General features: G+C 54.8%; 53 protein-coding genes and 2 pseudogenes (1 of these 55 running past the window's edge). 22 read left to right on the top strand and 33 right to left on the bottom strand.

The genetic code is table 11. From position 1 onward, the window contains the following. Positions 1-291, top strand: partial view of a hypothetical protein gene (locus tag G6Q29_RS00275; protein ID WP_047050851.1) — the 3' portion only. 462 nt of this gene lie to the left of the window's left edge; 291 of the gene's 753 nt are visible here — the last part of the coding sequence; its start codon lies beyond the left edge, outside the window; the stop codon is at positions 289-291. Positions 292-429: 138 nt separating this feature from the next. Here G6Q29_RS00275 and paaY read toward each other — a convergent pair whose 3' ends face one another. The 13 genes from paaY to paaA all read right to left on the bottom strand — a co-directional run bounded on the left by paaY (position 430) and on the right by paaA (position 11814). Continuing rightward, a complete protein-coding gene (gene paaY, locus G6Q29_RS00270) occupies positions 430-1035 on the bottom strand; it encodes a phenylacetic acid degradation protein PaaY (RefSeq protein WP_165464064.1) in 606 nt (201 codons plus the stop codon). A gap of 9 nt (positions 1036-1044) precedes the next feature. Then, a complete protein-coding gene (gene paaX, locus G6Q29_RS00265) occupies positions 1045-1980 on the bottom strand; it encodes a phenylacetic acid degradation operon negative regulatory protein PaaX (RefSeq protein ID WP_165464063.1) in 936 nt (311 codons plus the stop codon). A 324-nt stretch (positions 1981-2304) separates the two neighbouring features. After that, positions 2305-3621 carry a phenylacetate--CoA ligase PaaK gene (gene paaK, locus G6Q29_RS00260; protein WP_165464062.1) on the bottom strand — a complete coding sequence of 439 codons (1317 nt, stop codon included), beginning with the start codon at positions 3619-3621 and terminating at the stop codon, positions 2305-2307. Positions 3622-3647: 26 nt separating this feature from the next. After that, positions 3648-4853 carry a 3-oxoadipyl-CoA thiolase gene (pcaF, locus tag G6Q29_RS00255; protein ID WP_165464061.1) on the bottom strand — a complete coding sequence of 402 codons (1206 nt, stop codon included), beginning with the start codon at positions 4851-4853 and terminating at the stop codon, positions 3648-3650. Continuing rightward, a complete protein-coding gene (gene paaI, locus G6Q29_RS00250; protein WP_165464060.1) occupies positions 4853-5275 on the bottom strand; it encodes a hydroxyphenylacetyl-CoA thioesterase PaaI in 423 nt (140 codons plus the stop codon). The genes pcaF and paaI overlap by 1 nt, the downstream gene beginning before the upstream one ends. After that, positions 5265-6689 (bottom strand): 3-hydroxyacyl-CoA dehydrogenase PaaH, encoded by a 1425-nt coding sequence (gene paaH, locus G6Q29_RS00245; protein ID WP_165464059.1) that lies wholly within the window; start codon positions 6687-6689, stop codon positions 5265-5267. The genes paaI and paaH overlap by 11 nt, the downstream gene beginning before the upstream one ends. Before the next feature lies 1 nt (position 6690). Continuing rightward, a complete protein-coding gene (paaG, locus tag G6Q29_RS00240; RefSeq protein WP_165464627.1) occupies positions 6691-7479 on the bottom strand; it encodes a 2-(1,2-epoxy-1,2-dihydrophenyl)acetyl-CoA isomerase PaaG in 789 nt (262 codons plus the stop codon). Continuing rightward, positions 7479-8246: a 2,3-dehydroadipyl-CoA hydratase PaaF gene (gene paaF, locus G6Q29_RS00235; RefSeq protein ID WP_165464058.1), complete on the bottom strand. Its 768-nt coding sequence runs from the start codon at positions 8244-8246 to the stop codon at positions 7479-7481. The genes paaG and paaF overlap by 1 nt, the downstream gene beginning before the upstream one ends. Beyond that, a complete protein-coding gene (gene paaE / locus G6Q29_RS00230) occupies positions 8243-9313 on the bottom strand; it encodes a 1,2-phenylacetyl-CoA epoxidase subunit PaaE (protein ID WP_165464057.1) in 1071 nt (356 codons plus the stop codon). Before paaE ends, paaF begins: the two co-directional genes overlap by 4 nt. A 7-nt stretch (positions 9314-9320) precedes the next feature. After that, positions 9321-9818, bottom strand: a complete 498-nt coding sequence (gene paaD / locus G6Q29_RS00225; protein WP_165464056.1) for a 1,2-phenylacetyl-CoA epoxidase subunit PaaD — start codon at positions 9816-9818, stop codon at positions 9321-9323. 11 nt (positions 9819-9829) lie between these two features. After that, positions 9830-10576: a 1,2-phenylacetyl-CoA epoxidase subunit PaaC gene (gene paaC, locus G6Q29_RS00220; RefSeq protein WP_165464055.1), complete on the bottom strand. Its 747-nt coding sequence runs from the start codon at positions 10574-10576 to the stop codon at positions 9830-9832. 8 nt (positions 10577-10584) lie between these two features. Next, entirely contained in the window at positions 10585-10872 is a 288-nt protein-coding gene (gene paaB / locus G6Q29_RS00215; RefSeq protein WP_003857353.1) for a 1,2-phenylacetyl-CoA epoxidase subunit PaaB, read from the bottom strand. Between the two features lie 12 nt (positions 10873-10884). Further along, positions 10885-11814: a 1,2-phenylacetyl-CoA epoxidase subunit PaaA gene (gene paaA, locus G6Q29_RS00210; RefSeq protein ID WP_023314088.1), complete on the bottom strand. Its 930-nt coding sequence runs from the start codon at positions 11812-11814 to the stop codon at positions 10885-10887. A gap of 285 nt (positions 11815-12099) precedes the next feature. Between paaA and paaZ the strand changes: the two genes are divergently transcribed. From paaZ to G6Q29_RS00195, 3 genes are all read left to right on the top strand, one after another. Then, on the top strand, positions 12100-14139 hold the full coding sequence (paaZ, locus tag G6Q29_RS00205; RefSeq protein WP_165464054.1) for a phenylacetic acid degradation bifunctional protein PaaZ: 2040 nt from the start codon (positions 12100-12102) through the stop codon (positions 14137-14139). Positions 14140-14333: 194 nt separating this feature from the next. Further along, a complete protein-coding gene (gene tynA, locus G6Q29_RS00200; protein ID WP_165464053.1) occupies positions 14334-16610 on the top strand; it encodes a primary-amine oxidase in 2277 nt (758 codons plus the stop codon). 120 nt (positions 16611-16730) lie between these two features. Beyond that, positions 16731-17837 (top strand): GGDEF domain-containing protein, encoded by a 1107-nt coding sequence (locus G6Q29_RS00195; RefSeq protein WP_165464052.1) that lies wholly within the window; start codon positions 16731-16733, stop codon positions 17835-17837. A gap of 85 nt (positions 17838-17922) precedes the next feature. Here G6Q29_RS00195 and G6Q29_RS00190 read toward each other — a convergent pair whose 3' ends face one another. Next, positions 17923-19422, bottom strand: a complete 1500-nt coding sequence (locus G6Q29_RS00190; protein WP_165464051.1) for an aldehyde dehydrogenase family protein — start codon at positions 19420-19422, stop codon at positions 17923-17925. 240 nt (positions 19423-19662) lie between these two features. On the opposite strand from G6Q29_RS00190, the gene feaR reads away from it, so the two are divergent. Then, positions 19663-20571: a transcriptional regulator FeaR gene (gene feaR, locus G6Q29_RS00185; protein WP_165464050.1), complete on the top strand. Its 909-nt coding sequence runs from the start codon at positions 19663-19665 to the stop codon at positions 20569-20571. Here the strand turns inward: feaR and G6Q29_RS00180 are convergent, their stop codons facing one another. Genes G6Q29_RS00180 through G6Q29_RS00170 form a run of 3 tightly spaced genes read right to left on the bottom strand, consistent with a single transcriptional unit; the run spans position 20572 to position 23724 of the window. After that, a complete protein-coding gene (locus G6Q29_RS00180; RefSeq protein ID WP_094089520.1) occupies positions 20572-20889 on the bottom strand; it encodes a YdbL family protein in 318 nt (105 codons plus the stop codon). Between the two features lie 7 nt (positions 20890-20896). Then, the gene (locus tag G6Q29_RS00175; RefSeq protein ID WP_003857369.1) at positions 20897-21088 is read right to left on the bottom strand and encodes a YnbE family lipoprotein; all 192 of its coding nucleotides are present in this window, start codon (positions 21086-21088) and stop codon (positions 20897-20899) included. Then, entirely contained in the window at positions 21085-23724 is a 2640-nt protein-coding gene (locus tag G6Q29_RS00170; protein WP_165464049.1) for a YdbH family protein, read from the bottom strand. Before G6Q29_RS00170 ends, G6Q29_RS00175 begins: the two co-directional genes overlap by 4 nt. Positions 23725-23934: 210 nt before the next feature. On the opposite strand from G6Q29_RS00170, the gene G6Q29_RS00165 reads away from it, so the two are divergent. Then, positions 23935-24924: a 2-hydroxyacid dehydrogenase gene (locus tag G6Q29_RS00165; protein ID WP_165464048.1), complete on the top strand. Its 990-nt coding sequence runs from the start codon at positions 23935-23937 to the stop codon at positions 24922-24924. Between the two features lie 197 nt (positions 24925-25121). On the opposite strand, the gene G6Q29_RS00160 is transcribed toward G6Q29_RS00165, so the two are convergent. Both G6Q29_RS00160 and G6Q29_RS00155 read right to left on the bottom strand, forming a co-directional pair. After that, positions 25122-25295, bottom strand: a complete 174-nt coding sequence (locus G6Q29_RS00160; protein ID WP_006808842.1) for a GnsA/GnsB family addiction module toxin — start codon at positions 25293-25295, stop codon at positions 25122-25124. 307 nt (positions 25296-25602) lie between these two features. After that, positions 25603-25881 carry a DUF1471 domain-containing protein gene (locus G6Q29_RS00155; RefSeq protein WP_165464047.1) on the bottom strand — a complete coding sequence of 93 codons (279 nt, stop codon included), beginning with the start codon at positions 25879-25881 and terminating at the stop codon, positions 25603-25605. A 228-nt stretch (positions 25882-26109) separates the two neighbouring features. On the opposite strand from G6Q29_RS00155, the gene G6Q29_RS00150 reads away from it, so the two are divergent. Further along, complete coding sequence (locus G6Q29_RS00150; RefSeq protein ID WP_165464046.1) at positions 26110-26700, top strand: DUF4142 domain-containing protein; 591 nt, start codon at positions 26110-26112, stop codon at positions 26698-26700. An 83-nt stretch (positions 26701-26783) separates the two neighbouring features. Here the strand turns inward: G6Q29_RS00150 and G6Q29_RS00145 are convergent, their stop codons facing one another. Next, positions 26784-28880, bottom strand: a complete 2097-nt coding sequence (locus G6Q29_RS00145; protein ID WP_165464045.1) for a pyrroloquinoline quinone-dependent dehydrogenase — start codon at positions 28878-28880, stop codon at positions 26784-26786. Between the two features lie 10 nt (positions 28881-28890). Then, positions 28891-29256, bottom strand: coding sequence for a hypothetical protein (locus G6Q29_RS00140; RefSeq protein ID WP_165464044.1), 366 nt, complete (start codon positions 29254-29256; stop codon positions 28891-28893). Positions 29257-29895: 639 nt separating this feature from the next. On the opposite strand from G6Q29_RS00140, the gene G6Q29_RS00135 reads away from it, so the two are divergent. The 3 genes from G6Q29_RS00135 to G6Q29_RS00125 all read left to right on the top strand — a co-directional run bounded on the left by G6Q29_RS00135 (position 29896) and on the right by G6Q29_RS00125 (position 32305). Beyond that, complete coding sequence (locus G6Q29_RS00135) at positions 29896-31158, top strand: amino acid permease (protein ID WP_165464043.1); 1263 nt, start codon at positions 29896-29898, stop codon at positions 31156-31158. Positions 31159-31245: 87 nt separating this feature from the next. Further along, entirely contained in the window at positions 31246-31485 is a 240-nt protein-coding gene (locus G6Q29_RS00130; RefSeq protein ID WP_003857390.1) for a DinI family protein, read from the top strand. Positions 31486-31633: 148 nt separating this feature from the next. Beyond that, positions 31634-32305 carry an SOS response-associated peptidase gene (locus G6Q29_RS00125; RefSeq protein ID WP_165464042.1) on the top strand — a complete coding sequence of 224 codons (672 nt, stop codon included), beginning with the start codon at positions 31634-31636 and terminating at the stop codon, positions 32303-32305. A 242-nt stretch (positions 32306-32547) separates the two neighbouring features. Here G6Q29_RS00125 and G6Q29_RS00120 read toward each other — a convergent pair. Continuing rightward, a pseudogene (locus G6Q29_RS00120) lies at positions 32548-32802 on the bottom strand (M3 family metallopeptidase); the annotation flags it as partial. 620 nt (positions 32803-33422) lie between these two features. Between G6Q29_RS00120 and G6Q29_RS00115 the strand changes: the two are divergent. Together G6Q29_RS00115 and G6Q29_RS00110 are read left to right on the top strand one after the other, a co-directional pair. Continuing rightward, positions 33423-34376, top strand: a complete 954-nt coding sequence (locus G6Q29_RS00115) for a lysozyme inhibitor LprI family protein (protein WP_165464041.1) — start codon at positions 33423-33425, stop codon at positions 34374-34376. A 367-nt stretch (positions 34377-34743) separates the two neighbouring features. Continuing rightward, on the top strand, positions 34744-36120 hold the full coding sequence (locus tag G6Q29_RS00110; protein ID WP_165464040.1) for a hypothetical protein: 1377 nt from the start codon (positions 34744-34746) through the stop codon (positions 36118-36120). A gap of 252 nt (positions 36121-36372) precedes the next feature. Here the strand turns inward: G6Q29_RS00110 and G6Q29_RS00105 are convergent. Further along, positions 36373-36621, bottom strand: a pseudogene (locus G6Q29_RS00105) (M3 family metallopeptidase); the annotation flags it as partial. A gap of 725 nt (positions 36622-37346) precedes the next feature. Here G6Q29_RS00105 and G6Q29_RS00100 point away from each other — a divergent pair. Then, positions 37347-38003: a class I SAM-dependent methyltransferase gene (locus G6Q29_RS00100; protein WP_165464039.1), complete on the top strand. Its 657-nt coding sequence runs from the start codon at positions 37347-37349 to the stop codon at positions 38001-38003. A gap of 92 nt (positions 38004-38095) precedes the next feature. Here G6Q29_RS00100 and dcp read toward each other — a convergent pair whose 3' ends face one another. Continuing rightward, positions 38096-40129, bottom strand: a complete 2034-nt coding sequence (gene dcp / locus G6Q29_RS00095) for a peptidyl-dipeptidase Dcp (protein WP_165464038.1) — start codon at positions 40127-40129, stop codon at positions 38096-38098. Positions 40130-40272: 143 nt separating this feature from the next. Between dcp and ydfG the strand changes: the two genes are divergently transcribed. Together ydfG and G6Q29_RS00085 are read left to right on the top strand one after the other, a co-directional pair. Then, positions 40273-41019 carry a bifunctional NADP-dependent 3-hydroxy acid dehydrogenase/3-hydroxypropionate dehydrogenase YdfG gene (gene ydfG, locus G6Q29_RS00090; protein WP_165464037.1) on the top strand — a complete coding sequence of 249 codons (747 nt, stop codon included), beginning with the start codon at positions 40273-40275 and terminating at the stop codon, positions 41017-41019. A 90-nt stretch (positions 41020-41109) separates the two neighbouring features. Then, positions 41110-41796, top strand: a complete 687-nt coding sequence (locus tag G6Q29_RS00085) for a GntR family transcriptional regulator (RefSeq protein WP_165464036.1) — start codon at positions 41110-41112, stop codon at positions 41794-41796. Positions 41797-41831: 35 nt separating this feature from the next. Here the strand turns inward: G6Q29_RS00085 and G6Q29_RS00080 are convergent, their stop codons facing one another. Continuing rightward, positions 41832-42263 carry a universal stress protein gene (locus tag G6Q29_RS00080; RefSeq protein ID WP_015570611.1) on the bottom strand — a complete coding sequence of 144 codons (432 nt, stop codon included), beginning with the start codon at positions 42261-42263 and terminating at the stop codon, positions 41832-41834. Positions 42264-42550: 287 nt separating this feature from the next. Between G6Q29_RS00080 and ydfZ the strand changes: the two genes are divergently transcribed. Then, entirely contained in the window at positions 42551-42754 is a 204-nt protein-coding gene (gene ydfZ / locus G6Q29_RS00075; RefSeq protein ID WP_003857405.1) for a putative selenium delivery protein YdfZ, read from the top strand. A gap of 44 nt (positions 42755-42798) precedes the next feature. Here the strand turns inward: ydfZ and G6Q29_RS00070 are convergent, their stop codons facing one another. The 7 genes from G6Q29_RS00070 to G6Q29_RS00040 all read right to left on the bottom strand — a co-directional run bounded on the left by G6Q29_RS00070 (position 42799) and on the right by G6Q29_RS00040 (position 51600). Beyond that, positions 42799-44262, bottom strand: a complete 1464-nt coding sequence (locus tag G6Q29_RS00070) for a mannitol dehydrogenase family protein (RefSeq protein WP_165464035.1) — start codon at positions 44260-44262, stop codon at positions 42799-42801. Between the two features lie 223 nt (positions 44263-44485). Further along, on the bottom strand, positions 44486-46024 hold the full coding sequence (locus G6Q29_RS00065; RefSeq protein WP_165464034.1) for an MFS transporter: 1539 nt from the start codon (positions 46022-46024) through the stop codon (positions 44486-44488). A gap of 27 nt (positions 46025-46051) precedes the next feature. Continuing rightward, complete coding sequence (gene uxaC / locus G6Q29_RS00060) at positions 46052-47458, bottom strand: glucuronate isomerase (RefSeq protein ID WP_165464033.1); 1407 nt, start codon at positions 47456-47458, stop codon at positions 46052-46054. Next, positions 47455-48840 (bottom strand): MFS transporter, encoded by a 1386-nt coding sequence (locus G6Q29_RS00055; protein WP_165464032.1) that lies wholly within the window; start codon positions 48838-48840, stop codon positions 47455-47457. The genes uxaC and G6Q29_RS00055 overlap by 4 nt, the downstream gene beginning before the upstream one ends. A gap of 73 nt (positions 48841-48913) precedes the next feature. Next, complete coding sequence (locus G6Q29_RS00050; protein WP_165464626.1) at positions 48914-49933, bottom strand: Zn-dependent oxidoreductase; 1020 nt, start codon at positions 49931-49933, stop codon at positions 48914-48916. Positions 49934-49947: 14 nt separating this feature from the next. Continuing rightward, entirely contained in the window at positions 49948-51162 is a 1215-nt protein-coding gene (rspA, locus tag G6Q29_RS00045; protein WP_165464031.1) for a starvation-sensing protein RspA, read from the bottom strand. Positions 51163-51273: 111 nt separating this feature from the next. After that, on the bottom strand, positions 51274-51600 hold the full coding sequence (locus G6Q29_RS00040; protein WP_165464030.1) for a YnfA family protein: 327 nt from the start codon (positions 51598-51600) through the stop codon (positions 51274-51276). A 150-nt stretch (positions 51601-51750) separates the two neighbouring features. Here G6Q29_RS00040 and G6Q29_RS00035 point away from each other — a divergent pair, with 150 nt between their 5' ends. Then, the gene (locus tag G6Q29_RS00035) at positions 51751-52089 is read left to right on the top strand and encodes a DUF1283 family protein (protein WP_063451459.1); all 339 of its coding nucleotides are present in this window, start codon (positions 51751-51753) and stop codon (positions 52087-52089) included. Then, on the top strand, positions 52089-52649 hold the full coding sequence (gene speG / locus G6Q29_RS00030) for a spermidine N1-acetyltransferase (protein ID WP_003857416.1): 561 nt from the start codon (positions 52089-52091) through the stop codon (positions 52647-52649). The genes G6Q29_RS00035 and speG overlap by 1 nt, the downstream gene beginning before the upstream one ends. A gap of 17 nt (positions 52650-52666) precedes the next feature. Here speG and G6Q29_RS00025 read toward each other — a convergent pair whose 3' ends face one another. After that, the gene (locus G6Q29_RS00025; protein ID WP_165464029.1) at positions 52667-53377 is read right to left on the bottom strand and encodes a YnfC family lipoprotein; all 711 of its coding nucleotides are present in this window, start codon (positions 53375-53377) and stop codon (positions 52667-52669) included. 192 nt (positions 53378-53569) lie between these two features. Between G6Q29_RS00025 and G6Q29_RS00020 the strand changes: the two genes are divergently transcribed. The 4 genes from G6Q29_RS00020 to G6Q29_RS00005 all read left to right on the top strand — a co-directional run. Continuing rightward, positions 53570-54424 (top strand): benzoate transporter, encoded by an 855-nt coding sequence (locus G6Q29_RS00020; RefSeq protein ID WP_165464028.1) that lies wholly within the window; start codon positions 53570-53572, stop codon positions 54422-54424. A 102-nt stretch (positions 54425-54526) separates the two neighbouring features. Then, positions 54527-54832: a DUF1161 domain-containing protein gene (locus tag G6Q29_RS00015; protein WP_165464027.1), complete on the top strand. Its 306-nt coding sequence runs from the start codon at positions 54527-54529 to the stop codon at positions 54830-54832. 130 nt (positions 54833-54962) lie between these two features. After that, the gene (ynfE, locus tag G6Q29_RS00010) at positions 54963-57401 is read left to right on the top strand and encodes a selenate/tellurate reductase subunit YnfE (RefSeq protein ID WP_165464026.1); all 2439 of its coding nucleotides are present in this window, start codon (positions 54963-54965) and stop codon (positions 57399-57401) included. A gap of 10 nt (positions 57402-57411) precedes the next feature. Next, the coding region (locus tag G6Q29_RS00005; protein ID WP_001628926.1) for a 4Fe-4S binding protein at positions 57412-57497 on the top strand (86 nt) is incomplete at its 3' end.

Here is a 57497-nt window from a genome sequence, read left to right as displayed (position 1 = left end):
ACGCTGAAATCGCGGCGAATTTATATTGGCATGATCCATACCGCCACGCTGGAGTATGAAAAAACGGCCAATATCGTGCTTATTCCAATGCTGAGCGGCTACCGTGACGGGAAGAACATGCAGCTCTGTATCGAACATAACTACAGTAAATGGTACGCCGAGCATGATATTACGCTCGATTCAGAGCCCAAAAGCGCCATGGATTTTCGCAAAGTGATCATGCTGGATCAGATCGAGAGTATTTCACTGTTCGATCCGGCAAGCGCCAGCGCGCTGGCCATGCGCGAATAAAAAAAACAGGCGCCTTATTGCATTAAGGCGCCAGCATTTATCGGGATGAACACTACGCTTATGGCGTCACCCTAGTGAACCAGAGGTTGAATGGGGCGCCGCAGCGATTTGCGGATGGACGAAGTGGGTGAAAAACGATTATTTTCCCCGGTCAGCCGACTTGGGCCGCAGGTTCTCATCGAAAACCAGCCGTTTGCGTCCAGGCTCTTCTTCCCGCAGCGGCTCAACCTGATGCAGCGTCTGCTTACAGCGATCCACCAGCACCTGATACTCCCGTGTGCCCTGCTTTTTCCACTCGATTTCCTGCGTAGTCAGTTCACGAATCGCTTTCGCCGGACTGCCCAGAATTAAGTGATTAGCAGGCATCTCCGCTTTAGCCTTCACAAACGCCGCCGCGCCGACGATGCTGTTTTCGCCGATCGTCGCCCCATCCATCACCACCGCATTCATTCCCACCAGCGCATTACGGCGGATAATGCAGCCGTGAAGGATCGCGCTGTGGCCGATATGACCGTCCTCTTCCACCACCGTGTCCTGCTCCGGGAAACCGTGCATCACGCAGTTATCCTGAATGTTCGCACCGTCTTTCACCACAATTCGGCCAAAATCACCGCGCAGGCTGGCATTGGGCCCCACGTAAACGCCTTTACCGAGGATCACGTCGCCAATCAACACCGCGGTCGGGTGAACATAGCTCTCCTCAGGCACGACCGGCGTCAGGCCATCAATTTGATAAACAGGCATACCCTCTCCTTATGTGATATTCAGACCACCAAAGCGCTGGTGATAAAGCGTGCCGGGAGCGGGCAGTTCACCCACGGAGGTCTCCCCCTTCTCGCTGACAAACGCCAGGGCGCCTGCCGCCACGCGCTGGTAAATATTAATGCACAGCTGACGCGCGCTCTGCCCCGCCCAGTGCGCAGGGAGTAACTCCTCCGGCAATAGCGGATCTTTCAGCACCACGCGACGATAAAAGTGAATGAGTAACAGCTGGATCTGGAAACAGCGTTCCGGGGTCAACTCCTCTGGCGACGCCTCCTTCAGCAGCGGCAGCAGCGGACGAAACGAGTTGATAAACGTTTCATACATCGCGTTTTGTTCCGTGAGATGCCAGCACTCTTCCACGCGGGATCGCAACGCCGCACGGGATAAGGCCAGCGGCGAATGGGCTTCAAAGAAAATGACGTTTTCCGCCACGCCCGCATCATGCAACAGAGACTGCACGTCCGCGAGGTTCTGCGACGGCGAGGCCATCAGGCTCGGCGCCAGCGCGCCGAACCCTTGCCAGATGAGCTGTTTTTTCACGTCCGCCAGCGTGGTTTTATCCAGCCCCTCGGAAAGCAGCAGCAGCCATTTACCATCCCACGCCGGCAGTTCCGCACGGTAGATTTTATTTTCCGCGCGGCGGGTCAAACGCAGCCCCTTGTCGCTAAGGCGGTAAAAGCTGCGGCGGCCAATGCGGGACACGTCCAGCCAGCCCTCCTTGTTGAGGCGAAACAGCGCGGTGCGCACAAAGCGTTCGCCGAACCCCATTCCTTCCAGCAGGGCCGCCAGGCTGCCGAGCCAGATCTCTCCGCCGCGATGGGAAAGTGCGTCGCCATAAAGCGACGAGATAAGTGATGTTCCGCTGACGGGAAGAGAGCTAACTGCGTGCTGGATAAAGGCGTCAAGTTTATTCATGTGATTCATTCTGTTGTTATTTTTTTCGTTGATGAATCATAGCACAGGAATTCGGGGTTACTCCCCATGCCTGCACAGACGTCCCCCTCTCCCTTGAGGGAGAGGGCTGGGGTGAGGGGGAACATACGGCCATGGTGGTTATTCCGTTCACTTTGTGTTCCTTGCTGCTCTGTCATGACATGGCCGGTGAACGTGCCAGGGTGGTTCAGTCGCCACCCCCCTGGCGACCCGGGCTCCCGGCGGAAAGCTTTCTGTCGCTCTGAAACAACGCTACTGCTTCTGCTTACATATTCCCGGGGGAAACCTAACCTCAAAGAGTGAGTGCCAGGCAACTCAACCGTTAGCCGCAACCTTACGCAAATCAAACACCCGGCAGGCTTTACCCTCGGAGCGAGGAATACTGCCGCAGTTAACGATCATCACGTCGGTTGAGATCCCCACCATCGATTTGATCCGATGACGCAGCTGATGGCAGACCTGACAGCGCTGTTCATGGGTCAGCGTTAAGCTGCTCTGTTTCAGCTCGACCTTCACCGAAAGTGAATCAAGATGCCCGCGACGGTTCACTTCCAGCTGATAGTGCGGCGAAAGGTGTTCGAACTTGACGATCTCCTCTTCCAGCTGTGACGGGAAGACGTTAACGCCGCGAATGATGAGCATGTCGTCGCTGCGTCCGCTGATGCGATCCATCCGGCGCATGGTCCGTGCAGTGCCCGGCAGCAGGCGCGTCAGGTCGCGGGTGCGGTAGCGGATCACCGGCAGCGCCTCTTTGGTCAGCGTGGTGAACAGCAGCTCGCCCTGCTCTCCGTCGGCCAGCGGCGAGCCGTCATTCGGGTTGACGATCTCCGGGTAGAAGTGATCTTCCCAGATGGTCGGGCCGTCAGCGGTTTCAAGACACTCCATCGCCACGCCCGGCCCCATCACCTCGGAAAGACCATAGATATCCAGCGCGGTAATGCCCAGCCGTTTTTCAATTTCGCGACGCATCGCCTGCGTCCACGGCTCGGCGCCAAAAACGCCAACGCGCAGGGAACAGGCGCTGGCATCGCCGCCCATCTGACGCTCCAGCTCTTCAATCAGGTTCAGGCAGTAAGACGGCGTCACCATGATCATATCCGGCTGGAAATCGCGGATCAGCTGCGCCTGCTTCTCCGTCTGGCCGCCGGACATCGGGATCACCGTCGCACCCAGACGCTCGGCACCGTAGTGCGCCCCCAGCCCGCCGGTGAAGAGCCCGTAACCATAGGCGACGTGAATTTTATCCTTCGCGCTGCCCCCGGCGGCGCGCAGGGAACGGGCGACGATATTGGCCCAGTTGTCGATATCATTCTGGGTATACCCCACCACGGTCGGCTTTCCGGTGGTGCCCGACGAGGCGTGGATGCGCACCACCTGCTCCATCGGCACCGCGAAGGTATCGAACGGGTAGTTGTCGCGCAGATCCTGCTTGGTGGTGCACGGGAATTTTTGCAGATCCGCCAGCTCGGTGAAATCGTCAGGGTGAACGCCCGCGGCATCAAACTTGCGTTTGTACATCGGAACATTGTTGTAGGCGTGGTGCAGCGTCCACTTCAGGCGCGCGGTCTGCAACGCCTGTAATTCATCAATGGACGCGGTTTCGATCGGATCAAGCTTTGTTGTATTTATCATCGCAGGGTACTCACATTATTGTTCGCTCAAACGCGCTCAAGGATCATGGCAATGCCCTGACCCACACCGATGCACATCGTACACAGCGCGTAGCGCCCGCCGCGTCGGTGCAATTCATTGCTTGCGGCCAGCGCCAGTCTGGCACCGCTCATTCCCAGCGGATGGCCTAGCGCGATCGCCCCGCCGTTCGGGTTGACATGCTCCGCGTCATCCGGCAAGCCCAGCTGACGCAGCACGCCCAGCGCCTGTGCGGCGAAGGCTTCGTTAAGCTCAATGACGTCCATATCGGTGATACTGAGCCCGGCACGCTCCAGCACCTTGCGGGTGGCGGGCACCGGACCTAATCCCATCAGGCGCGGCTCGACGCCGGCGGTCGCCATGGCCACAATGCGGGTGCGCGGGGTTAACCCCTGGGCAAGCGCCATCGGCTCGCTGGCGATAATCAGCGCCGCCGCTCCGTCGTTGACGCCAGAGGCATTCCCCGCCGTCACCACACCGTTCTTACGGAACGGGGCTTTCAGTGCGGCAAGCTGCTCCAGGGTGGTTTCGGCGCGCGGATGCTCGTCCACGCTCACTTCCGTTACCGTACCTTTTTTCCCCGCCACCTGTACCGGGATAATCTCCTGCGCCAGAACGCCATTCTGCTGCGCCTGTGCAGTGCGCTGCTGGCTGCGCAGGGCAAACGCGTCCTGATCGGCACGGCTGATATTTAACAATTCCGCTACATTCTCTGCCGTTTCCGGCATGCTGTCAGTTCCGTATTGCTGATGCATGAGCGGATTCACAAATCGCCAGCCGATGGTGGTGTCGAAGATCTCCGCCTGACGCTGAAACGCTGCCGTGGCTTTCCCCATCACGAACGGCGCACGGGACATGGATTCGACGCCACCGGCGATCAGCAGATCGCCATCCCCCGCCTTAATGGCGCGGGCTGCAAAGCCAAGCGCATCCAGACCCGAGCCACACAGGCGGTTAATGGTCGTGCCGGACACCGTCTGCGGCACCCCGGCCAGCAGCGCCGACATGCGCGCCACGTTGCGGTTATCCTCCCCGGCCTGATTCGCACAGCCGAAAATCACGTCGTCTATCCGCTCCAGATCGAGTTGCGGATAACGCGCCAGCAGCGCACGCAGCGGTACGGCCCCCAGGTCATCGGCACGCACGCTGGACAATCCGCCGCCGTAACGGCCGATCGGCGTACGCACACCCTCACAAATAAATGCGTCACGCATCAGGCTTCTCCTGTCACACTGCCACCGGTGCGGTGCGATTTACCGCGAAAAAGCGCGACGGCTTTCTGGTGCTGGTTCTGAATTTCAATGTCGTATACGCCGGTCAGTTTGCCCTGATGCTTCACCCGCGCGATGGCGGTAAGCGTGTCTCCGGCAAAGCCCGGACGCAGAAAATCGATGGCGCAGCCTGAGGCCACCGCCGCCAGCCCCTGACTGTTGCAGGCGTAGGCAAAGGCGGTATCGGCCAGCGAGAATAGCTGTCCGCCGTGGCAGGTTTTATGGCCGTTGAGCATCTGCGGGGTGATGGTCATGCTCACCACCGCGTAGCCCTCGCCCATGTCGATAATGTCCATCCCCATCGCCTGCGCGCAGGCGTCCTTTTCGTACATCGCGCGGGCGTTATGCCAGGCGTTATGACTCATAGCTACTCTCCAGAAGCGCACGCTGGCGCAGCAGTGAACAGGGGCGATAGCGTTCCTCGCCGTAATGACGTTGCAGGTTCTCCAGAAGGGTTAAAAGCCGCTGCCAGCCCAGACGTTCGCCCCAGGCGATGGGGCCACAGGGATAGTTGACCCCTAAGCGCATAGCGGTATCGATGTCTTGCTCGCTGGCGACCCCTTTTTGCAGGGTATCCAGCGCTTCGTTGGCAATCATCGCCACCGTACGCCAAATCAGCAGGCCGGGGTAATCGGCAATCTGAAGCACCCGTTTTTCCTGGTGTTGCAACCAGTAAGTGGCTTTCTGCGTGGCGGTGTGCGGGTTACCGGGCGCGGCAGCGATCACTGCCACATCCCGCTCAATGCGATCGACCACCACCACCGGGCAGCCGTGGCGCAGCGACAGCGACTGCGCGGTTTCACCCTGCGTTTCGATCAGCAACAGATCGTCGATTTCCGTGACACCGTCACTTCTTCGCTGTACGCGCATGGGGCTGAAGCTGTCGCTGATCGGGGCGAGCCAGCTGACAGCGGGTTTCTCCTCCTGCCAGCGGTAAACGCCCTGCCCGCTTTTTTTGCCCAGACGCCCCGCCAGCACCAGCTCCTGCTGCACCAGCGACGGCAGAAAACGACGCTCCTGCCAGAAGGCGTTAAACACGGAGCAGGTCACGGCAAAGTTGACGTCCTGACCGATCATGTCCGTCAGCTCCAGCGGCCCCATCGGGAAGCCCCCGCCGTCTCGCAGGGCGGCGTCGATCGCCTCGGGCGTGGCCACCTGCTCTTCCAGCGCGCGCCAGGCTTCGGAGTAGAACGGGCGCGCCACGCGGTTGACGATAAACCCCGGCGTGGACTGGCAGCGTACCGGCTGCTTTCCCCAGCGCAGCGCCAGATCGCACAGCGTATCGGCCACTTCGGGAGAGGTCGCCAGCCCGCTGACCACTTCCACCAGCTTCATCACCGGGGCAGGATTGAAGAAGTGCAGCCCGGCGACGCGTTCAGGGTGGTTTATCTCCGCCGCAATCGCGGTAACGGAAATGGACGAGGTATTGCTGGCAAGCAGCGTCTGCGGCGGGCAGACTTCTGCCAGCTGGGCAAACAGCGCCTTTTTCACCTCAAGCCGTTCGGAGGCGGCCTCGATCACCAGGTCGGCTTTCGCCAGAGCACTGATATTCGTCACCGGCGTCAGGCGGGCGAGGATCTGTTCCCCGGCGTCGGCAGAGAGTTTTCCGCGCGCAACGCGAGAGGACAGCCGCTGGCGAATGCCGTCGACGGCGCGGGAAATCGCCGCCGCGTCAATGTCGTATACCAGAACGGGATGACCGTGGCTGGCCGCCACTTCTGCAATCCCGGCGCCCATGGTGCCGCTGCCAATCACGGCGACCGTGTGGATATTCACCATCTCATTTCCCCGTAAAGTTTGGCGCGCGCTTTGCCAGGAACGCGCTGACGCCTTCCCGGTAGTCGTCGCTGCGTCCGGCCAGCCGTTGATAGTCGCGTTCCAGATCGAGCTGGGCGTCGAGGGTGTTGGTTTCCGCGGCATTAATAGCCTGCTTGATCAGCCCGAGACCAAAGGTTGGCTGAGACGCAAAGTGCAGCGCCATCCGCTGCGCGGTGTCGGAGAGCTGGTCGTCATCCACCACCTGCCAGATCATTCCCCAGGCCTGCGCCTGTTCGGCGCTGAGCTTATCGCCCAGCAATGCCAGCCCCATGGCGCGAGCGCGTCCGGCCACGCGCGGCAGCAGCCATGTTCCGCCGCAGTCCGGTACCAGCCCGAGCTTGCTGAAGGCCATTACAAAACTGGCTGAACGGGACGCAATCACCATGTCGCAGCCGAGGGCCAGCGTCGCCCCCGCCCCTGCCGCCACGCCGTTAACGGCGCATATTACCGGCTTTGGCAGCTTCGCCAGGCGGCGCACGAGCGGGTTGTAAAAGGTCTCAACGGACATGCCCAGATCCGGGGCTGGACCATTTGGGTCAACGTTACGATCGTTAAGATCCTGCCCGGCACAAAAACCGCGCCCCGCCCCGGTGATCAGCAGGCAGCGGATGGCGTCATCGCGCTCGGCCTGCTTCAGACATTCGGAAAGCTGCTGGTGCATGACGTCGTTAAAGCTGTTCAGACGATCCGGGCGATTCAGCGTAAGGGTCATTACGCCCTGCTCAACATGGCTCAGAATAAATTCCACAATTAGCGTCCTTTAAAGTCGGGGGTGCGTTTTTGTAAAAAGGCGTTGATACCTTCCCGGCGATCGTCGGTGGCCGCGAGCAGCGTAAACAGCTGACGCTCGTGCGCCAGTCCGGCCTGAAGCGGAACTTCCTGCGACTGGCGTAGCGCCTGCTTCGCAGCCTGTAGCGCCAGCGGCGAGTGGCGCGCCATCAGCGCCGCCTGTTTCAGGACGTACTCCAGCGTCAGCGAGGCCGGGTAGACGTCGCTGACCAGCCCGGCGCTGTGCGCCTGAACCGCCGTGATGCTTTCGCCCGTCAGCACCATTTTGCTGGCCAGCGATTTGCCCACGCTGCGGATCAGCCGCTGGGTGCCGCCTGCGCCCGGCATGATCCCGAGGGTGATTTCCGGCAGGCCAAAACGGGCGTTATCGCCGGCAATCACGACATCGCAGAGCAGCGCCAGCTCACAGCCTGCCCCCAGCGCGAAGCCGTTTACGGCGGCAATCAGCGGTTTGGTGAAGGCGTCTATCCGCGCCCACAGCCTGGGCCGAATATCGTTCAGAGTGGCCGGCAGGTCTTTCTCCGCCATTTCGTTGAGATCGGCCCCGGCGGCAAAGCAGCGTTCGTTGCCGTAAATCACGCAGACGGCGATCTCAGCATCCGCGGCGGCGGCCTCAAGCTGCTCCGCGATTTGCGTAAGCAGCGCATTGTTGAGCGCGTTGCGCGCCGCCGGACGGTTAAGCGTCAACTGCAACACGCGGCCATGACGGGTGACAATCAGTTCGCTCATGCCATCCCCTTCGCATCAAAATCGACGATAACGTCGGAAGTTAAGGGCAGCGCCTGACAGCTCAGCACATAGCCTGCGGCCAGCTCGTCCGGCTCCAGGCTGTAGTTGGTCGCCATATCGACTTTCCCGCGCAGCACTTTGCATTTGCAGGTGGCGCATACCCCGCCCTTGCAGGCGTATGGCAGATCCGCCCCCTGACGCAGGGCCGCGTCAAGAATGCTCTCGTCGTCCGCCGTCAGGGCGATCTCCCTGTCGCGCCCGTCCTGACGGACGGTGACCTTCTGCCCGTCGGCCTGCACGCTGGCTGTCCGTTTAACGGCGGTACCCGGCGTGTTAAAGCGCTCAAGATGGATCGCTTTTTCCGGCATACCCAGCGCTTTCAGCGCCGCTTCGGCCTCATCCATCATCGCCGACGGGCCGCAGATGAAGGCTTCGTCGTACTGGCGGAAATTAATCAGCGTTTTTGCCAGCGCCTGGAGTTTTTCCCCGTCAATGCGGCCATGGAGCAGGTCGCTGTCGAGCGTCTCCTGGCTGAAGATGGCGATCAGCTGCAAACGCTGCGGGTATTTATCTTTCAGATCCGCCAGCGCCCGGCGGAACATCATGCTCTGGCTGCTGCGGTTGCCGTAAATCAGGGTGAAGTGGCTGTGGGCTTCCGTGGCCAGCGTAGCGGACATAATCGCCAGCATCGGCGTGATCCCGGACCCGGCGGCAATCGCCAGATAGTGGCCTTCGCGTTCGGCCTGCGGCTGGTAGCCAAAATGTCCCTGGGGCACCATCACCTCCAGCACCATGCCTGGCTTGATCTCGTCCCGGGCATAGCGTGAAAACCGTCCGCCCTCGATGGCTTTGACCGCCACGCTGATCTCACCGCACGCGGTGCTCCGGCAGATCGAGTAGCAGCGGCGCAGTTCATCCCCTCCTGGACTGGCTTTCAGGGTCAGGTGCTGACCGGGACGGAAGCGATACGCCTCCTGTAACGCCTGCGGCACCGCGAAGGTGATGGTCACCGCGTCGCGGGTTTCGGGTTCCACTTTTGCCACTGTTAATGAATGAAACGTTGTCATGGCAGCCTCAAATGCATTTGAAATAGTCGAAGGGTTCGCGGCAGGTGTTGCAGCGGTAGAGTGCTTTGCAGGCCGTCGACCCAAATTCACTGATTAGCGCAGTATCGGTGCTGGCGCAGCGCGGGCAGCTCACCTCCGCCGGGGCGTGCACGTGACAGCTATGCCCGACGGGCGGGCTGATGCCGTACGCCCGCAGGCGTTCGCGTGCGTCGGCGGTCATCCAGTCGGTGGTCCAGGCGGGTTCAAGCTGGAGCACAATGTGCACCGGGCTAAAACCGTGCGCGATCATCACGTCGCGGATCGCCCCCAGCAGATGCTCCGTTGCCGGGCAGCCCGAGTAGGTTGGCGTGAAGCCGATAACCCAGCCTTCACCCTGTGCCTTCACGCTGCGCACCATGCCTAAATCGGTGATGGTGAGCACCGGCACTTCCGGGTCCGGGATCTGGCTTAACAGCGCCCAGATCTGCGGGATTTGCGCCGGTGCGATGTCGACGAGGCGTTGCATAGCGTTCTCCTTCACCACTGCTGACCGGGATACGCGCGCTGGAGATACTGCATCTCTGCCAGCATCGGCCCCAGATGTTCGGTATGTAGCCCCTTCTTGCCGCCCGTGCGATACGCCACGTCTTCAGGCACGTGAAGGGTGGCTTCCGCCAGCCCGGCGAACACTTCGCGCTCCCACGGTTCACGCAGGGCGCGCGGATCAACCGCCACGCGGTCCTCTAACAGCGCCAGCTCGACGTCGTCGGCATCAAACAGCTCGGCCGTGAAGCGCCAAAGGCTATCCACCGCCTGCTGCATTTTTTTGGCGGAGGTTTCTGTCCCGTCCCCCAGCCGCACCAGCCAGCCGCGGCTGAAGCGCAGGTGATAGCGCGTCTCCTTAAGGGCTTTTGCCGCGATGGCGGCAAGCTGACTGTCGCTGCTGTGGATCAGCCGCTCGTACAGCGCCACATTCCACGCGTCCATCAGGTACTGACGGGCGATGGTGTCGGCGAAGCTGCCGTTTGGCTGCTCCACCAGCAGCAGATTGAGAAACTGACGCTCATCGCGGCCATAGGCCAGGGTGTCTTCATCGCCCTTACCCTCCCGTTCAGCGGCGTAGGTCAGGAAATTGCGCGCCTGCCCGAGCAGATCAAGGCCGATATTGGCGAGCGCCAGGTCAATTTCCAGCTCCGGCGCGTGGCCGCACCAGGCGCCCAGACGCTGTGAGAGCACCAGACCGTTGTCGCCCAGACGCAGGGCATAAGCAGATACGTTGTTCATCCCTAACCTCACATATGCTCAATGCCATCAGGGATGGTGTAAAACGTCGGATGGCGGTAGACCTTGCTTTCCGCCGGATCGAAAAACTCCCCGCTCTCTTCCGGCTGGGAAGCGACGATTTCACTCGCCTTCACCACCCAGATGGAGCAGCCTTCGCTGCGGCGAGTATAGGCGTCGCGCGCATTTTCCAGCGCCATGCGGTCGTCGGCAGCGTGAAGGCTGCCGACATGGCGGTGCGACAGCCCCTGCTTAGAACGCACAAAAACTTCGTATAACGGCCAGTAGACATTGCTCATGGTTGATTCCTCTTATGCGGCCTGGCGGGCGCGTTGTTTTTCCGCATGGGCCAGAGCAGCTTCACGCACCCATGCGCCGTCATCCCAGGCTTTACGTTTTGCGGCCAGTCGTTCGTGGTTGCAGATCCCGCGCCCGTTGATCACTTCGTCAAATTCCTGCCAGTCGATTTCGCCAAAGCAGTAGTGGCCGCTCTCTTCATCGAAACGCAGGTCGGGGTCCGGCACGGTCATGCCGAGCATCTCCACCTGAGGCACCGTGTTATCCACGAAGCGCTGGCGAAGTTCATCGTTACCAAAGCGTTTGATTTTCCAGGCCAGGCTGCGGGCGCTGTTTGGTGAGTTGTCGTCGTTCGGTCCGAACATCATCAGCGCTGGCCACCAGAAGCGGTTAATGGCGTCCTGCAACATCTGCCGCTGGGCTTCACTGCCCTGCGCCAGCGCCATGCAGGCTTCAAAACCCTGACGCTGGTGGAAGCTCTCTTCTTTACAGATTTTCACCATCGCCCGGGCATACGGGCCGTAAGAGGTACGGCACAGCGCGACCTGGTTCACGATAGCCGCGCCGTCCACCAGCCAGCCAATGACGCCAATATCGGCCCAGCTCAGGGTTGGATAATTGAAAATGGAGGAGTATTTCATCTTGCCGTCGAGCATTTTTTGATAGATGTCCTCCCGGGCGCAGCCCAGCGTTTCCGCCGCGCTGTAGAGGTACAGGCCGTGTCCGGCTTCGTCCTGCACCTTCGCCAGCAGAATAGCTTTCCGGCGCAGCGTCGGCGCGCGGGTGATCCAGTTCCCTTCCGGCAGCATGCCGACAATCTCAGAGTGGGCGTGCTGCCCAATCTGGCGGATCAGCGTCTTGCGGTAGGCATCCGGCATCCAGTCCTGCGGCTCGATGGCCGTCTCCTGTGCAATACGTTGCTCAAAGCGTTGTTCTTGCGTCACATAACCACCTTTGTGATTCGTTAGATCACCACAAACAGCAAAATGGTGAATCATTTGGTTTCTTAAAAGTTACACAAAGGTTAAATATAACCCCAAGAAGCGTTTGTTTATTTTGTGACGGCGCTCGCAAGGCTTTTCGCTCAAGGCTTGGTGCTTGCGGGTTTAGCAATGGGATTTTGGGCAACGCAGATCACAGCGTTAACAATTCATTAAAACACAGCTTGATTTTTATGATTCACGATCAAACTATTAAACGTGAAATCACGAAACATCTGGAGAGAAGAAATGCAGCAGTTAGCCAGCTTCTTGTCCGGCACCTGGCAATCAGGCCGGGGCCGCGCGCGCACCATCACCCACGCCATTACCGGGGAAACACTGTTCGACGTCAGCAGCGAAGGGCTGGATATGGCAGCTGCGCGCCGTTACGCCATTGAACACGGCGGGGAAGCGCTTCGCGCAATGAGCTTTATCGAGCGTGCCGCCATGCTGAAAGCGGTCGCGAAACACCTGCTCAGCCAGAAGGATCGGTTCTATGACCTGTCAGCGCAGACCGGCGCGACCAAGGCCGACAGCTGGGTGGATATTGAAGGCGGTATCGGCACCCTCTTCACCTACGCAAGCCTCGGCAGCCGTGAGCTGCCGGACGACACCCTGTGGCCGGAGGATGAGCTAATCCCGCTCTCGAAGGAAGGCGGCTTTGCGGCGCGCCACGTTTTAACCTCGAAATCCGGCGTGGCGGTGCATATCAACGCGTTCAACTTCCCGTGCTGGGGGATGCTGGAAAAGCTCGCTCCCACCTGGCTTGCCGGGATGCCCGCCATCATCAAGCCCGCCACTGCCACAGCGCAGGTGACCCAGGCGATGGTGAAAGCGATCGTCGAGAGCGGACTGGTGCCGGACGGCGCCATCAGCCTGGTCTGCGGTGGCGCGGGCGATTTGCTGAACCAGCTCGACAGCCAGGACGTGGTGACGTTTACCGGGTCGGCCAGCACCGGGCAGAGCCTGCGCGTACACCCGAATATCGTCGCGCATTCCATTCCGTTTACCATGGAAGCAGATTCTCTTAACTGCTGCGTGCTGGGTGAAGACGTGACGCCGGAACAGCCGGAGTTTGCGCTGTTTATCCGCGAAGTGGTGCGCGAGATGACCGCCAAAGCCGGGCAAAAATGTACTGCTATCCGCCGCATCATCGTGCCGGACGCGCAGGCTGAAGCCGTCAGCCAGGCGCTGATTGCGCGGCTGGAGAAAGTGACCGTCGGCGATCCGGCCCATGAAGGCGTGAAGATGGGGGCCCTCGTAAACAGTGAGCAACGTGCTGACGTGCAGGAAAAAGTCGATCATCTGCTTGCCTCGGGCTGCCAGATCCGTCTGGGTGGTAAAGCCGATTTGCAGGCGGCTGGCGCATTCTTTCCGCCAACCCTGCTGTTCTGCCCGCAGCCGGACGAGACCCCTGCCGTCCATTCCACCGAAGCTTTTGGCCCGGTCGCAACCCTGATGCCATACCGTAACAGTGAACACGCCATGCAGCTGGCGCGGGCGGGCGGCGGCAGCCTGGCGGGAACGCTGGTTACGGCAGATCCCCGCGTGGCGCGGCAGTTTATTGCCGGTGCCGCGCGCGCCCACGGACGCATTCAGATCCTCAACCAGGAGTCCTCGAAAGAATCCACCGGCCATGGTTCACCGCTGCCGCAGCTGGTGCACGGTGGGCCGGGACGCGCCGGCGGCGGCGAGGAGCTTGGCGGCCTGCGTGCGGTGAAGCACTATCTTCAGCGCACGGCCATTCAGGGCAGCCCCTCCATGCTCGCCGCGATCGGTAAACAGTGGGTCCGTGGCGCGGAGGTGCTGGAGGATCGCGTACATCCATTCCGTAAATACTTCGAGGAGTTACAGCCGGGCGATAGCCTGCTGACCCCGCGTCGTACCCTGACGGAAGCGGATATCGTTAATTTTGCCTGCCTGAGCGGGGATCATTTCTACGCCCATATGGACAAAATTGGCGCGGCGGAGTCGATTTTTGGCGAGCGCGTGGTACACGGGTATTTCCTGATTTCCGCCGCGGCGGGACTGTTTGTCGATGCCGGGGTTGGGCCGGTTATTGCCAACTACGGCATGGAAAACCTGCGCTTTATTGAGCCGGTCAAACCGGGCGATACCATTCAGGTGCGCCTGACCTGTAAGCGTAAAACGCTGAAGAAACAGCGCACTGCCGAGGAAAAACCGACGGGCGTGGTGGAATGGGCGGTTGAGATCTTCAACCAGCACCAGCAGGCCGTAGCGCTCTACTCCATCCTGACGCTGGTGGCGCGCCAGCAGGGTGATTTCTGACGTACCTCTTTCCTGCCGGGTGTCGCTCCGCTTACCCGGCCTACAGCCGCATGACCGGGGTGTGATTTTCCCCGGTCTTTTTTAACCTGGCAAGACTGACAAACAACCTGGCAGATGCAGGCAAACGCTTTTCGTGCGCGCCTGTCAGGATAAGGCTGACACAACACAATAAACACAACAAGATGAGGTCTGCGATGGGAAGCAATTCTTCTTTTTCTGCCCGTAGAACGGCACTGGCCATGGCCGTTGCGCTCTGTTGCGCCTGGCAATCCCCTGTTTACGCTCACGGCAGCGAGGCGCATATGGTCCCGATGGACAAAACGCTTCAGGCGTTTGGCGCGGACGTGCAGTGGGATGATTACGCCCAGATGTTCACCATCGTCAAAGACGGTGCTTTTGTGAAGGTCAAGCCCGGTGCAAACACCGCCATCGTTAACGGCAAACCGCTGTCGCTCCAGGTGCCCGTGGTGATGAAGAACAATAAGGCGTTTATCCCGGAGACCTTTATCAACGATGTTTTTCAGTCCGGTCTTGATCAGACATTCCAGGTTGAAAAAAGCCCCCACCCGTTAAACGCGCTGACGGCTGATGAAATCAACCAGGCCGTAGCCATTGTGAAAGCCTCTGCGGATTTTAAACCCAATACCCGCTTTACCCAGATTGCGCTGGCGGAGCCAGAAAAGGCCAAAGTCTGGGACTTTGTGCTTAACGGCACGGCGGTGGATGCGCCCCGCCAGGCCAATATCATCATGCTTGATGGTAAACACATCATCGAAAGCCGGGTGGATCTGAAGGAGAAAAAGATCCTCCGCTGGGAGCCGATCAAAGACGCGCACGGCATGGTGCTGCTGGATGACTTCAATACCGTGCAGCAGATCGTCAATGAAAGCCCGGAGTTTGCCGCCGTGCTGAAAAAGCGCGGCATTACCGACCCGAAGAAAGTGATCACCACTCCGCTTACCGTCGGCTTTTTTGACGGCAAGGATGGGCTGAAACAGGAAGACCGCCTGCTGAAAGTGATCAGCTATCTCGACGTGGGCGACGGTAACTACTGGGCGCACCCGATCGAAAACCTGGTTGCGGTGGTGGATCTCGAGCAGAAGAAAATCCAGAAGATTGAGGAAGGCCCGGTCGTGCCGGTTCCGCTCACGCCGCGCCCTTATGATGGCCGCGACCGCGTTGAAACGGTGAAAAAACCGCTGGAAATTATCGAGCCGGAAGGCAAGAACTACACCATCACCGGGGATAGGGTGCACTGGCAGAACTGGGATTTTCATCTGAGCCTGGACTCACGCGTCGGCCCGATAATCTCCACCGTGACCTATAACGACAACGGCAAAAAGCGACAGGTGATGTATCAGGGATCGCTCGGCGGCATGATTGTGCCGTACGGCGACCCGGATATCGGCTGGTACTTTAAAGCCTACCTGGACTCCGGCGATTACGGCATGGGTACCCTGACCTCCCCGCTGGTGCGCGGCAAGGATGTTCCGTCTAACGCCGTGATGCTCAACGAAACCATCCCGGATTACACCGGCACGCCAATGGAGATCCCACGGGCGATCGCCATTTTCGAGCGTTACGCCGGGCCGGAATATAAGCACCAGGAGTTAGGCAAACCGAATGTCAGCACCGAACGCCGCGAACTGGTAGTGCGCTGGGTCAGCACCGTGGGTAACTACGATTACATCTTCGACTGGGTATTCCATGAAAACGGCACCATCGGCATTGATGCGGGGGCCACGGGCATTGAAGCCGTGAAAGGCGTGCAGACGAAAACCATGCATGATGCCACCGCGAAGGATGACACCAAATACGGAACGCTGATCGACCATAATATCGTGGGAACCACGCACCAGCACATCTATAACTTCCGTCTGGATATGGACGTGGACGGCATCAATAACAAGCTGGTGGCTATGGATCCGGAAGTCAAACCGAACACCGCTGGCGGTCCGCGCACCAGCACCATGCAGGTTAATCAGTACGACATTAATACCGAACAACAGGCAGCGCAAAAGTTCGACCCTGGTACCATCCGCCTGCTGAGCAACACGACCAAAGAGAACCGCATGGGCAACCCGGTCTCGTATCAGATCATCCCTTACGCGGGCGGTACACACCCGGTGGCGTCCGGCGCGAAGTTTGCCCCGGACGAGTGGATTTATCACCGCCTGAGCTTTATGGATAAGCAGCTTTGGGTGACGCGTTACCATCCGGACGAAATGTATCCCGAGGGAAAATACCCGAACCGTTCCATACATGACACGGGCCTCGGACAGTACAGTAAAGATAATGAGTCGCTGAATGACCAGGATAACGTCATCTGGATGACCACGGGCACCACCCACGTCGCCCGCGCCGAGGAGTGGCCGATTATGCCGACCGAATGGGTGCACACGTTACTCAAACCGTGGAACTTCTTTGATGAGACGCCCACGCTCGGCAAGAAAAAAGCCGAGCAGAAATAAGCCAGAGCCGGGCGCAATGCCCGGCTTTTTTGTACATTGATTTGAGGAATAATCGAGCCTGCTTATAGTTACTAATACCTGCCTTTAGCGAACTATCCACCGGACGGGAAGAAATCTACAATGGAAAAAAGACACCACACAACGCAAGAACCCGCGACATGGCCTACCCGTAAGTCGATGGTTGTTCACGGGCTGACCGTGAACCTGCCGTGGCTCGCCTTTGTGAACGCGAGCTTTGCCATTATGGTCCTGCTGCGTAATTCGCTGTTCGGCCAGATTGATGCCCTTTTACACGTCAGTCCGCCTCTTCGGCAGATGATTGACGCCACCATGTCAGGCGTGGTGATCCTTTCCGTAGCGCTGGTGATTATGGCCTGGCGCCGCATCCGCGGCGTGAGCGCGTTATTGTTTATGTGCAGCCTGCTGTGGTCGATAAGTTGTTACTGGTTTATTAACGTGCTACAGCTTCCTCATCCCTGGCCTATATTCGTTACCCTGCTGATGGCCGGCATGACCGCGCTCTATTTTCACCCGGTGGCACTGCTCTGCTTCACCGTTCCGCTATGGGTAAGCCTGCCCGTTGCCAGCATGCTGCTGAATCAGGAAATGACTTTTCGCTTTGCCGGGCTGTGGGGAGTTTTCACGTTCATTCTCGTTTGTGGACGCTATATCCTGCTGAGCTGGTTTGAAGAGGCCTGGCGTCGTAACCAGCAGAGCCAGCGCTTAATTACGCGGCTGGACGCGCTGGCCCATCAGGATCCGCTAACGAAAACGGCCAATCGACGGGCAATGGAGCGGGTGCTGGAAAACGCCGTGGAGCAAGGCAAACGCTTCGCGGTGCTGATGCTGGATGTCGATTACTTCAAACTGTATAACGACGCCTATGGTCACCAGGCGGGAGATGCGTGTCTCGCGAGGGTAGCAGAGGTGCTGAACACCTCGGTGCGCACGCCAGAGGATGTGGTTTCGCGCTACGGTGGCGAGGAGTTTGTGGTGATCCTCTTTGACTGCGAAGAAAGCGTTGCTGAGAAAGTCGCCGCGCGGATCCAGGCTGGCCTGCGCACCGCAGCCATTCCGCACGGTGCGTCGAAGGTGAGTGAATATGTGACGGCGAGTATGGGCATTGCAGGCTATACCGCAGGACTGGCCGGCCCGGAAATCATTGCCCGCGCCGATGCGGCGCTATATCGGGCGAAGGCGGCCGGGCGGGATCGGTGGTCACGTTAAGTAATGCCGGGTGGCGGCTACGCCTTACCCGGCCAACGGAATCGGTTTCTTAGGCCGGGTAAGCGCAGCGCCACCCGGCGTTTTATTAATACCGCACACACACCGACTTGGTTTCACACCAGCCATCCAGCCAGTCGGGGCCGAAATCGCGCCCGGTGCCAGACTGCTTCATGCCGCCAAACGGCAGGTTGGCGTCGATCAGCGTGTGGCTGTTCACCCACACGGTGCCGGCCTGTAGCCTGTCGGTGTACGCCAGCGCTTTACTGATATTCTGCGTCCAGACGCTGGCCGTTAAGCCATATTCAGTGTCGTTCGCCAGCTGAAGCGCCTCTTCCCCGTCAGCTACACGGACCAGGTTCACCACCGGCCCGAAGACCTCTTCACGCGTCAGTCGCAGATGATTATCCGGGTTGACTACCAGCGTTGGCGAAACGTAATAGCCTTTGCCGTCTGGCCCCTGATTCCCGGCGATCAGCTCCGCATTGTGCGCCTTCGCCTCATCCAGGAACGCCTGGACCTTATCGCAGTGGGCGCGCGACACCAGCGGGTTGATAAACGCGTCCGGCGACATGCCCGGCCCGACGCTCAGGGATTTCACGGCCTGTTCAAACCCGCTGACAAGCGTGTCGAACAGCGGAGCCTCAATATAAATACGCGAGCTGGCCGCGCAGACCTGCCCCTGATTCAGGAAGCTGCCGGTCATCAGCCCTTCAATTACCCACGCCGGATCGGCATCTTTCAGCACGATGGCCGGGTTTTTGCCGCCCAGCTCCAGCGTCACGCCCGTTAGCGTATCCGCCGCCGCGCGGGCAATCTGCTTGCCCGTCGCCGTCGAACCGGTAAAGCTTACTTTGGCGATGCGCGGGTGCGAGGTTAGCGCCGCGCCGCAGACGGCGCCACTGCCGGTCACCACGTTGAACACGCCATCCGGGATCCCCGCCTCGCTCGCCAGTTCCGCCACCCGTAACAGGGTGAGCGGCGTGGTTTCCGACGGTTTGATCACGATGGAACAGCCTGCCGCCAGCGCGGGCATTACTTTCCACATGCCAATCATCAGCGGGAAGTTCCACGGCACAATTCCCGCCACAACCCCCACCGGCTCTTTACGCGTCCACGCCTGATAACGCGCGCCCTGCGGCAGTGGAATCGAGAGATCGAGGGTTTTACCGGCAATTTTGGTGGTCAGCCCCGCCGTGTAGCGCATCCAGTTCAGGGTACAGCCCACTTCGAAGGCGCGGGAAATAGCAATGGATTTCCCCTGCTCCAGGGTTTCGAGCTGTGCCAGCTCTTCACCGTGCTGTTCCACCAGATCGGCAAACCGCAGGAGGATGCGTTCCCGCTCTGCCGGCAGCCGCCCGGCCCAGCTTCGGGCGACAAAGGCGCGCCAGCCAGACATTACCGCACGATCGACATCATCGACGCTGGCATCGGCGGTGGAGGCAATGACCTCTCCGGTCGCCGGGTTGTAGACGTTCAGACGCTTTTCGCTATCGGATGCCGCCTGACGCCCTTCGATCCACAGGCCGTGCTGGCGATCTAAAAACTGCTGCACGCCTGGCAGGATGGCGACGTGTGATTCGGACATAGGATACTCCTTCGTTATGCTTCGCAGGGTGTGTATGCAGTCTAAGAGGGGATTCGCATTCCTGCTTTTGTCTGTGTGACATTCGCTTTGCCAGCTGTGACAGGCTCCGCAAATCGTGATAATTCCCGCTTATATCGCTGTAACCGTTGAGTGTTCTTTCCTATAGTCAGCCTCGTAGCCTGACAAAATGCAACATAAATGCAACAATGCGAAAACAGTGACGGTGCAGCGAGAACATCAATGGCGTGTGCAAGCGAACAGGACAATTTTCAGCAGTGGCTGGCGCAAATTAACCAGGTTTGTGGGCGCTTTGCGGCACGTCCGTTAGAGGGGGCGTTTCTCGGCGAGCTGGAAACCAGCTATACCCAAAGTCTGAAGCTGAGCACGGTGACCGCCGCAGGCGTTAACCTGTTTCGCACCCGTCAGGAGATCAAAAACGGCAACGACGCCTGGTTCTACACCGTGTTTCAGCTGGAAGGCAGCGCCGGAATCGAACAGGACAACCAGCGCGCGATGCTGAAAGCCGGTGATATCACGCTGATTGACGCCTCCCGCCCGTGCTCCATTTACTGGCAGGAGCGTTCCCGCCAGATTTCGCTGCTGCTCCCGCGACAAATCATTGAGCAACACGCGCGTTTTCAGGAAGTGCGATGCGCGCTCCCCCTCTCCCGCAGTCTGCCTACCGTGCAGCTAAGCCACCGATTGTTACAGGAGAGTATGGGGAATGCCGAACTGAGCGCCAGTGAAAGCGAAGCGGCGCTGGAGGCGATGGTGTGTCTGCTGCGTCCGGCCTTCCAGCAGCATGACGAGGTGCTGCCGCGCAAGGAGCGTCAGTTCCGCCACGTTCTGTCCCTGATTGATGATCATATCCAGTCGGAGGCGTTAAGACCGGAGTGGATAGCCTCAGAGAGCGGCATGTCCGTGCGTAGCTTGTACCGCATGTTTGCCGGGAAAGGGCTGGTGGTGGCGCAGTATATTAAGAACCGTCGCCTCGATTTATGCGCTCAGGCGCTGCGTTCCATCAGCGATGACGAAAAGCTGGCGGGCATTGGCTACAGCTGGGGCTTTACCGACCATAGCCATTTTTCCACGGCCTTTAAGCAGCGTTTCGGGGTTTCGCCGGGCGAATACCGTAAGCGTTACCGCTAGTTACTTTTTCAGCCACTTGCCGTTAATCCCCTTCACATATTCACCCGGCTGCGCGCGGGCCACCAGCTTTTGTCCCGCCATTTTCGCCACCTCGTCGACGGGCAAATTATTACTGTCAGCCAGCTGCTGGTAACTTTCCGTGCGTGCGGCGTTGATACGGTTCACCAGCGCCAGGGTTTCAGCGTCGTGCTGAACGGGCGCAAGATAGCCGCTCAACGTTTCCCCGACGCGCCCCTGGGCACGTGCATCGTTAAGCGTAAGCGTGGCGGCGTGAACGTTCATTCCCAGCGCCAGTAATATCAGAGCTAATCGTTTCATGACATCCTCAGAACAGATCGCTGCGGGATTTCAGCAGGGCTTCAACGTCTTTATCCACCTTGATATGGATTTCATGCTCGATTTTCACGTTCATGTTGATGGTGATCGGCTCTTTAGGCGCCGCCACTTCTATGCGCGGCGTGCAGCCTGACAGCAGCGCGACGACGGCCACGGTGAGTACACCAGCCCTCTTTTTCATTGTTGTTCCTCACTTTCCTTGCCTGTCGAACCGCGGAGAAGGGGTATCGCCGCATGTTGCTCAAACCATGTTTGCAGATTGTCCCCAAAGCGCAGGCTGCGCCAGAGGGTAAAAATGTTCTCTTCATGGGTGTAATTCAGGTTTACGAAGCTGCTTTTACCCTCGACGCGGCTGGTGCCTTTAATGGCTGCCTGCATGGTTAACACACCCAGATTATCCACATTGAGTTTTGTCCACGACTGCGAAATTTCCATATAGCGGAGCCAGTTGATCGCCGCCCCGGCAACCATATTGTCTTTCACAATGGCATCCGCCGTGTCCTGGTCGATGCGCAGCGTCATCGGCCCCGGGTTGGTTAGCCAGCCATCTTTAATGATCCATTTTTCATTGTCCAGCCAGAACGGCAGCGCGCCGCTCACCGGGCCGGACAGGGTAAACTGCTTCGGATTTACCGCGCTTATCAGTTCGCTGGAGGAAATATTATCTACGCGCAGTAAGGCCGGATCGTGCTGCGGCATTCTCAACTGCTGCATGGTGATTTTCCCGCCGAGCGCTTCTACCTTTACGTTAGTGAGCAGAAGCGGATTCGTTTCGGACCAGGGATAATCGCCCTGGAGATCCGCAGTGATATTTCGGGCTGTGACCAGGTTTTTCACCTCGTCGATTCGTAACGTTACCGGCCCGCGGGTCCCCAGCGACCAGGTGCCCTGGCTTAAGCGGAACGGCAGAACAAAATCAACGCCGTTGATCTCATTATCCGGCATCCACGCGCTGCCCGCTTTCAGCACCCCGTGCCCCCCGGCCTCAAAGCCCTGATCCGGCGCCGCTGAGAAAGCCACCTGCGCGTACATTTCACCGCCGCGCAAGGTCATTTTCCAGTCTGGCGGGATCAGCGGCTGAAACACCGTAAGAGACTGTTTTGGCCACCACGCCTGACCACGCAGGCGTTCGCCGTCCCAGCGTCCATTCACCTGGACCGGGCCGATGTCGTCCGCATGAAGGTTCCCTTTAAACTGGAACACCGTCGGGTCTGTCCCGTCAACGCTGAAGGTCAAAACGGACGGCGGCAGCACGCTTCCGCCCGAGAAGCTTGTTTGCCCGGCATTAAGCGCGAGCGCGCCGCTGAAGGTGGGGTTATCCGGGTCCCGCGACCAGCGCACCGGGTGATCAAGCACCAGTCGCGGTTTGCTGACCAGCATCGTGCCGTACTGCAATCTGTCGAAACCCGTGGAAAGATCGGTCAGTTCGATAACGTTGTCGCGCCACTCCCCGGTTCCCCGGACATCCCAGCGCGCGTTCATCGGCGTGAAGTTCCCTTTACCCCAGTAGCGCCACTGCCACAAACCGTTGTCCGGTAAAAAGTCGTTAGCCTGACCGTCCAGATGCAGCTCAAAATCGCCCATCTCGTTTTCATGCGCCCGTAAAATGGCTTGCAGACGGCCGTCCACGCCCTTCTGCGTGAGCTTCACGCCCGCCAGCGGCCAGCGGATCTCATCGATATCCAGCGAGTCAATGAGGCGTCCGCGCGAGCGTAATAATGCGCCGGGTTCAAACGTAAGCTGCGGATCGTAAAGGCTGCCGGTCAGCTTCGCCGGGAGCCTGGCATACAGGATCAGATCGTTTTGCTTGGCTTCTCCGCTCAGGTGCAGCGGCATAGCGCTGTTTTCCATACTGAGCGAGCCGGGACCGATATTCAGTACCGCGTTACCCTTACCCGCATCCCCCTGGGTCAGCACGTTGAGCCGCCCCGTGAAGGTGGCTTTCTCCAGCCCCTGCTGCCAGTTATCCACTTTCAGCCCGACGCGACCGCTCATCGGCATACCGGAAGCTGCCCCGTTCCAGCGTCCGTCGCTGATGGTTAACTGCTGAGCGGTGATCTGCCACGGTAAATCGAGCAGCGGATCGGGGTTGTCCCGCGCCATGACCACCAGCTGGCCCTGATTGTCCTCCCAGTCCAGATCGGCATCGACCAGCGAGGATAACTGTGGCACGTTAAAGGTGGCGACCGTATGCCCTTTCACCGGCACGCCGTCCGGCACCAGCGGCAGGGTAAATTCACCAACCAGCTTCACGGGCTGCGGCTGATCCGGCAGTTGCACATTGAACTGGCTGATGGAAAGGGTCTGGCCGCGCAACTGCCCCTTAATGCTCACCTGCTCCCCGTTATAGGTGATGTCCTGGCGGGCTGGCGTCAGTGAGGCATGCAGCTCACCCTCCCATTGCTGCCAGGGAGAAAGGGTAAAGCGATGGATGGTCAGCCAGGTGTTGGGCAGGATGGCCTGCCACTGCGCCAGCGTTTTCGGCGCCACCGTTGAGGGCGCTGACTGCGGTAATTTGCTCAGGCAGACAGAGTTGAGTTCAAGTGCGCCAATATCCAGATCCCAGCGGCTGGGGCGTGACAGGGTCACGTTTTCCACGCGGGCAATTTCGCACTCTTCTACCAGATAACGGAGATCGGGGATGATCAGGGCGTGACGCGTAAGCCGTGGGCTTTTTTCAAACGCGATACGCGTTCCAACGGGAAGCCAGATCCCGGCGAGCGTGGGCACCCACTGGGCGAGCGTCATTAGCAGCGTCAGCGGCACGAGTAACAGCAGCAGTAATAGCGCGATTGCGGCTTTGTATTTACCCTTCATGGGCAGTTAATATCCTGATTTTGCGAAAAAAATAAGCCGTTCTTGCCGCTCATTGTCGCATGTTTAGCCAGTCAGTTGAAGGTAATGCCATTTTTAAGAGTAGATGCTCTACAATAATTCATAGAACTTATTGATTTCAATGAATTTTGAAAAATTGTAAGATAATTTTAAACATGCTAACGTGGTTCCAAAATCACTGGAGAAAGTCTTATGAAACTCGCGGTATATAGCACAAAGCAGTACGACAAAAAGTATCTGCAACATGTTAACGAGACATACGGTTTCGATCTTGAATTTTTCGACTTTCTGCTGACTGAAAAGACGGCTAAAACAGCCCACGGCTGCGAAGGCGTGTGTATCTTTGTTAACGATGACGGTAGCCGACCGGTGCTGGAAGAGCTGAAAAAACAGGGCGTGAAATACATTGCTCTGCGCTGTGCGGGCTTTAACAACGTCGATCTCGATGCCGCCAAAGAGCTGGGCCTGAAGGTCGTTCGCGTCCCGGCCTATTCTCCGGAAGCCGTGGCAGAACATGCCGTCGGGATGATGATGTCGCTCAACCGTCGTATTCACCGTGCCTATCAGCGAACCCGTGATGCTAACTTCTCTCTGGAAGGGCTGACCGGCTTTACCATGTATGGTAAAACCGCAGGCGTGATCGGTACCGGCAAAATTGGCGTGGCTGCCCTTCGCATCCTGAAAGGATTTGGCATGCGCCTGATGGCGTTTGATCCGTACCCAAGCCCCGCTGCGCTGGAGCTGGGCGTGGAGTATGTCGATCTGAAAACGCTCTTCTCGCAGTCTGACGTCATCTCCCTGCACTGTCCGCTGACCCCGGAGAACTATCATCTGCTCAACCAGTCGGCATTCGACCAGATGAAAGACGGCGTGATGATCATCAATACCAGCCGCGGCGGGCTGATCGACTCTCAGGCGGCTATCGAAGCGTTGAAAACGCAAAAAATCGGCGCATTAGGTATGGATGTGTATGAGAACGAACGCGATCTGTTCTTTGAGGATAAATCTAACGACGTGATCCAGGACGACGTGTTCCGTCGCCTGTCGGCCTGCCACAACGTGTTGTTTACCGGTCATCAGGCGTTTCTGACCGCCGAAGCGCTGATCAGTATTTCGGAAACCACGCTGGGAAATTTACGTCAACTTGAAAAGGGCGAAGCGTGCCCTAACGCGATAGTCTAAACCTGCTAAGCCGGGCGGCGGCTACGCCCTGCCCGGCCTGTGGATTGCGTTCATTGCAGGCCCGGTAAGCGCAGCGTCACCGGGCTTTTTTAGCTTCAATTCTGACACGCGAAGGATAGTCTTAGCTGACGTTTGCCGCTGTGCTTTATACAGCGTCAGGAAAACGTGCTAAACCGCAGGAGCGACCGTTTTTCAGGTCAAATGAGCTTGATTTTTACCTCATACCCCTCGAGGCCTGTCATGGCTTCACGAGCGATAAACTCAATTTCAGACACTTCCTGCCCTGTTTTTTTACGTAACTCTGAAATTTTTTTGGTGATAAGCGCTGAAATTTCTTCTTCTGCCTTTTGCGTCAGTGCGTCAACGTTCATGTTTACCTCTTGCAACCGTTTACTGTTTCCATTCTCCAGCAGGCGACAGTTAACGATTAACTGCCTTTCACCATAACTGTATGTAAAGAGTAGACTATCTGTGTAACCTGTGCAGCCGTCACATTTAAATATGCATTTGGATTGCAATATTTGCACAAGGTGTTATTGTCCCAAAGCCTTAGAGCACAAAACAGATAAAGATAAGAAAAGGTTTGACTCAAACTCGCCCCGCACCAGGGGCATTTTTTTTGGCTCTTTCTCAGCAAAAAACCCGCCATTTGGGCGGGTTCTGTTTTATTTGAGAAGATTATTTGAACACTTCTGCTACGGCCTGGAAATTAGGACCATGCTCACGGGCAGCGATAATGACGTAATATTTCCCGCCCTTCTCGTCGGCCAGTTTCGAGAGTTTTTGATGAAGATCTGAAGGGGAAGAAATTTGTCCACCTGAAGCCCCAACAGATACATTACCAAGGTATTCAAGTTTGAAGTGGTGCGCTTCATCTTTGGAAATCATATCTGCCGCAGATGCGCCGAAGCTTGCTACTGTTAAAGCCAATACACTCCCTAATAGTGCTTTTCTCATATCATTCCTCCTGTTGATGAATTTCACTATTTAACATTAGCAGCAAATATGTAGATGATCCTTATCACTATTGTAGAAGTATTCGTCATCCCTAACCGCCATCACCGGCCCGAACTGCGGGTGCAGAAGGTTCATCTACTATACTGACCTGTGCAATTGTCATTTATTTTCCCGGTTGCATATATAGCAACCGAAACTTACCTGTACCATGACCATCAGGAGAACAATATGCACACAAGTAAAACCCTGAAAAAGCTGCTAACCGTATCAGCAGTTGCCGCAATGTTCAGCACCGTTGGCGTACATGCCCAGACGACAAGCGCCGCACAAGCTCAAACTGCGGGCCAGGCTCAACCGGACGCCAGACTCAGCTCCGGCGACGAGAAAGCATTGAAGGACATGGCGCAGGCCAATATCAACGAGGTCGCTGCCGCCAGGCTCGCCCTGGACAAAGCCCAAAGCAGTGAAGTGAAAACATTCGCGCAGAAAATGGTCGACGATCATGGCGCCGCGTTGACCAAAGTCCAGGCCGTGGCCCAAAAAAAGGGCGTAGAGCTGCCGACCGAGCCAGATGCCGCGCATAAAGCCCTGAACTCAAGGCTTGAAAACCAGCGCGGTGACGCTTTTGACAAAATGTATATGGAATATGCTGGCGTGAAGGACCACGAGAAGGTGCTGTCGAAGCTTAAGAGCGACGCCAGTAAAATCGACGATCCGGACGTCAAGGCTCTGGCCAACGAACATACGCCGGTCGTGGAGCAGCATCTGAAATCCGCTGAGCAGATGTCAGCGCACTCCGGCGCATCGGCCGATAAATAAAAACGGCGCGCCCTCAACGTGCTGTCGATGCAATATAAAGTGGGGCCCGCAGACCCCACTCTCATTTTCCCCTTTGAGGTGAATTATTCAGGCAGCGCGTAGACGACTACCTGGTCGCCCACCTGATCCTTCAGGATCGTATTACCACCCGCTACGAAGGCCACATACTGTCGACCTTTATATTCATAGACGGACGGGTTCGCTACTGCCGGAGCTTCTACCTGATCGGACCACAACTCTTCACCGCTCTCAACCGAGTAGGCACGTACTTTGGCATCCATTGAGGCGCCAATGAAGATCACCCCACCCGCCGTTACGGCCGGGCCTCCAATGGTAGGAGAACCCCAACTTTCCGGCATAAAGAAGCCATACTGCTGGGAAGCACCAACCGGGCGACGCCATTTCACATCACCCGTGTGCATGTCCAGCGCCACGATTTCACCAAACGGCGGTTGCCAGCACGGCATGCCCAGCCAGTTGCTCGCCACCAGCAGACGCATACCGTACGGGGCGCCTTCTTGCGGCGCAAAGCCGCTTTCGTTGCCAGAGTCTTTGTCCGCATTATCGTAATCCTCACGGTTGTAGAGTTTCACGTACTGAACGATATGCGAGGTGTTGACGATGGCGATCTGTTTTTGCGGATCGAACGCCACTCCGCCCCACTGCACACCGCCAGCGCTGTCGGGATAGGTGAGCGTGCCTTCGCCTTTGGTGGTTGGCGGAGTATACATACCCTCATAGGTCAGGTTATCCCACAGGCGGGAGCACTGGCCTGCACCGACGATATCCGCCAGCTTCCAGATTGCCGGTTTTTTCGACTGGTCGAGCAGCGGCGCGGGTTTGGTCGGGAATGGCTGCGTGGGCGAGAGAACTTCGCCCTGGACCGAACCATCACCCTGCGGAACCGGACGTTCTTCGATTGGCCATACGTCCTCTCCCGTCAGACGGTTTACCACAAACAGGAAGCCCTGCTTGGTGGCCTGAACCAGCGCCGGGATCTGCTTGCCATCTACGGTGATGTCCATCAGCGTCGGGGCGGAGTTGATGTCGTAATCCCAGACGTCGTGGTGTACCCACTGGCGAGACCAGACCACTTTACCTGTGTTGATGTCCAGCGCGGTGGTCGAAGTGCCGAGCGGAATAGCGTCGGCGCGGTTGCCGCCCCAATAGTTAGGAGACGGCGATGAGACCGGGAGATAGACCAGCCCATTGGCCTCATCGGCGGACATGTGCGTCCAGACGTTGGCGGTACCGGTACGCTTGCGGATCTCTGCGGGGATCGCCTCAAAGGTCCATTCAAGCTTACCGGTCCGGGCGTTGACTGAAAATACGGTACCCGGAGGGGCTTCGGCATAGGCCCAGTCTTTCCCGGCCCAGCCTATCAGCAGATGGTTGCCAACTACGGTTGGCGGTTGCAGGACAGAGAGCGGATACTTAGCGTTAACGGTGTTCCACTGGTTCAGATCCAACACGCCATTGTCCGCGAAGTCGCTGCACGGCTTGCCTGAATCGGCGTCCATCGCAAAAAGCTTGCCGTCAACGGTGCCCATATAGACCATCTTCTGGCATGCCTCACCCGTCACAGGATTTTTGGCCTGCCAGTAGGAAACGCCGCGGTTTTTCAGCACCGGCTGGGTCAGCGCCTTGCGGGACGATTTGGTGTCATAGTGCCATTTCTCTTTACCTGTCCCCGGATCCAGCGCAATCAGGCGATCGAATGGCGTGCCGATGTAGAGCGTATCGTTGGCGAAAATGGGCGTTGCAGACCAGACGGTGGCCGGCGTGTCGCCTTTACCATCCGAGACATCACCAGTATGAAACTCCCAGACTTTCGTTAATTTACCAACGTTATCCGCCGTAATCTGGGTCAAGGGGCTGTATTTCTGCGCATTAAGCTGGCCGTGGAAGCTGTCCCAGGTGGCGGTGCCGGGCACCAGCGACGTCGCTGTCTGGCTCGTCGAGGCCACTTTCTGCTCGCTACCATTGCCGCTTGAGGCATCGTCTGTGGTTTTTGTGGTTCCAGGCGCCTGCTGATCGGCCGCATCGATATTAAGCGATTCCTGGGTTCCCTGAGAGGCTTCAGCGGCCTTATCCTGTGCCTGTAGCGCGAAGGGGGCGACCAGCAGCGCCAGCGCCGTCATGCTGACTTTTATGAAGGGATAATGCTTATCGTTATGCACGGGCGGCTCCTCAGTTTCTGACGGGATGGTTGTAACGGGCGGAATGGCTGCTCAGCATGATCAGACCAATCAGGCCGACCACCATGGCTGCCGTTATGATGTACTGGTGCAGCAGCGCGGCGGCAAAACCAATCCCCGCCAGCACCACCAGGGTAACAATAATCAGGAAAATGCGCGCCCCGCGACGCGATGCCGCACGTAACATAAAGGTCAGTATCGCCAGCACCACGCTGGCAATGACCACACCCATTGCGCCAATGGTACCAGTGACGCCGGTAAGCGGCGTCCACCACGCATATAGCGCTACCGCGAAGCCTGTAACCGCGGTCAACAGCAGCAAAATGCTGCCGACACGCGAGGATTGAGAATGCAACATACCAGGAATCCCCCTCTAAAAAATGCAAAATGACCCTCATTAAGGCGTTTTCGTGGATATATGCCCCTGCTGCCTGTGCGTCAATCGTAATTAAGGTATACGCGGCGTGAGGAGCGACGGCATATTTCACTAAACGTTACTGAGTATAGAAGAGGATTTTTTTAAGGGGCGTTTAATGGCGGACATACAACCCCCAGCGTCTCTTCGCCACCAGAAAGAGCGCGTTGTGTTACAAAACGGTTCGATAGCTACGAGCGAGTTACAGGATTGTCTACATTCTGTTTTTTATTTCTGAAAGAAAAAGGCTTTTTTACGGAGAATAAAATAATAAATAAATCCCCGCTTCAATATCACGATTCCTTATGGTACTTAATAAAACAGGGCATTTACTTTTTAATTAACAGACGTGCAGGCAGGGAACGTCAGGCGTTATTTGTTCATTAATTTAACAAATCCCTTTCTTAATTAACCGCCTGTTAATGCATCGTCAAAGAATAACGATAGTTATCTCAGGCATACACATAAGGTTTACGGTATGCGAAATCAAACCCCTCCCCCCGCGACGTAATGGCGCGTCGACTTTAGCGAACAGAAAAAAACTAAACACGTCGTCGCCCTTTACTCACGCGGTAACACATAATGAATAAAGCCACAGCTCTCTCAGCTACTATTACGCCACGCTCTGACTGGCACTGGAAGGATAACATCTGGACCCTGGGCCTCTATGGTACAGCCGTCGGGGCGGGAACGCTGTTCCTTCCTGTGGAAATCGGCACCCGAGGCCCGGTCATTTTCCTGGTCATGCTCCTGCTGGGGCTGCCGTTATCCCTGATCCCCCATTTACTCCTCTGTCGTGTGTATATGCGTGAGGAGAAGACTGAAAACGGCACATTGCCCATCTTCGGTTCCTTCTTCAGCGGACGGGGTGAAAAGCTCATCACCCTGTTCTATTGTGTGACCTTCTTCCCGGTAACCCTGGTTTATGGGGTGGCGCTGATTAATGCGCTGGATAATTTACTGGTGGAGCATCTGCATATTACCGCGCTCAGCCGTGGACCATTGTCGTTTATCGTGGTTGCCGCACTGTATGTGGTGCTGAGCAAGGGCCGGGACAGAGTTGTGGCCATTATGAGCGCGCTTGCGCTGCCGTTCGCGGCATCTGTGCTGCTGATCGCCGTAGCCCTTATCCCGGGCTGGCATCTGTCTAACCTGACCGATACGGCCGCTGAAATGACCGCCACGCCGCTTCCGGTAACGCTGAAGAATATCTGGCTGACGCTGCCGCTTATTACCTTCTCGTTTTGCTGTGCGCCTATGGTCTCCCCGCTGAGCTCTTACTACCGGGAGAGGAAAGCGGAGGGTGAGAAAAAGGCACTGTTTGTGATCCGTATCGCCTATTTCGCCATCTTCGCCAGTATCCTCTTTTTCGTGCTGAGCTGCGTGCTGGGTATCCCGCATGACAACTTTGTGCGGGCGAAGGCGGAAAACCTGAACGTGCTGTCCGTGATGAAGGGAAACGGTAGTTTCAGCCTGATTTACCACATAGCCCCGCTCATCGCGATCATCGGTATGACGAAATCCTTCCTCGGCGTAGGCCTGTCGGTCGCACAAACGTTTGGTCAACTGGCTGCCAGCGTATCCGGCAACAAGGCCAGCGCCGGCAAGCGGCTGGCCTCTCTGGTGCTGTTCCTGCTGACCTATGGCATTGTTTATACCAATCCGGACGTGCTCAGCCTGATTGAGATGTTCTGCGGACCATTGATTGCGGTGATCCTGTTCCTTATCCCTGCATACCTCATATACACCCGCCCCTCGCTGACGGATCTTCGCGGCGTGACGGTGTTTCTGGTTGTTCTGGGGGGGCTGGCGACGCTGTCTGCATTACTCTGGACAATGCTTTAGCCTGAACGTCGTTTGACTGTACCCATATACAGTAGTATTTTACGTTCAGGCTGAATCACATGCGTAATATCCATAAGGTAAACAATCATGTTTGTGGAACTGGTTTATGACAAGCGAAACGTACAGGGGCTGGAGGGAGCAAGGGAAATCATCCTGGCCGAGCTGACAAAACGCGTGCACCGGATTTTTCCTGATGCCAGCGTGACGGTCAAGCCAATGCAAGCGAACGGCCTGAACAGCGACGCCAGCAAAAGCGACCGTGAAAAGCTCAACCGCATGCTTGAGGAGATGTTCGAAGAGTCGGACATGTGGTTGATACAAGAGTAACCGGGCGCAATGCCCGGTTCTGTTTTCAATCCTTAATGTCCCTGTGCGCTCAGCCCGCGATCCCCCGGCATCGGTTCAATCTTTGGATCGTGCCCGCGCAACTCTTCTCCCTGCCCTATACTTTCAGTCTGACTGACTGGAGGTTTCTATGTGTGGACGTTTTGCACAAGCCCAAACCCGTGAGGAATATCTGGCATACCTTGCCGAAGAAGGCGATCGCGACATTGCATATGACCCCGAGCCCATTGGCCGCTACAACGTGGCACCCGGTACCAAAGTGCTGCTGTTGAGCGAACGCGATGAACAACTGCACCTCGATCCTGTCTTCTGGGGCTATGCGCCTGGATGGTGGGACAAAGCGCCACTGATTAACGCGCGTGCAGAAACCGCAGCCACCAGCAAAATGTTTAGACCTCTGTGGCAGCATGGCCGGGCGATCTGTTTTGCCGATGGGTGGTTCGAATGGAAAAAGGAAGGCGACAGGAAACAGCCGTATTTCATTTATCGGGCCGACGGGCAGCCGATATTCATGGCGGCGATCGGCAGTACGCCGTTTGAGCGCGGCGATGAAGCTGAGGGATTTCTCATAGTGACGTCTGCTGCGGACAAGGGGCTGGTTGATATACACGATCGGCGGCCGCTGGTTCTTACGCCAGAAGCTGCAAGAGAATGGATGCGGCAGGATGTTGGCGGAAAAGAGGCTGAGGAGATTGTTGCCGACGGTGCGGTGCCAGCAGATAAGTTTATCTGGCACGCAGTCACGCGCGCCGTGGGAAACGTAAAGAATCAGGGGGCAGAATTAATCGAGGCCGCTCGCTGAAATACCAAAACAGAGCAATCACGTCCGCTTTGAGCTATGAACTCGACGAGTCGATCCAACGCTAACCTTAATCAAGGGTGACGTTAACATGAAACGAAGCATTCGGATTAACTGCGCGTCAGGAATGGCAAAGCATTTGCCGACGTTTCACCACCAGCGATCGCTATCGGAGCGGTTAAATGTAGTGCAAGGCATCAATTCCCAACAACGCCAGCGGGCACTTATCAGACAGGATTTCAGAATCATTTTGGGGGAGTTTTGAGAGGAACAAAAAACTCGGAAAAAAACCGGGCATCGTGGCCACGCCACTGGCGATAAAGTTCAGCTAAATCAGGACTGTTCCCGCGCGATAAATTTGCCTGGCGGAATTCCTATCTCTTTTCGCGAGTCAAACCAGCCTGCCCGACAAACCGCTGATAGCCATCGTCCACCAGCATCTGCGTCCAGAGACAGGCGTAATACCCCGCCGCGTAGACGCCGCCGCAGATGTGGGCGAAGCTTACTCTTTAACAGTTTTTTTATTCATTCCAAACGATAAGTTAACTTGTAATCGAAGCGTTGATTTGCACTATTTATTCCGATAACAGAACCTGGTGCTAGTCAGTAGGTTGCGTATCGTTTCGGAGAAAAATCTCTCTCAACAATGCCGCGTCACCGACACTAAACGCTCGTATTTCGCGGAATTAGTAAACGAAACCCGCTTAATGACATAACTTTAACGTTGCGTAGGGCCACCATTTTCGCGACGTGCCTCATTAAGCCTAAATGTCCCTCCGGCATCTAAGCAATGCCAGACAGATCAAACTACATTACCCAATTTCCCAGCAGCCAGCCTGTATCAATCGCCACTGGATGGAACACAGCACGGCTCACAAGCCCCCTTTCCTTCCCAAACTCTGTGGCGAGAAGCTGACGTTCAGACCCTCGCATCGGGATCATCGTTAAAGTACCCGTTGCATAATGTTATCTTTATTTAAATTAAAGATTCTACAGTCTTTGCCGATACTACTCTGGTCCTTGCTTGTGACGCGTTCAGTGTTCAGTGCTGTTTGCATTAGCCATCCGGACTGATTACATACCGCCTCATAAAAGCCAATCCTTAATATAAAGGGAACTTATGAGATTAAAATATGCAGCACTCATACTCGCCGTTGCCATTACAGGCTGTGATAACCAAAAAGACTTGATCGGTTGTTCTTCCGAAATGACCCAGTCAGCGCTCATGGATTTATTAAAAAAATCTGCTTATGAAGGACTCTCTGAACAGGTCGATAAATACCCTGATGTCACTAATCAGACTAAAAGAAGCGCCCTGGACAAGATCAAACTGGTCATCTCTGAAATCTCCACAACCTCAAGTGATACTGGTAGCACAATGAAAACGTGTGAAGGTACCGTAACGATGACCCTACCGGCAAATGAGTACGCTCAGCTTTCTGATGCTTACAGAAAAAACTTTAGCCGTAATCTCGATAAGCAAATGGAAAGCCTGTCTTTAGACCACAACGCAAATACCTTTTCAAAACGCATCTCCTACACCGCCCAGGCGACCGACGATCAGAAAAACGTTTTTGTAAAAGCCTCCTCGGATAATCCGATATCTGTGGGTGCTGCTGCCCTGACATCGCTTTCCATCATCAACCCGATCGTTGAACAGCAGAAGATCCAGCAGGCTAAGGATGCTCAGCAGAGCCAAATGGAAGCGCAACAACAGGCACAACTCAGGGCGCAACAACAGGCCCAGTATGAGGAAGAGCAGCAAATTGAGAGACAGACGCAGTTGCAGGCACAAGAAAAAGCGGAGCAGCAGGTTAAACAGCAAGACGTTGGCAGCCTTGATCGGTCCCGAATGGCGTTTGCGAATGCCGACTCTGATTTAAACACTGCATGGAGCACATTAACGCCGGCGAAGAAGAAAGAGTTACTGCCTTCTCAGCGCCAGTGGATCAAAACAAAGGATGCCATGTGTGGCAAAGTGTCAATGCAGGGAACAGATTCTGAAGTCAGGAAAATGGTCGACTGTCAGACGCAAATGACCCTCTCAAGGACTGCTTTCATCAGAACACAATAACTGAAGCCCCCTTAGGCTGGAGTCCAGTACTGAGCTGGCGCCAGCCTAATGCTTTATAATCTTTGCCATGTCTTATGTCGTTTTTTAAGTAAGACACCCAAGCGCCACGTCAAAACCAGAGTTTTGCAAAATCATCACAAGACAGCTTTCTACTGTTCTGCACCCAGAGAGGACGTTAGCTTTATGCCAAAAGTAGACATTGTAAATTTTTAACGCACTGGTAATTATTGAAAAGAGTTTTAATGATATAGTCGGACATACGCAGGTTAAAGCAATAATAGCCTACAGAAATCAGGTGTAATATTCTATATCGGCTTTACCATCAGAATACATGATTGACATCATGATAATATATTACGGAAATCATATGAAAACGAATAAAAAAATGAAGTGTTACTTTTTGTATGGCGTTTTATTGGTCGCCTATCCCGTATATATTTACCATGCTGTTATTTGGAAGTTCATGGAAAAAATTGGAGCGCTAGCTACAGGCCTTGCTCTTTTTGCCGCTATGTACCAAGGTTACGTTGCCTGGAAAGCCGCAAACCTTACACGAGAAGCAAGCTCACAAAATCTCTTTCAACAAAAATTTAATCTCGTTCTGGAGCAACATAATGACGCTTTGGCCAGGGTTAGAGATTGGTTGAAAGTGAATAATTATTCTGATAAACAAATTAATACAGAGTGTCTTGTCCGTGAAATTAGAGGCCATGAGCAACTAAGTCCATACATGCGAATTCTATATCATACCCTTAAAAGCATTAAAGAAGAGTTACCATTAAATGATAAATTTGACGAAAAAGATGTAATTAAAACTCAAAAAAGATATACCTCCCTCGTGAGATCTTTTATACCAAACGATCTTTTATTCCTGGTAGCCTGCAACGCATCTGTTATTAACAATAAAACATTTAATTTAAATGATTGCGAAAGTTATTCGTATTATAATGCCATGCTTAAAGATTTTGATTTTTTTGAACATTTGAAACCCCGAGTTAATAAACAAATTCATTTGGAGCAAGTGGCTAAAGAGGTTACTTATACTACATACGAAAGTTGTTATGTTTATTTTTATAGACGCGAGTTTATGGAAAATGCAGATAGCAAGAATCGCCATCACATAACTAAGTTAAAGGAATTTTTATTGAATCCTGATTTCTTTATATGTCTAGCATACAATCTGAAAAATAAGACGATTGATATAAGCCGTTCTCTACAAAAAACACTTAGCATAAAAGAAATACTTCTTATCTCTTTAAATGAGCATATCAAAACACTCAATGAGGTGGAACTAATCGCCTATATTTCCTGCAAGGCTAATGAATTTTATAAGGAAAGGGTAGAGAAAATCATTCAGAACAATAATAACATTTACCCAAGTAAAACATATTTATCCTCAACATCAATAAAGGGACTGTATTACGACAAGGAACTAATTAAATTCTTCACTTATTATATGCGTTACGATATCTCAATGGAATCCCTTTTAATATTTCGAGATGATTTTCACTCAACAATTAAATCTCTTATCTTAAACGCTTCTTCGCTACATAATAAACAAGACTGGTATGAATATAGCGTTGACGTGAGCTACAATAGAATTAAAGAAGAAATCTCATCTCTTATAGAGGAACTAATCTCATTTAGGAATGCAATTCAGTATACTAATTCACCATCAGAAGTTTTAAAAATGAAAAAAGAAGAGCTTCTAATTTATATCACGAGCCTTTATGATCATCTGTGATGGCCTTGACATATTTATAGCCTGTTGCCCGATGACTATTATTGTGAGGTCAGTTGACACCTCTGTATTTAAATCAAGAAGGACATACACAAACGTGCTGGCTGAGAGAATGCCCGACATTGGCATTCAGAAATTGACCACCGAAATGCTGGCAGCCATCACAGCGAATGTAAAGCCAGAGGTAAAGCGCGAATGGCGCTAACATTTGAAGCGTCTGGATTGTTCTGTCCGGTTCCCACTCTATGAAAGCCCTTACGCACTCAATCCGCGATTCACCAGCATCGGTTCAATCCTCGGATCGTGCCCACGCCACTGGTGATAAAGTTCAGCTAAATCAGTACTGTTCGCGCACGTTAAAATCGCCTCGCGGAATTTCTGTCCGTTTTCGCGCGTCAAACCGCCCTGCCCGATAAACCACTGATAGCCATCGTCCACCAGCATCTGCTTCCAGAGACAGGCGTAATACCCCGCCGCGTAGCCGCCGACGGGGATAGGGGCAAAGCATACTATTCAACAGTCGTTATATCCATTCTAAACAATAAGTTATCTTATAAACGAATCGTTGATTCGCATTATTTCTACCGATATAAGAACCTGATGCTATTCAGTAGCTTGCGTATCGTTTACGGAAGGGTATATCTCAAAAATGCCGCGTCACCGACTCTAAATGCTCGTATTTCGCGCAATTAATAAACGGCTCTCCCATCGAATATTGGCAGCTTTGGCCTATGCCAGGATTTGATTGATGACTAAACGCAGTAGCCATCTTCAACCAGACAATTAAACGTCACTCAACCCAGCACCTCAACACCTTCGATCGCTTAAACATCATCTGTGATGAGCGCCTTGCCCATAAGTCTGGCAAAATGTGTGGCCGTTGCGCAGGCTCAATGTCAACCGAACAAATAATGTCCTCCGGTCGCTCAGAATGATACTTTTTGGGGCATTAAATCTGCAAGTATTACCCACGAAAGAATACAAACGTTGTTCTTTTAATCTTTGCTCACCACAATAGTGGTATAGACTTTAATCCTTGTCTCAGAGGGTTATTTGCGCCCGAAACACATGGCATGGTGTCGGGCGCTTTTTTTTATTGTTTTCAAATTATGCGATTGAGATTTCAGAACCGTTACCCCTTCTACCACAGAAGGTACGATGACGCCTATTCCTCTGAAATAAAAGTAACTTATGATATTCACTGCAACAACATTAAAAGGAGTACGTAAATGAAGAAGCAGACTGATGAAGGTGCTAAAGCCTATACGCCATTCACGCTGAAACTCTATGACTGGTGGGTTCTTGGAATCTCGAATTCGTATGCGTGGCGGTGTTCCACAAAAGAGAATCTGCTTCCTCATTTTTTACAAAATATGAGTGCAAGGCACCTGGATGTCGGTGTCGGGACCGGATACTACTTAACGAATGCGCCCTCCGGCTCTAACGTTACGCTTATGGATATGAATACAGCCAGCTTGAACGCAGCCTCTGCCAGAGCTGGAAAGTCCAAGGTAGAAAACAAAATTAAACATGATGTATTTGACCCCTGGCCGGCTCAGCTTAAAAATCAGTTCGACTCCATCTCAATGTTCTTTCTCCTGCACTGCCTGCCTGGGGCCATGCAAGACAAAGAATTAGTCATAGAACATTCAAAAATGGCTTTGTCTGAAAATGGGATACTTTACGGTGCAACCATCCTTGGTGATGGCGTAATACATAATGGCTTTGGAAAAAAGCTAATGACTGTTTATAACCAAAAAGGTATCTTTTCAAATATCCATGATTCTGAAGATGAATTGAGAAAAATACTTTCGAAGCATTTTATTAATGTTGAAGTCATCGTTAAAGGAGTTGTGGCACTTTACACAGCCTCCCGTAAAAGATAGTCAACGGGAGGAATTTTGGATGAGTTTTGGGAAAGAAAAATCGGACAAAATACCGGGCATCGCGCCCGGTTCTGTTTTCAGCAAAATTTACACTACTCTTTTAACCCGCGATTCTCCAGCATCGGCTCAATCTTCGGATCGTGCCCGCGCCACTGGCGATAAAGTTCAGCTAAATCAGTACTGTTCCCGCGCGATAAAATCGCCTCGCGGAATTTCTGTCCGTTTTCGCGCGTCAAACCGCCCTGCTCGACAAACCACTGATAGCCATCGTCCGCCAGCATCTGCGTCCAGAGATAGGCGTAATACCCCGCCGCATAGCCGCCGCCGAAGATATGGGCGAAATAGCTGCTGCGATAGCGCGGCGGTACGGCAGGAAGATCCAGCCCTTCTTTTTTCAACGCGGCGGCTTCAAAGGCTTCCACGTCTTCAACGGGCTCCTGAATGCCGTGCCAGTTCATATCCAGCAGCGCGGCGCTCAGCAGTTCCGTCATGTCATAACCCTTATTAAACTGGGTCGCATTGAGCATTTTTTCCCGCAGCGCATCCGGCATCGGTTCGCCGGTTTGATAATGACGGGCAAAGTGCGCAAACACCTGCGGATGGCTGGCCCAGTGTTCATTGATCTGCGACGGAAACTCAACGAAATCACGCGGCGTGTTGGTGCCTGAAAGCGTGGCATAGCGCTGGCTGGCAAACAGGCCATGCAGCGTATGGCCAAACTCGTGGAACAGAGTAATCACATCATCCCATGAGATCAGCGCGGTCTGCCCGTTCGCCGGTTTTTGATAGTTGCAGACGTTATAAATCACCGGACGCGCGGCAAACTCGTAAGACTGTTCAACAAAATTGCCCATCCACGCGCCGCCCGCTTTGGAGTCACGCGCGAAAAAGTCGCCGTAGAACAGCGCCATGCCTTCACCCGTGTGGTCGAAAATCTCCCACACGCGAACGTCCGGGTGGTAAACCGGAATATCGAAACGCTCGACAAAGCGGATACCAAACAGCTGCGTGGCGGTCCAGAATACGCCATCTTCCAGTACGGTATTGAGCGCGAAATAGGGTTTGATTTGCGACTCATCCAGCGCGTATTTCGCTGAACGCACGCGTTCGGCATAAATCGCCCAGTCCCAGGCCTGCACCGTAAAACCGCCCTGCTCGTCGTCGATGACCTTCTGAATATCCGCCTGCTCAAGCGCAGCCCTGCCGCGCGCCGCAGGAACTATCCCGCGCATGAATTCGAGCGCGGCTTCCGGCGTTTTCGCCATCTGATCGGCAATGCTCCAGCTGGCAAAGTTTTCAAATCCAAGCAGCTGCGCCTGTCTTGCCCGCAGCGCTGTAAGCCGACGGATCAGATCGCGCGTATCGTTTTCATCGCCTTTCTGAGTACGTTCCCAGCCTGCGCTAAACAGCTTTTTGCGGGTCTCGCGCAGCGACAGCGCCGCCAGCGCGGGCTGTTGCGTGGTATTCAAAAGCGGGATCAGCCAGCGATCCGTCAGCCCTTTTTCTGTGGCAGCATCAGCCGCGGCAGCAATCTCCTCCGCACTGAGCCCGTCAAGCTGGTGAACATCGTCTACCACCAGCCCTCCCGCCTTATTCGCAGCCAGCAGGCGCTGGTTGAACTGGCTGATCAGGGTGGCGGCTTCGGTATTCAGGGCTTTCAGCTCCGCTTTTTCATTGGCGTTCAGACGTGCGCCCGCAAGAACAAAGTGCTGATACGTCTCCTCCGTCAGTCGGCGGGATTCGGCATCCAGCGCCTCCCGCGCCTGCCAGACGGCCTCAACGCGGGCGAAAAGCGTATCGTTCAGCCAGATATCGTTCGCCAGGCCAGCCAGTTCGGTGGAGAACTGTTCGTCAAGTGCCTGAAGATAGTCGTTGGTGTGTGCGGACGTCATGGCGAAGAACACGCTGCTGACGCGCGACAGCATGGCCCCGCTCTTTTCCAGCGCCAGGACGGTGTTGTTGAAGTTCGGCGCGGCGCCCTGCGCGATAATCGCGTCAATGTCTGCACGCTTCAGGCGCATTGCTTCATCAAACGCCGGACGATAATGGCTGTCGTTAATCGCATCAAAACGTGGTGCCTGATAAGGCAGCAGGCTAATTTCAAAAAAAGGATTGTTGACCGACATCGTTTACTCCTGAGCACGGTATTTCTCCCCAGAGTAGGCCAGCCTGCGCTGGCCTGCAATGGCGTCATACAAATGTTGCCTTAACGACGTGCCGGAGAGCGTGCTATGTTAGTACAACACAAAAAGCGTTGAGGAACAGTGAGATGATTATTTTAGTTACCGGGGCGACTGCGGGTTTTGGTGAAAGCATTACGCGTCGCTTCATCGCCAACGGACACAAAGTGATTGCAACGGGGCGTCGTCAGGAGCGTTTACAAGAGCTTAAAGATGAACTGGGTGACAACATCCTGACCGCACAGCTGGACGTGCGCAACCGCGCCGCCATTGAAGAGATGATTACCAATCTGCCTGCCGAATGGCGTGAAATCGACGTGCTGGTCAATAACGCCGGTCTGGCACTGGGTATGGAGCCTGCCCACAAAGCCAGCGTGGAAGACTGGGAAAACATGATCGACACCAACAACAAAGGGCTGGTGTACATGACCCGCGCCGTGCTGCCGGGTATGGTTGAACGTAACCGTGGTCATATCATCAATATCGGTTCCACCGCCGGAAGCTGGCCTTACGCGGGCGGCAACGTGTACGGCGCAACCAAAGCCTTTGTCCGTCAGTTCAGCCTTAACCTGCGCACCGATCTGCACGGAACGGCGATCCGCGTGACCGACGTTGAGCCGGGTCTCGTAGGCGGAACGGAGTTCTCTAACGTGCGGTTCAAAGGCGATGACGCGAAAGCGGATAAAACCTATGAAAATGCGAATGCGTTGACGCCGGAAGATATCACCGAAACCGTCTGGTGGGTCGCGACCTTGCCGAAGCATGTCAACATCAACACGGTTGAGATGATGCCGGTCAGCCAGACCTATGCCGGACTCAGCGTGCATCGCGGTTAATATACCCCACCCGGCCTGCGGGCCGGGTATGTGATGGCAGGGAAAAGAATGGTAGTATATTCAGGTTAACTCTCTGAGAAATCACAACCCATGGCCCCTGAATCGCAACTTAATCCAACCCAGCCTGTTAATCAGCAAATTTATCGCATTTTACGCCGTGATATCGTTCACTGTCTGATCCCTCCGGGAACGCCACTCTCAGAAAAAGAGGTTTCGGTACGTTTTGACGTTTCCCGTCAGCCCGTACGTGAGGCGTTTATTAAGCTTGCAGAAAACGGCCTTATTCAGATCCGCCCTCAGCGCGGCAGCTATGTAAATAAAATTTCGCTTTCGCAGGTACGGAACGGCTGTTTTGTTCGCCAGGCCATCGAGTGCGCCGTGGTGCGTCGCGCCGCGTCGCTCATCAACGATAACCAGTGCTACCTGCTGGAGCAAAACCTGCATCAGCAACGAATCGCCATCGACCGCAAGCAGTTAAACGACTTTTTCCAGCTGGACGACGAGTTCCACCAGAAACTGGCGCAGATCGCCGAGTGCCAGCTCGCGTGGGATACCGTCGAAAACATCAAAGCTACCATCGACCGGGTACGTTACATGAGTCTTGACCATGTTTCTCCGCCAGAGATGTTGCTGCGACAACATCATGATATTTTCAGCGCGCTGGAAAAACGCGACGTGGAAGCCGTAGATAAAGCGATGACGCTTCACCTTCAGGAAATTAGCGAGTCTGTTCAGTTAATTCGTCAGGAAAACAGCGAGTGGTTCAGCGAAGAATAAAACCTCGCCGCCCCCTTTCGGTTGCGGCGAAGTAATTAGCGGACCACTAATACCGGAATAGTGGCGTAGCGCAGAATAGTTTCAGCATTTGAACCCAGCAGATGGGTTGTAATGCTCGGATTTTTTGATCCGATAACAATGACATCATATTTCCCCTCTTTGCTGAGCTTGATGATTTCATCGCGTACGTTGCCGAAGCGAACTTCACAGTCAATATTGTCCGGGGACATATCAAAGAGCCGTTTCAGCGCCTTCATCTTCTTATCAGACTCGGCGGTCATATACTCTTCGAACTTCTTAATATCGGCATTGAACCCCCGCAGTAACGAACGGCTGCTGTTAGGGAGAATGTTGACCAGGGTGATCGTCGCGCCTTCCGCTTTCGCGAGATTGACCGCGTGACGTACCGCTTTATCGCTTAAATCCATTTCAAACACGTCAACAGGCATCAAAATTTTCTTATACATAAGCCTGACTCCTATTCCGATGAAGGGTTATTTCCTGCTCCCAGAATGGCATTGCAAAGATAAACAAAGCCTAAACGCTCACCCCAGTAAACTATCAATTAACGAAAACAATTGTCCGCTTCGTAAAGTGGTGTCCTGAATCGTCAACGCCATCATGAAATAAGAAAAAAGTGTGAGCTTGATCAAAAACAAATAATTTCGTTAAAGAGAGGCGTATTAATAATGCCCCGTGAACGGCAGCGGTTGAATTAGCGCCGTAACGGATAAGTGCGAGAGGAGAAAATACCATGATGACATACGACCGTAACCGAAATGCAATCACCACTGGTAGCCGCGTCATGATTAGCGGTACAGGCCAGTTCGGCGTGATTAAAGCGATCCACAGCGACGGGCTTAATGCCGAGCAGGTGCGTCGTGGTAAAACGGTGGAAGTGGAAGGATGCGAAGGTAAGTTCGAACCGATCGAGCTGATTCGCCTGGGGATGCACTAAGCTGCGCCCCGACATGCCGCCGCGGACGGCGGCATGTCATCGCGTTAAAGCCGGGAGGCGTACTCAGCAACCGTGGCCTTCGCGCCTTTTTGCAGCAACGTTTGATAGGCCTTCATGACGGCATCAACAAACACTGCGTCCTTCGGCAGCTCGTTACCGAAAATAGCCTCAATGCCCAACAGCGCGCTAACGCGGCTTTCGCCTTCAGCGCTACCGTTTACCGCCGCCTGAATCACCGCCAGCTGCGGATCGCTCACCTCAATCGCGTTACCCTGCTCATCCACACCGCCGACATAGCGCATCCAGCCTGCCACCCCCAGAGCCAGCAGCGGGAAAGGTTTCTGGTGGACAAGGTGCCAGCGCACGGAATCGAGCATACGCTGCGGCAATTTCTGGCTGCCGTCCATGGCAATTTGCCAGGTGCGGTGACGCAGTGCCGGATTGCTGTAGCGCGCGATCAGCTGGTCAGCATAGTGACCTAAATCCACACCCTTAACTTTCAGCGTCGGCGCCTGCTCTTTCAGCATCAGCGCATATGCGGCTGCGCGGTAATGTTCATCTTCCATACAGTCGTTAATGTGCTGATAACCGGCCAGGTAGCCGAGGTACGCCAGGAAGGAGTGGCTGCCGTTAAGCATGCGCAGCTTCATCTCTTCAAACGGAATGACATCGGCAACCAGTTCCGCACCCGCCTCTTCCCACAGCGGACGTCCGGCAACAAAGTTGTCTTCCACCACCCACTGGCGGAACGGCTCGCAGGCCACGCCTGCCGGGTCACGTACGCCAGTCAGCTGTTCGATTTTATTCAGCGTATCAGCCGTAACGGCGGGGACAATTCGATCTACCATGGTTGACGGAAAGGTGACGTTCGCTTCGATCCAGTCCGCCAGTTCTCCGTCAACTGCGCGCGCGTAGGCACAGGTGACATTGCGCATCACGTGGCCGTTCTCCGGCATGTTATCGCATGACATGACGCTGAATCCCGGTAGCCCCGCCGCTCTACGGCGCGCCAGCGCTTCAACCACCACGCCCGGTGCAGATTTCGGCTGATGGGGGTTTTGCAGGTCGGCAACGATTAACGGATGATCGAACATCAGTTGTCCGGTTGCCGGGGAGTGGCAATACCCTTTCTCGGTGATGGTCAGGGAAACAATGGCGACCTGCGGTTCGCACAGCGCCGCCAGCACTGTTTCAAGGCCGTCGACCTGCGCATGCAGCGCTTTTTTGACGACGCCGACCACGCGCGCCGTCCAGGCATCGGCAGACATCTCTGCCACGGTATAAAGGTTATCCTGTGCCTTCAAATCGGCGATCTGCTGTTCGCCGCCAATCAGATTAACTTCGCAGTAACCCCAGTCGCTGCCCTGTTCTGCGGCGAGTATATCGGTGTACACCGCCTGGTGCGCACGGTGAAACGCGCCAAATCCTAAATGAACAATGCGTGCCTTGAGGCTGTCGCGATCGTACTGAGGACGCGTTGCCTTCGCCTGTAATAAACGGTTTTCCATGATTGAGACTCGTTAATTATGAACGCTGAGATCCGCAGCCGCTCTGGTGACAGTGCGGCTGCGCCGGTTGACTAAACCAACTAGAATGGCAGTGTCATTGCTTTATCCTGCCGTTCACAATACTGCTTATGCTGCCATGAACATTGATTTACATTAACTTTCGGCCAAGTGGTGTGATATAAAAATCAAGTTGTGTGACATCTGGCAAAAGATATAAACCAGATCATACTGGGGTGCGCACCGTCTGTTCCCCGGACCGAACCGTCGGCTCACGCCACAACCTGTCGTAGGAATAGCCTGTTAAATCTTCCACGACCCGGCGCGCTTCGGCGGATACGCGTTGGGGAGAGCCGTTGGCTTTCAGGCGATCCAGCTCATCCACAAAGATTTTGTGCGTACGTTTGTTCAGGTTGAATGTCAGAGCCTGCCACAGGGCCAGAATAAGCAAGGCAGCAGTGCCGATGAACATAAGCATTGCGATGGTGTGGATGGCTTCGGTTGGCTGCGTCTGGCTCCCTTTTACAAATCCGCCGCTTTGTAACAGGAGACCCACAATAAAGGTGGCAATAGCGACCGTGGTTTTCCGGGAAAATGTCATGACCGCGGCAAACAGTCCCTCACGGCGCTGACGGCTGACCATTTCATCAATATCTGGAATGAACGGGAACACGTTCCACGGTGTAAACTCAAGTACGCAGCGCCCCACCTGATATACCCCGGCCAGAATGACCAGCGTCGCGACGGTGTTCAGCGCGGGGATCTGGTACACGGCAAAGAAGCCCCCCAGACAGAGCAACATCAGTGAATAGGCAAATACATACAGCTTTGAAGGCCCATATTTGATGATCCCTACACCCGCAATTAACGTGACGGGCAGCCCCACAATACTCATCGACAGCAGCGTGCCTGCCAGCGAGGAAGAGACATTCAGACAGTAGACGCAGAAAAATACAAATACCGTGTTGTAGACATCTTTGCCGGTAAACGACAGCAGATAGATGGCGAGATGTTTCCTGAAGGCCCGGATTTTCAGGGTGGAACCATACTCCTTAAAAAGTCGTCCGAAGGCAGCCAGCTTCTCCCCTGCTGTTTGTGGGCGTGTGCTTTGTTCTAGCCCGGAGAGCATTTCGGGCGTCAACTCGCGTTCCCAGGTCACCTTCCACGAGATGAATACACATACCATAAACAGTACGGCAAAAATAACGCCGTTGATGAGATAGGCATGGGCGCTATTTTCCCCGAAATAGCCTATCAGCAATCCGGGAATAAATGTCGCCAGAAACGTTCCCGACGCTGAAAGAAACATACGGCAGGTTGAGAGTTTGGTCCGCTGGTTAAAGTCTTTTGTCATTTCTGACGGTAACGTTTCCCAGGGGATCAGTACCATTGCAGCAATAATTTCAAATGCCAGATAGACGGCGAGATAAAAACCGTATGTCATGCCATCAAGCCACAGCAATGCATAGACCAGCATCAACGGTGCACCGATCAGCAAAAAGAAACGCCGGCGACCAAATTTTTTACCAAAATAGTTTTTGTAAAAATGATCGGTGAAACTCCCCATAAACAAACTAACAATAGCATCGACAATGCGCGCAATGGCAACAATAGACGCCGCTTCAACCGGTGACAACCCAACAAATGTCGTATAGAAGAATAATAACCAGGCGCCGATAACGGTAAAGGCACCGCCGCCCATAATATCCGTTAGTCCATAGCCGATACTAACCGGAATGGTGATTTTTTTCGCAGTACGAGACATGTTCCATCCCCACTCAGTGAGTAGAATTTAAAATCTGAAATAGTTTTCAGCATTATCATGGCAAATATTTTTAACCATCTTCGTTAGGATGGCGTTATTATCCGGAACTTCACCACGCTCCACCCAGCCACCAATCATATTGCACAAAATGCGACGGAAATAATCGTGGCGGGTATACGAAACCAGACTTCGGGAATCGGTCAACATACCGACAAAATTCATTAACAGCCCCTGATCCGCAAGGCTATGTAGCTGGTTTTCCATCCCGCGTTGAGTGTCGTTAAACCACCATCCGGAGCCAAACTGTATCGGCGATTTGACGCCCAGTTCCGCAGTCTGAAAATTAGCGATAGTCGTCGCGACAATATCGTTATAGCTGGCGTTGAGGTTATAAAGAATGGTTTTGGGCAAAGCTTCAGCCTGCGCCATTGCATCCAGGAGTTGGTTGAGATTGGCCGCAAGATTCAACTGATCGGTCAGCGAGTCAAAACCAGTATTACTACCCAAAGTACGGTACATGCGGGAATTATTATTGCGAATCGCCCCGAAGTGTATCTGCATTGCCCAGTTATGCTGCCTGTAATTATGCGCCAGCATAATAAAAATGGCGCTGTCAAGAATTGCATTATTACGGGCGTCCAGATTTTCACCCCGGCGTTTTCGGGCAAACACGGATTCAATCTGACTTTCATCTGCTGACTGAAAATGGATCTCCACGGGGCCGTGATCGGAAATTCGGCACCCCATCTCGTGGAACCAGGCAATACGTTGGCTCATTCCCTTAACAAAATCGCTGAATGTCTGGATTTCAGATCCTGTTGTCTCACCTAACCGATCGATAAAGTCGGCAAATTGTTCCGCGTTTTGCGCAAAAACTTCGTCCGGACGAAAGGTAGGCAATACCTTAACGTTGAACGTCGCGTCATCACGCAATAATTGATGGTAGCGTAAATCATCAAGCGGACCATCCGTCGTACAAATAACCTCTACCCTGGATCGTTTAATGAGTTCCCGCGGCGTAAAATCAGGCTGCTGTAATAGCCGATTACAGCGCGCCATGATTTCACGCCAGTTATGTCCGCCCAGCGGTTCGTCACAGTCAAAATAATGGTGAAGTTCTAAATGAGTCCAGTGATAGAGCGGATTTCCATAGCTCGCTTCCACCGTTTCAGCCCATGCCGCAAATTTTTCCTCCGCCGGGGCATCGCCCGTAATGTATTTTTCGTAGATACCGTTGGCGCGCATGGCGCGCCATTTATAATGATCGCCAGCCAGCCAGAGTTCGGTGATATTATCGAGATTTTTATTCTCGAAGATATCTTTCGCGTCCAGGTGACAGTGATAATCAATAATTGGCAGCGCTTTCGCGACGTTACGATAGAGCTCAACACCTCTTGCATTGCCAATCATAAAGTTATCGTTAATAAAACTCATGACAGGGCTCCATATTTCCGCTGCTTCGCTGCGGTTTCGCTCTGGCGCAGGGGTTCAGCTGCATCTTCCACCAGGCTCAGATCGCGGTCGCGCACTTCCGGCATCAGCAAAGCGGAGACCAGCCCAATCAGCGAGTACGCCACCAGCATTGCGACAATCGGCCACCAGGACCCGGTCATGTTGCAGAAGATCCCCGCCAGTACTGGACCAAAGCCTACGGCCACCAGACCGCCCGCCTCTTTCGAAATCGCCATGCGGGTAAAGCGGTTCCGCGAACCAAACATCTCCGCCATGGTGATATTTTCCAGCGCAAACAGCCCGAGCACCGCAACGTTATGAATAACGATGATAGAGAGCATAATCACGCCCGGCGCGTAACTCTTATCGACGATAATCGACAGCATCGGGTAAGCCAGAATAATGGCTGAAATGCTAAGGATGATATACGGTAGACGGCGCCCCACTTTATCGGACAGCCAGCCCAGCAGCGGGATGGAGAGGAAGCCCAGAATCGAACTGATCATCAGCGCATCGGTTGGGATTGCCTTATCAAATAACAGCGTCTGCACCAGATACCCGGCAAGGAAGGTCTGGATCAACCCAGAATTACCCGCCTGACCGAAGCGCAGGCCGGTCGCCAGCCAGAAGGATTTGCTCTTAAACATCGCCCCTAATGAGGTATCCTGCGCGGCAACCGGTGTGATGGTTTCGGCGTCGTTAACCTTCTCAAACACCGGGCTCTCTTTTAGGTTCATACGCAACCAGATGGCGAAGATCATCACTACGACGCTGGCGAGAAATGGCACGCGCCAGCCCCAGGCAATAAGTTCTTCACGGTCGAGGGCAAAGAACATCACGGCCCAGATCGCCGTGGCACTCAGCGTCCCGCAGTTGGTTCCCATGGCCACCAGCGAGGAGATGATGCCGCGTTTGCCCTTCGGCGCGTACTCCGCCAGCATGGTCCCGGCGCCGGAAATTTCCGCCCCCGCGCCCAGCCCCTGAATAATACGCAACGTCACCAGCAGCACCGGTGCGAAAATCCCGATCTGCGCGTAAGTCGGCAATACGCCGATTAAGGTGGTGCAGATCCCCATCATCGTGATGGTGATAAACAGCACCTTTTTACGGCCAATGCTGTCCCCCATTCTGCCGAAGATAAACGCCCCGACGATACGTGCGATGTAACCTGCGCCGTAGGTGCCCATCGCCAGGATCAGGGCCATGGCCGCGGATTGTTCAGGGAAGAAAATTTCATGGAACACCAGCGCGGCACCCAGGGAGTAGAGCTGGAAGTCCATAAACTCCAGGGCGGTGCCCAGCCAGCCAGATACGGCGGCTTTCACCAGATCTGACGTACTTCTTTGAGGTTGTGCTTGAGTCATAATGGCTATCTCTGCAAGGTAAGATGCGTACCACATAGAGCCTGTCTTCTCAGGCTCTTAACCGCGTGAATTATTATTGGTCGAACGTGAGCAAGACTTTGCAGCACTGCCGCTGGTCTTTTTCAAACAGTTCGATGGCGTCTGTAACGTGGTGATAGTCAAATGTATGGGTGACCAGTTTTTCAGGGTCGATCAGCCCTTTTCCCAGCCAGTCAATGACCACCGGGAATTTGTTGGCATTCAGGCGCGAAGAGAAGATCGACAGCTCTTTGCCGGTGATCCCCTGCTGCACGATCTGGCTCGGGTCGCTGGAGAAGCCCATCAGTACGATGCGCGCCGCCGGAGACGCCAGCGTAATCGCTTCCTGTAAAATGGACGGATGACAGGCAGCGTCGATGATTAACGTCGGCTTGATGCCTTTTTCATCCAGCGCGGCCTGTAACGATTGCTCGCCGTTGTTGAAGACCCAGTCTGCGCCGCTGCGTTGCGCCATCCCCAGCCGCTCGTCAATGCGATCCACCACGATGACCTGCTTCACGTTGTACACGCCCTTCAGCGCCTGTACGGTGACCAGCCCCATAGGACCTGCGCCGTAAATCAGCACCACGTCCTGTTCAGCGGGTTTTGCCTGCCCCGTCACGTTGGCGGCAATGGTGAATGGCTCAACCATCACCGCGTGTTTGTCAGGGATCGCATCCGGAATGTGCCAGGCATTTTTCGCCGGCACGACGGCATATTCACTGAAGCCGCCATCACGGTGGACGCCCAGCACCACCAGGGAGGTACAAACGTTCGGTTTTCCCACGGAACACGGGTAGCAGTGCCCACAGCTGATCACTGGATCAACCGAAACGCGCTGCCCCAGTCGGGTGCTATCCACGCCTTCGCCAACCGCGTCTATTTCGCCAAAGAACTCGTGACCGATTACCCGCGGGTATTTCGCAAAAGGGTTATGCCCGCGATAGATATGGCTGTCTGAACCGCAGATACCGGCGAGCTTAATTTTGATGCGGACGTCGCCTGCCGCCGGCAACGGGAGAGGACGCTCCTCAATCACCAGCGCATTCGGCTGTTTGATCACTACGCTTTTCATCATTCGCTCCTCGTTTACCAGTTCCAGAGGGTGCCGTCTTCCAGACGGGCCACCGGCAGATAAGCCGGATCGTACGGGTATTTCGCTGCCAGCTTCTCATCAAACTCAATGCCCAGCCCTGGCTTGTCGCCCGGGTGCATATAGCCGTTATCGAAGCGCCAGCTGTGCGGGAACACTTCCAGCATCTGCTCTGAATACCCCATATACTCCTGCACGCCAAAGTTCGGTACCCACAGGTCAAAATGCAGCGCCGCGGCGTGGCAAATCGGCGACAGATCCGACGGGCCGTGGGAGCCGGTACGCACCTGGTAGAGTGAGGCAAAGTCAGCAATGCGGCGCATCCCGGTGATGCCGCCCGCATGGGTTAGGGTGGCGCGGATATAGTCAATGAGCTGCTCTTCAATCAGCTGCTTACAGTCCCAGATACTGTTGAACACTTCCCCCACCGCAACTGGCGTGACGGTGTGCTGGCGGATCAGGCGGAAACACTCCTGGTTTTCAGCGGGAGTCGGATCTTCCATCCAGAACAGGCGGTACTCTTCAATGCTTTTGCCGAACCGCGCCGCTTCGATGGGCGTCAGACGGTGGTGCATGTCGTGAAGGAGATGTTCATTGAAACCAAACTGGCTGCGAACGGCGTCGAACAGTTTGGGCGTGAAGTCGAGGTATTTCTCGGTGGACCACAGCTGCTCTTCCGGCCAGGCGCCTTTGGTCGCAGGCTCGTAGGCCAGCCCTTTCCCTTTAGCCATGCCGTAGGTGGTTTTCATTCCCGGCACGCCGCACTGCACGCGAATGGCCTTGAAGCCCAGCTCTTTATGACGGGCATAATCTTCCAGCACGTCGTCAATGGTGTGCCCGGTGGTGTGACAGTAAACCATCACCCCTTCCCGGGATGCCCCGCCCAGAAGCTGATAGAGCGGCATGTTCGCGGCTTTCGCCTTAATGTCCCACAGCGCCATATCCACAGCAGAAATCGCTGACATGGTGACCGGACCACGACGCCAGTACGCGCCTTTATAGAAGAACTGCCAAATATCTTCGATGCGGTGCGCATCACGGCCAATCAGCTGCGGGCACAGGTGATCTTTCAGGTAAGAGGCAACGGAAAGTTCACGTCCGTTCAGCGTGGCATCACCCAGGCCGACAATGCCCTCCTCGGTCGTGATTTTAAGGGTGACAAAGTTACGCCCCGGGCAGGTGACAAATACTTCAGCCCCGACAATCTTCATATTCCATTTCCTTACATCGCTCGTTGTGATGCAGGAAATTTACGCAACTACACTACTACCATACAAGTATAATGATCGTGAAATCAGCGGGCGATCACACAATAAGGACGCCTATGCGCGTCCCCATCCAGCCACGATGATCATCATGCCGCAGAGTGCAATCAGCGCGCCTGCCCAGTCATACAGGCTTAGCCTGACGCCATCAACAACGCGCAGCCACAGCAGCGCGGTACAGACGTACGCCCCGCCGTAGGCCGCATAAACCCGTCCGCTGGCGGCCGGATGCAGGGTGAGCAGCCAGACAAAAAGGGCCAGGGACACACCCGCCGGGATCAGCAGCAGCGCGGAAGCGCCCCGCTTTAGCCAGAGCCACGGCAAAAAGCATCCGATGATTTCGCACAGCGCGGTCGCGAAAAAAAGCAGCGTCGTTTTGAACATTTTTCTCGTTTCGTGAGGATTGATTTAAACATCATACGCGATAATGCTCTCATCGTTCCCATACCTGCGGCGCGGGTATGACACCCTTTCGGATTGGTGTAGAATCCAACGGGGTAATCCGATTTTCTGCACCCGTTTAAAGGAAACGCTATGACTACATTAAGCAAACGCCTTTGTCTAACAGCCGCACTGGCGCTGTCCTCGTTCGCCTTTGCCGCAACGGCCTCAGCCGAAACCAGCAAGCTCATCATTGAGTCTGGTGACAGCGCGCAAAGCCGTCAGAACGCCGCCATGGACAAAGAACAATGGAATGACACCCGCAGCCTGCGTCAGAAAGTGAATAAACGCGCTGAAAAAGAGTGGGATAAAGAGGATGTGGCGTTTGACGCGCGCGATAAGTGCCAGCAAAGTGCCAACGTCAACGCTTACTGGGAGCCTAACACCCTGCGCTGTCTGGATCGCCGCACTGGCCGTACAGTAGCACCGTAATGTCGACGCCGTGTGACGTGAAGCTTCGTCCGCTGGAGCGCGAAGATTTACGCTTTGTACACCAGCTCGACAACAATGCCAGCGTGATGCGCTACTGGTTTGAAGAGCCCTATGAGGCGTTTGTCGAGCTGTCCGATCTCTACGACAAGCATATCCACGATCAGAGTGAACGCCGGTTTGTGGTGGAGTGCGAAGGTGAGAAAGCCGGGCTGGTTGAACTGGTTGAGATCAACCACGTTCACCGTCGGGCAGAATTTCAGATCATTATTTCACCGGAGCACCAGGGGAAAGGTCTTGCGTCGCGGGCGGCAAAGCTGGCGATGGATTATGGGTTTAACGTCCTGAATCTCTACAAGCTTTACCTTATCGTCGACAAAGAGAACGAAAAAGCGATCCATATATACCGTAAGCTGGGCTTTATGGTGGAAGGTGAACTGATCCATGAATTCTTTATTAACGGCGAATACCGTAACACCATCCGCATGTGCATTTTCCAGCATCAGCATCTGGCCGGGCATAAGTCCTCCTCCGCCAGCCTGCTTAAACCTACCGCGCAGTAACCTGCGCGGTTGTATTCTCAATAATATTCAATGCTGTTTTTAATGGTGTACTTGCGCTCAACGGCAGGTTTGACGCTGTCATCGGCGATCACCAGCTCACAGCTCACCGGGTTGTTGTGGCGATCGTAATCACAGCTCTGCTTTACATTGCCCATCGGTTTATCGTTCAACATGCTTACCGCCGTATAATCCATGCGCTTGCGCAGATCTTTCGACGGCACCGACTTGACCGATAAACGCTGGTCGCCGGAAACCGTTGTTTTACCCAGCGGGTAGCCGTCGGCGTCATACTGGTACTTCACTTCCATCTCTTTACTGTGCGCGGCAACCACAAACCCGTTATCGTCGGTGTCCCATGTCAGTCCGGCAGAGGGCAGTTCCGCCAGCTGACATTTCCCCTGCAACTTTACCTTCTGCTGCTGGGTTTCCGCATCGACGTAGTAGTTAGCATCCAGCACCAGCGCAACGCCCGTATTAGCGTCGAGATCGTGCAGTTCAAGCGTATCGAAACACCCTTCCGTCGACATCGTTCCGGTCACGCGTTTAGAGACTTCACCCTTATCGTTGAACAGCGTCTGGGTAAAATCCTTCACCGGCCCGCGCAGAGGATCAAAGTCAAACTCGTTCGAAAAACTCGCCATCTCCGGCGTAAATGACAGCGGCGCGGTGTTGTTGTCGCATCCCACCAGTACCGTTGCCAGTAGCATTATCGCTGCGTATTTATTCACATCGTTTACCGTTCAGAGAGAGATACAATCATATTAGCAAATACAGCAACTTACATAACAGCACTTCATTCAACGCTTTGCGCTGTATAAATCCCTCGTTTGCATTGACGGGACCTGCCAAAGTGGCTACTTTGGGCGCGCAAGATTTCACACTATTATAAAATCAGATTTTTAAATTTTCGGGTTAACATCATGATTTACGACTGTTTTTTGTACTATGACGAAGATATGTTGCTCGACATCAGATTACATACTCTCGCTGATGTCGTTGACCGTTTTGTCATTGTAGAAGCAACACACTCTTTTACGGGCATACCGCGAGAATTGCATTTCGATATTACGAAGTTTGCTAAATTTAAAGACAAAATCATTTACGTGCCTTTTGACGCGCAGCCTATTTTAAACCGAGCGGATAATAACCAGGTTGATGCATGGGCAAATGAGGCAGCACTTCGCAACTCCATTATGAACGGATTAAAAGACGCGGCAGACGACGATCTGATTCTGGTGTCAGACGTTGACGAAATCTTCTCTCCCGACACGGTCAGGGCCATTAATCCGCGCGCGCTTTGCACGACTATTCATCAAAACGTATTCAACTATCAGTTTAATCTCCAGGTTCACAACACGGATGGTACGCCGAGAAAATGTACCTTGCCCCGCGCGACGTCCTATTACAACCTTAAGCATTTCTTCCATGGTGAGCCTGAATCTTTCCGAAACTGGAAGCGTGCGCGCAAAGATAAAAACTGGTCATGGTTTAAATGGAACTGGCTAAAAATCAATAACAAGATAGTGAAAGATGGCGGCTGGCATTTCTCCTGGGTAATGACCCCAGAAAGAATTTCCGAAAAAATGTCTACCATTTCTCATACCGAATACGATCTGCCGGAATTTAATAACCCGGAACATATTATGAAGGTTATCACCAACGCCGAAGATATCTGGGGACGAGACCGAAAACTGGTCAGGCAAGAGGTATCAAAACGCACCCTGCCTTCTTATCTGGTAGACAATCAGCACCATTTTTCGCAATTTATTTTATGACGCAGGCAGGGCTCCAGGACAATTCAGAAAGACCGGCCCAAAAACAAAAGCTTACCCTAATCCTGCTATGCTTATAGTCCACACAGTGAAAAGGAGCTACAGATGAAACGGTTACCCTGGATTACCGCCCTGCTGTTAATGAGTGCTTCACCCGCTCTTCTTGCGGCCCCGGACTCCTGCGAGCGCGTGAAAAGCGACATTCAGCAGAAGATTATCAACAACGGCGTGCCGGAGTCTGGCTTTAGCCTGAATATCGTCCCGAACGATCAGGCCGATCAGCCAGATGCGCAGGTCGTTGGGCATTGTGCCAACGATACATTCAAAATTTTGTACATCCGCACCAGTAGCGGCAACTACCCGGTCAGCGGGGCGGGTACGCAGGAGAATGCGCCCGCTGAGCCGCAATGATTTTCCCACTCAATTCCCCTGATTTGACGAGGATTAATATTTATTACCTCTAAATAAGTAACACTCCCCCCATCATTAGCCCGGTTGTAGTCACGGGTGAAAATAATTATTAACAATGATGGGGTGAGTTATGTCCGAAGTTGAACATCACGGCGGGATAAGCCGTCGAACTCTGGTTAAATCTACTGCCATAGGATCCCTGGCGCTTGCCGCCGGTGGGATCGCATTACCTTTTGGTCTGAAAAGCGCCGCCGCCGCTGTGCAGTCCGCTATTCAGCCCGCAGAAGATAACGTCGTCTGGGGCGCCTGCTCGGTAAACTGCGGTAGCCGCTGCGCCCTGCGTCTGCACGTTCGCGATGACGAAGTCTACTGGGTTGAAACGGATAATACCGGCGAGGATATTTACGGCAACCATCAGGTTCGCGCCTGCCTGCGAGGCCGTTCAATACGTCGTCGCATTAATCACCCAGACCGTCTGAACTATCCGATGAAACGCGTGGGCAAACGCGGAGAAGGCAAGTTTGAGCGTATCACCTGGGAAGAAGCGCTGGACACCATCACCGCGAGCCTGAAAAGCGTGGTCGAAAAATACGGCAACGAAGCGGTCTATATTAACTATTCCTCTGGAATTGTAGGCGGCAACATCACCCGCTCCTCCCCTTACGCTTCGCTGGTCGCGCGCCTGATGAACTGCTACGGCGGCTTCCTCAGCCACTACGGCACCTACAGCACCGCGCAGATCGCCTGCGCAATGCCCTACACCTACGGCAGCAACGACGGCAACAGCACATCGGATATCGAAAACACCAAACTGGTGGTGATGTTCGGCAATAATCCGGCGGAAACGCGCATGAGCGGCGGCGGGATCACTTACTTCCTTGAGCAGGCGCGCGAACGGTCAAACGCGCGAATGATCGTTATCGATCCGCGCTATACCGACACTGCCGCAGGGCGTGAAGACGAGTGGATCCCGATTCGTCCGGGCACCGATGCCGCGCTGGTGGCAGGTATTGCGTGGGTGCTGATTAATGAAAATCTGGTCGATCAACCTTTCCTCGATAAATACTGCGTGGGTTATGACGAAAAAACCCTGCCGGAAGGCGCACCTGCTAATGGTCATTACAAAGCCTATATTCTCGGCCAGGGTGAGGACAGAACCGCGAAAACCCCGGAGTGGGCGTCCCGCATAACGGGCATCCCAGCCGATCGCATCATTAAGCTGGCCCGTGAAATCGGTTCGGCGAAACCGGCCTACATTTGCCAGGGCTGGGGTCCGCAGCGTCAGGCTAACGGGGAGCAAACGTCCCGCGCCATCGCCATGCTGCCGATCCTGACCGGCAACGTCGGCATTAACGGAGGCAACAGCGGCGCGCGCGAATCGACCTACACCATCACCATCGAACGCATGCCGCTGCCGGAAAATCCGGTGAAAACGCAAATCTCCTGCTTCAGCTGGACGGATGCCATCGTGCGTGGACCGGAGATGACCGCCCTGCGCGACGGCGTACGCGGCAAAGATAAGCTCGATGTGCCGATCAAGTTCATCTGGAACTACGCGGGTAATACCCTCATCAACCAGCACTCCGATATCAACAAAACCCACGACATTTTGCAGGATGAGAGCAAGTGCGAAACGATCGTCGTCATCGATAACTTCATGACCTCGTCCGCGAAGTATGCCGATATTGTTCTGCCGGATCTGATGACCGTCGAGCAGGAAGATATCATCCCCAACGATTACGCCGGCAATATGGGATACCTGATTTTTCTCCAGCCGGTTACCGCCCCGAAGTTCGAGCGCAAGCCCATCTACTGGATCATGAGTGAAGTGGCGAAACGCCTCGGACCGGATATCCATCAGAAATTCACCGAAGGCCGTACGCAAGAGCAGTGGCTGCGCTACCTGTACGCCAAAATGGTCGCCAAAGATCCGCTGCTGCCGTCCTACGATGCGCTGAAAAAAATGGGTATTTATAAGCGCAAAGATCCAAATGGACATTTTGTGGCCTATAAAAAATTCCGTGACGATCCGGATGCCAATCCGCTGAAAACCCCGTCGGGCAAAATCGAGATCTACTCCAGCAAGCTGGCGGATATTGCGGCAACCTGGGAACTGCAAAAAGACGAAACCATCACTCCGCTGCCGGTCTATACCCCGACCTTCGAAGGCTGGGACGCGCCCGAGCGCAGCAAGTTCCCGCTGCAACTGTTCGGTTTCCACTTTAAAGCCCGCACCCACTCCAGCTACGGCAACGTGGATGTGCTCCAGGCCGCCTGTCGCCAGGAGGTATGGCTTAACCCTGTGGATGCAGAGCAACGTGGTATCAAAAACGGGGATATGGTGCGCGTCTTCAACGACCGCGGCGAAGTGCGTATTGCCGCGAAAGTCACCCCGCGCATCATGCCCGGGGTGAGCGCGATGGGTCAGGGCGCCTGGCATGACGCCAACATGAACGGCGATCGTGTCGATCACGGCTCCTGCATCAATACCCTGACCACGCACCGCCCGTCACCGCTGGCGAAAGGAAACCCGCAGCACACAAACCTGGTGCAGATCGAGAAGGCTTAAGGAGTAACCGATGACAACCCAGTATGGATTTTTTATTGATTCCAGCCGCTGCACCGGGTGCAAAACCTGCGAGCTGGCCTGCAAGGATTACAAAGA

Source organism: Enterobacter cloacae (genome assembly GCF_011078175.1).
GTDB lineage: Bacteria > Pseudomonadota > Gammaproteobacteria > Enterobacterales > Enterobacteriaceae > Enterobacter > Enterobacter cloacae_Q.
Note: the sequence above shows the minus strand (reverse complement) of the source record. Positions and strands in the feature narration are given on the sequence as shown.

Bases quoted from the DNA above. Each gene is read 5' to 3' on its own strand.
- G6Q29_RS00085 (WP_165464036.1), top strand. From the start codon at position 41,110: ATGGCCCCTGAATCGCAACTTAATCCAACCCAGCCTGTTAATCAGCAA.
- uxaC (WP_165464033.1), bottom strand. From the start codon at position 47,458: ATGAGTTTTATTAACGATAACTTTATGATTGGCAATGCAAGAGGTGTT.
- G6Q29_RS00115 (WP_165464041.1), top strand. From the start codon at position 33,423: ATGAGATTAAAATATGCAGCACTCATACTCGCCGTTGCCATTACAGGC.
- G6Q29_RS00135 (WP_165464043.1), top strand. From the start codon at position 29,896: ATGAATAAAGCCACAGCTCTCTCAGCTACTATTACGCCACGCTCTGAC.
- G6Q29_RS00015 (WP_165464027.1), top strand. From the start codon at position 54,527: ATGAAACGGTTACCCTGGATTACCGCCCTGCTGTTAATGAGTGCTTCA.
- speG (WP_003857416.1), top strand. From the start codon at position 52,089: ATGTCGACGCCGTGTGACGTGAAGCTTCGTCCGCTGGAGCGCGAAGAT.
- G6Q29_RS00125 (WP_165464042.1), top strand. From the start codon at position 31,634: ATGTGTGGACGTTTTGCACAAGCCCAAACCCGTGAGGAATATCTGGCA.
- paaD (WP_165464056.1), bottom strand. From the start codon at position 9,818: ATGCAACGCCTCGTCGACATCGCACCGGCGCAAATCCCGCAGATCTGG.
- paaI (WP_165464060.1), bottom strand. From the start codon at position 5,275: ATGAGTCATAACGCCTGGCATAACGCCCGCGCGATGTACGAAAAGGAC.
- G6Q29_RS00190 (WP_165464051.1), bottom strand. From the start codon at position 19,422: ATGTCCGAATCACACGTCGCCATCCTGCCAGGCGTGCAGCAGTTTTTA.
- paaE (WP_165464057.1), bottom strand. From the start codon at position 9,313: ATGACAACGTTTCATTCATTAACAGTGGCAAAAGTGGAACCCGAAACC.
- paaF (WP_165464058.1), bottom strand. From the start codon at position 8,246: ATGAGCGAACTGATTGTCACCCGTCATGGCCGCGTGTTGCAGTTGACG.
- paaK (WP_165464062.1), bottom strand. From the start codon at position 3,621: ATGATAAATACAACAAAGCTTGATCCGATCGAAACCGCGTCCATTGAT.
- ydfZ (WP_003857405.1), top strand. From the start codon at position 42,551: ATGATGACATACGACCGTAACCGAAATGCAATCACCACTGGTAGCCGC.
- G6Q29_RS00110 (WP_165464040.1), top strand. From the start codon at position 34,744: ATGAAAACGAATAAAAAAATGAAGTGTTACTTTTTGTATGGCGTTTTA.
- feaR (WP_165464050.1), top strand. From the start codon at position 19,663: ATGGCGTGTGCAAGCGAACAGGACAATTTTCAGCAGTGGCTGGCGCAA.
- ydfG (WP_165464037.1), top strand. From the start codon at position 40,273: ATGATTATTTTAGTTACCGGGGCGACTGCGGGTTTTGGTGAAAGCATT.
- paaZ (WP_165464054.1), top strand. From the start codon at position 12,100: ATGCAGCAGTTAGCCAGCTTCTTGTCCGGCACCTGGCAATCAGGCCGG.
- G6Q29_RS00180 (WP_094089520.1), bottom strand. From the start codon at position 20,889: ATGAAACGATTAGCTCTGATATTACTGGCGCTGGGAATGAACGTTCAC.
- G6Q29_RS00195 (WP_165464052.1), top strand. From the start codon at position 16,731: ATGGAAAAAAGACACCACACAACGCAAGAACCCGCGACATGGCCTACC.
- G6Q29_RS00040 (WP_165464030.1), bottom strand. From the start codon at position 51,600: ATGTTCAAAACGACGCTGCTTTTTTTCGCGACCGCGCTGTGCGAAATC.
- ynfE (WP_165464026.1), top strand. From the start codon at position 54,963: ATGTCCGAAGTTGAACATCACGGCGGGATAAGCCGTCGAACTCTGGTT.
- G6Q29_RS00160 (WP_006808842.1), bottom strand. From the start codon at position 25,295: ATGAACGTTGACGCACTGACGCAAAAGGCAGAAGAAGAAATTTCAGCG.
- G6Q29_RS00170 (WP_165464049.1), bottom strand. From the start codon at position 23,724: ATGAAGGGTAAATACAAAGCCGCAATCGCGCTATTACTGCTGCTGTTA.
- G6Q29_RS00175 (WP_003857369.1), bottom strand. From the start codon at position 21,088: ATGAAAAAGAGGGCTGGTGTACTCACCGTGGCCGTCGTCGCGCTGCTG.
- paaH (WP_165464059.1), bottom strand. From the start codon at position 6,689: ATGGTGAATATCCACACGGTCGCCGTGATTGGCAGCGGCACCATGGGC.
- G6Q29_RS00050 (WP_165464626.1), bottom strand. From the start codon at position 49,933: ATGAAAAGCGTAGTGATCAAACAGCCGAATGCGCTGGTGATTGAGGAG.
- paaB (WP_003857353.1), bottom strand. From the start codon at position 10,872: ATGAGCAATGTCTACTGGCCGTTATACGAAGTTTTTGTGCGTTCTAAG.
- G6Q29_RS00140 (WP_165464044.1), bottom strand. From the start codon at position 29,256: ATGTTGCATTCTCAATCCTCGCGTGTCGGCAGCATTTTGCTGCTGTTG.
- G6Q29_RS00130 (WP_003857390.1), top strand. From the start codon at position 31,246: ATGTTTGTGGAACTGGTTTATGACAAGCGAAACGTACAGGGGCTGGAG.
- G6Q29_RS00055 (WP_165464032.1), bottom strand. From the start codon at position 48,840: ATGACTCAAGCACAACCTCAAAGAAGTACGTCAGATCTGGTGAAAGCC.
- dcp (WP_165464038.1), bottom strand. From the start codon at position 40,129: ATGTCGGTCAACAATCCTTTTTTTGAAATTAGCCTGCTGCCTTATCAG.
- G6Q29_RS00165 (WP_165464048.1), top strand. From the start codon at position 23,935: ATGAAACTCGCGGTATATAGCACAAAGCAGTACGACAAAAAGTATCTG.
- G6Q29_RS00065 (WP_165464034.1), bottom strand. From the start codon at position 46,024: ATGTCTCGTACTGCGAAAAAAATCACCATTCCGGTTAGTATCGGCTAT.
- paaY (WP_165464064.1), bottom strand. From the start codon at position 1,035: ATGCCTGTTTATCAAATTGATGGCCTGACGCCGGTCGTGCCTGAGGAG.
- G6Q29_RS00080 (WP_015570611.1), bottom strand. From the start codon at position 42,263: ATGTATAAGAAAATTTTGATGCCTGTTGACGTGTTTGAAATGGATTTA.
- paaX (WP_165464063.1), bottom strand. From the start codon at position 1,980: ATGAATCACATGAATAAACTTGACGCCTTTATCCAGCACGCAGTTAGC.
- rspA (WP_165464031.1), bottom strand. From the start codon at position 51,162: ATGAAGATTGTCGGGGCTGAAGTATTTGTCACCTGCCCGGGGCGTAAC.
- G6Q29_RS00070 (WP_165464035.1), bottom strand. From the start codon at position 44,262: ATGGAAAACCGTTTATTACAGGCGAAGGCAACGCGTCCTCAGTACGAT.
- G6Q29_RS00150 (WP_165464046.1), top strand. From the start codon at position 26,110: ATGCACACAAGTAAAACCCTGAAAAAGCTGCTAACCGTATCAGCAGTT.
- tynA (WP_165464053.1), top strand. From the start codon at position 14,334: ATGGGAAGCAATTCTTCTTTTTCTGCCCGTAGAACGGCACTGGCCATG.
- pcaF (WP_165464061.1), bottom strand. From the start codon at position 4,853: ATGCGTGACGCATTTATTTGTGAGGGTGTGCGTACGCCGATCGGCCGT.
- paaC (WP_165464055.1), bottom strand. From the start codon at position 10,576: ATGAACAACGTATCTGCTTATGCCCTGCGTCTGGGCGACAACGGTCTG.
- G6Q29_RS00035 (WP_063451459.1), top strand. From the start codon at position 51,751: ATGACTACATTAAGCAAACGCCTTTGTCTAACAGCCGCACTGGCGCTG.
- G6Q29_RS00100 (WP_165464039.1), top strand. From the start codon at position 37,347: ATGAAGAAGCAGACTGATGAAGGTGCTAAAGCCTATACGCCATTCACG.
- G6Q29_RS00020 (WP_165464028.1), top strand. From the start codon at position 53,570: ATGATTTACGACTGTTTTTTGTACTATGACGAAGATATGTTGCTCGAC.
- G6Q29_RS00155 (WP_165464047.1), bottom strand. From the start codon at position 25,881: ATGAGAAAAGCACTATTAGGGAGTGTATTGGCTTTAACAGTAGCAAGC.